The organism is Oceanobacillus sp. FSL K6-0251, assembly GCF_038004725.1.
GTDB lineage: Bacteria > Bacillota > Bacilli > Bacillales > Amphibacillaceae > Oceanobacillus > Oceanobacillus oncorhynchi.
In genome coordinates this window covers 3770430-3828100 of sequence record NZ_JBBORS010000001.1, presented here as the reverse complement: position 1 = coordinate 3828100, position 57671 = coordinate 3770430, and the positions used below count along the sequence as shown (strand labels likewise).

The window sequence follows — 57671 nt, the reverse complement described above, 5'->3', positions numbered from 1 at the left end:
AACTAATGGCATATATGGCCGGATAATGTTTATAGAGCAGGGAATGATTGGGGGAAATGGGCTTAGGAGGCCATACCCTGCTTGTTTCCCTCTTGACATTCATTTTTGAACAACATAAAATGAATGTTGAAAGCGTTTACTTTATTTGGTTGTTTTACATTTTTATTTAATAACTGATAAGGGATATTGATAGGGTTCACCGGAAATCGATTTGCTGTAAATGATAATAGATTCATATCCTTTCCAAATGAAAAAGGAGGAGTATCGATGCGGGATGCGGTGATTGTAGAGGCAGTACGTACACCTATTGGTAAACGAAATGGTTTTTTGAGTGAGATAAGGGCAGAAGAATTAGCTGCAGCGCCTTTAAAGGAATTAGTTAGACGAACCAATCTGGATGCAGCAGCCATTGACGATGTTATTATGGGATGCGTCACGCAGACAGGAGAACAGGCAGTGGATGTGGCCAGGCAGGCAGCGCTTATTGCCGGCTATCCGGTCAGTGTTCCTGGAACAACGATTGACCGTCAATGCGGATCGGGTCAGCAGGCCATACATTTTGCTGCACAGGCCATCTTGAGCGGGGATATGGATATTGTGGTAGCAGCCGGGGTGGAAAGTATGTCACGTGTGCCAATGGGAAACAACCAGCAGGGTGTAAAGTGGAATCGTGCTTTACTAGATAACTATGATATGGTGCATCAAGGAGTCGCAGCCGCTCATATTGCTGAAAAATGGGGGATTTCTCGCCAAAAAATGAATGATTATTCATTCAAGAGTCATCAGCGTGCGATACAAGCGCAGGGAAAAGGCTTTTTTCGACAACAAATGATGCCTATTTCCGTCAAGCGCGCGGATGGAACCACTGCTCAATTTTGTCAAGATGAAGGGCCGAGAAGAGATACCTCGATGGAGAAACTGAATGCATTGCCTGATTTATTTACAGAGGAGAGCGGAATCACAGCGGGAAATGCCAGTCAGATGAGTGACGGTGCAGCAGCACTTTTAATCATGTCTGCTGATAAAGCCAAAGAGCTTGGCTTTACTCCGCGTTTTCGTATTCTTACCCGCAGTGTGATTGGTTCTGATCCGACAGAGATGTTGACAGGTCCAATCGAAGCTACTAAAAAGGTTCTTAAAAAAGCTGGTTTATCGATGGAAGATATCGATGTTTTTGAAGTGAATGAAGCCTTTGCATCCATTCCTTTAATGTGGATGAAGGAATTAGGGGCAGATGAAGAAAAAGTCAATATTGACGGGGGAGCTATTGCCTTAGGGCATCCTTTAGGCGCAAGCGGAGCCAGATTGATGGTAACGATGATGCATACCATGGAGCGGCTCGAAGCGCGTTTTGGTCTGCAGACGATGTGTGAAGGGCTGGGAATGGCTAATGCGACAATTTTGGAACGATGGACAGGGGAATAGGGAGGAATTTTAAAATGATGCAAACCCAATTAAATTTAACGACTATGGTGAAGCATGCGGAGAAATACTTTGCTGATAAAACAGTTATTTCGCGTACGCTGAGCGGAGTTCATACCATTCCGTACAGTAAAATAACCGAACGGATTCACCGGCTGGCAGGTGCTTTAAAAAGCTTAGGCGTGGGAAAAGGGGACAGAGTCGGCACAATAGCCTGGAACCATCACCGTCATCTGGAGGCTTACTTTGCGATTCCGACGATGGGAGCCGTACTGCATACAATCAATATCCGTGTTTCACCAGACGATTTAGCCTATATTATCAATCATGCAGAGGATAAAGTCTTATTGGTGGATGAGGATTTATTTCCATTGATCGAGCGCGTGAAAGACCAAATTACGGATATAGAAAAAATTATTGTGATGACGGATAAGGAGGAGCTGCCTGAAACAAGCCTAACAAATATGGCATCCTATGAATCATTGCTTGAAGAAGCAGACCCGGACACAGAGCTTGATGATGCTATTGATGAAAATACAATTGCCGGTTTATGTTATACCTCTGGAACAACGGGCAGGCCAAAGGGTGTTGCTTATTCTCACCGCGGGATTTATTTACATAGCCTGGCTCTGGGATTAAAGGACACCGTAGGCTTATCAGAGGAAGATATTGCGATGCCTATTGTTCCAATGTTTCATGTAAATGCGTGGGGGATGCCATTTGCTGCATTATGGTTTGGAACAACCCAGGTGCTGCCGGGACCGATGCCGACACCGCAGATTTTAGCAGAACTGGTTGAGGATTATAAAGTGACGATGGCAGCCGGTGTACCGACGATTTGGATGGGCTTTCTGCAGGCACTGGAGCAGGGAGATTACGATACAAGCAGTCTGCGCTGTATTCTTTGCGGCGGCTCAGCTGCTCCAAAAGGGATGATCCGCACATTTGAATCAACCTATCATATTCCTTTTGTTCATGCATATGGAATGACAGAAACCTCTCCGATTGTGACACTGGCCCGTTTAAAAAGCTATCAGCAGGAGCTGGATGAAGAGGAGCGTCTGGAATTACGCTCCCGTCAAGGCATGGTCGTGCCGGGAATTGAAATTAGAGGAATCAATGAACATGGCGATATCCCGCATGATGGAAACACAATAGGCGAATTGCTTGTCAGAGGGCCGTGGATTGCCGATGCATATTATAAAAATGACCGCAGTGAGGAATCCTTCCGGGACGGCTGGCTTCACACAGGCGATGTGGTCAATATCGATGAAGAGGGCTCCGTGAAAATCGTGGACCGTACCAAGGATATGATCAAAAGCGGCGGGGAGTGGATTTCCTCGGTCGATATCGAAAATGCATTAATGGCGCATGAAGCGGTATTTGAAGCCTCGGTGATTGCTGTTCCGGATCCAAAGTGGCAGGAGCGTCCGGTAGCATGCGTGGTATTAAAAGAGAAGAAAACATTAACGGAAGAAGAAGTGAAAGAATTTTTAACACCACAATTTGCAAAGTACTGGATTCCTGACCGCGTTCTATTTATGGAAGAAATCCCAAAAACATCGGTAGGGAAATTCTTGAAACGGGCATTGCGGGATCAAGTGGAAGAAATGCTTTCCTTATCTGATTCATCTTCATAATATCAAATTTTTTCAACAGGAAGCGCGGAGCGGCGCTTCCGTGTTTTCTAATGGAAAAGGAGCTGGTTAAATGCAATTGACTGATATAAAGAAAAAAATGGAGCTGCCGGTTATCATGGCTCCGATGTTTTTAATTTCTAACCCAAACATGGTTGTCGGGGCATGTGAAGCAGGAATCATTGGAACATTTCCGGCTCTGAATGCCCGCACGAAGGATGTTTTAGACAGCTGGATGGCTGAAATCAATGAGAGATTACAGGAAAAAGAAGCAGCAAATCCAGAGGCAGCGATGGCACCCTGGGGCGTCAACTTCATCAGTCACTCCTCTAACAAACGATTTTACGAGGATTTGGAGCTGATCGAGAAGCATCAGCCGCCAATCGTTATTACATCGTTAGGAGATCCATCTCCGGTTGTAAAGATTGTTCATAGCTATGGAGGTCTTGTTTTATCCGATGTGGTGGATGTGAAATTTGCTGAAAAGGCATTGGAAAAGGGCAGTGACGGGCTGATCTTAGTAGCAAGCGGGGCTGGCGGGCATGCTGGAACGCTAAATCCTTTTGCATTTATCGAGGAAGTACGCAGCTTTTTTAATGGCCCCGTTGCTTTAGCGGGCACCATTACAAAAGGAGAGCAAATATTGGCCGCAGAGCTTCTAGGAGCTGATTTTGCCTATATTGGCACCCATTTTATTGCGACAGCGGAAAGCGGAGCAAGTGCGGATTACCAGGAATCGATTATTCAATCTGCGGCTGCGGATATTATCTATACGCCTGCGTTTAGCGGGATACCTGCTAATTACTTGATCCCCAGTATTGTCAAAGCTGGATTGGATCCAAAGAATTTACCGGAAAAGGCCGGGCTTGATTTTAAAAAGCTGTCGGACACCTCAGCTAAAGCGTGGAAGGATATTTGGGGCGCTGGCCAGGGAGTTGGCGGAACAACGAAAATACAGACGCTGCAGGGAGCTGTAGATGAATTAAAAACAGCATATACACAAGCAAAAAAACAACACCAGCTGACTTGATTTAAAAAGGGAGAGAAGGCAATGACAGATGCAGTGAAATACGAAAAGAAAGATGCGATTGCTTTGATAAAGATGAACCGGCCGGAGAAACGCAATGCCCTGTCGATTGTAATGGCGAGAGGCTTGGTGGAAGCGCTGACGGACGCAGAAAAAGATTCGGATATCAAAGCTGTCATCATCAGCGGAGAGGGAAAAATATTTTCAGCCGGCGGCGATTTGGAAGTGCTTCATACATTGGATAACAGCGCGAAAATAATGGAATATATGAAGCAGGCATTAGAGATTATTCAGACGATACGGGATCTTGATAAATACGTTATCAGCGCAGTCCATGGCTTTGCCGCAGGAGCAGGCTTCAGTATTGCCGTTGCAGCAGATTTTGTCGTAGCTAAAAAGGATGCAGCCTTTCTATGCAGTTTTACCGATGTAGGCATTATACCGGATTTAGGCTTAGTAAAAAAACTGACAGATAACCTGCCAAGTGCCGTAGCGAAGGAATGGATTTCTTCAGGAAGACCTGTTTCAGCAGAAGAAGCATATCGGCGCGGCATTGTTAATCGCGTAACAGAGGACGAGGTTGTGGAAGCAGCCATTGATTATGCCGGCTTTATTGTTAACGGGCCGCCGCTTGCTAATAAATTTGTAAAGCATATGGTCAACTATGCAGATGAATGGAGCAGCGGTACAAATGATCTGCAGGAAACGGCTATCCAGACCTTATTGCTGCAGACAGAGGATAATAAAGAAGGGATTCAATCATTTTTTGACAAAAGAAAACCGAGTTTTAAAGGAAAATAAAAGCGGATTGTTTAGAAAGAAGTGACGCCGATGTTAGATAAATTAGGGATAAAGCGGATTACTTTAGCATTGCCGTTCCGCTTAAATCATGTCCATTGTTTTATTGCTGAGGAAGCGGACGGCTATAAGATTTTAGATACAGGTCTGCATAATACAACTACGGAGAAAATATGGGAAAAGGAAATAGAAGGGAAACAAATTACGGACATTATTGTTTCTCATTACCATCCAGACCATTTTGGTTATGCAGGGAAACTGCAGGAACGAACCAATGCGCGCGTTTGGATGTCTGAAATTGATTTACAGGCGGCGCTGCAGGCCTGGGAGCAGCCCTTTTTAGAAAAGTTATGGGAGAATTATTATCGGGCGGGCATTCCCGAGGAGAAAAGCAGGGCTTTGACGCAGAATACTGCTGCATTTGCACCATTAGTAACCCCTTATCCAAAGGTGGAAAACATTTTAAAGGAAGGGGAAACGATTCAATTTGGGAAATATGTCTATGAGATTATACATACACCAGGTCATTCAGACGGTTTAGTCACCTTTTATAATCAGGAAAAGAATGTGCTGCTGTCAACGGATCATGTTCTTCCGAGGATTACTCCGAATATTTCCTATTGGTTTCACGGGGACCCAAACCCATTAGAAAATTATTTGAATTCCTTGGAGAAAATTAAGAAACTGGACGTCGAATGGGTTATTCCATCCCATGGCGACCCGTTCCAAAATGCATCCAAGCGAATTCAGGAAATAGAGACCCATCATAAAGAAAGATTGAACAGCCTAAAGGAAATGCTGAAAACCGGCTTAACGGTTTATGAAACAATGGAAAAGCTGTTTCCGAAAAAGCTGGCTGTTCACGATACGCGGTTTGCAGTAGGTGAAACGGTCGCCCATTTAGAATATTTGCGTCTGGCTGGGGAGTGTACGCGCGAGTTGACAGATGGTGTGTATATGTATCATGTAACGAACTAGCAGACAATGCCGCCCATTTTAGAGTGGCGGCATTATCTGCTAGTTCCTTTTTCTTTCTTTTACGTGATTGATTGTTATAAGATGATAGAAAAGATAAGAAAGGATGGATGTCTGATATGAGTAATCACCTTCAGGGTACAGTCACATTAAATAATGGCGTAGATATGCCTGCGTTTGGACTGGGAGTCTATAAAGTAGAAGAAGGACAGACAGCAGTGGCCGCAGTGAAAACTGCGCTGGAGCATGGTTATCGCAGTATTGATACCGCTTCTTTTTACCAGAATGAAGCCAGTGTCGGGCAGGGTATCAAGGAGTCTGGTATACTGAGAAACGATATTTTTCTGACATCAAAAGTCTGGAATGATGAGCAGGGCTATGCGTCTACATTAGAAGCATTTGAAAGAAGTCTTGAAAAATTAGATACCGATTATTTGGATTTATATCTGATTCATTGGCCTGTAAAAGAAACGTTTATAGATACGTGGAAGGCAATGGAAAAGCTTTATCATGATGGACGCGTTCGTGCCATTGGTGTGAGTAATTTTCATATCCAGCATTTAGAGCGGCTTTTAGCAGAAGCAGAAGTTGTTCCGGCAGTTGATCAAGTGGAATTTCATCCGCATCTAACGCAGGAAGGCTTGCGCGCTTTTTGTGAAAGACATGGCATCCAGCTGGAAGCCTGGTCTCCGCTGAAACGGGGAGAACTGCTAAATCATCCAGCGCTTGTTACGATTGGAGAGAAATACGGGAAGAATGCGGCGCAAATCATCTTAAGATGGGATGTCCAGCATCAAGTTGTTACCATTCCAAAATCAATTACCCCGGAACGCATCATTTCCAATGCGGATATTTTTGATTTTGAATTAACGGATGAGGAAATGAAACAGATCGATGCGTTGAATGAAAATAGCCGTTCTGGTTCCAATCCAGACGAATATGATAAATAACTCTCGGGCTTCCGTCAGAGAGAACTGTAAAAAATGCGCTGCGCTGAAAAACATTCTGCGCGGCGCATTTTTTCTTATCGATCCCAAAAACGCTGTTTCGCCATTGCATTGACAAAGGCTTTATAGAAGCCGTCGGTCGGGGCTCTGCTTGTCAAGACGCCGGGGCGATTTTGAAGATGAATTTCTTCTATCCACTTTGCTCCTTCGTCAATACCGCCAATAGGCTTATAATGGTTAAACTGATCCACAATAAATTGATTTGTCATAAAATGAAAATCCCTGGTAGCATATGGGCCGCCAATAACAAATAAACCATCATACAGAAGCGGCGATCCGGTTAAAAATGTTTCATCAACGGAAAGGCTATCCCCGTTTGTTCCTTCCAATGTTCCGAGCCTTCTGCTTACAAAAACAGGCTCTAATCCTGCTTTTTCCCACGACGCCATCGCGTTTTTTAAAGCATTACTGTCATATTGTTCATCAATAATCACCCCGACCTTTAAGGTATCCGTACGAAACACTGTATTTTGCATACTTAAAGCCGGCGAGGAAGCGGTCACATCGGATTCTGGAATAGCTTCCGGCGGAGCTGGCACGCCAACCTCCTCGGCAACCGAAACAGCCAGCGGTCTGCTGATATGGGCAATCAGACGAACCGCGCGCTCCCGTACTTCCGGATTCTTCACTTTTCCAAGCTCGAAACTGAATGCCTGCAGGATATGGCTTTTTTCCACATCACTCATGCTGTTCCAAAAAAGTCGTCCTTGAGAAAAATGATCCTCAAAACTGGGTGCTGTCTGACGTACCTTTTTTCCTTCGACCAGAGAAGGGTAGGTGACAAATCCGCCTTTATCGCCCGGCACAGGATAAGGTGTATTATTCGCCAGATAATTTTGATGGTAGGCAACCTGTCCTTTATCAATCACATAACGTGCTGCACCATCACGATGGTTATTATGTGCTGTGTGAATAGGGCGATTGATTGGAATTTGTTTGAAATTAGTGCCCACACGGTAAAATTGTGTATCTGCATAGGAGAACAGTCTGCCTTGCAGCAGCGGATCATTTGTAAAGTCAATTCCGCGAACAATATTTCCCGGATGAAGCGCAACCTGTTCTGTCTCTGCAAATACATTCTCGACATTTTTGTTTAAAGTCATTTTCCCGATTTTCTTCAGGGGAATAAGCTCCTCCGGCCACAGCTTGGTAGAATCTAGAATATCGAAGTCAAAATCAAACTCCTGATCCTCTCGAATCACTTGAATGCCAAGCTCGTATTCGGGGAAATTACCTTTCTCGATATTCTCCCATAAGTCCCGCCGGTGAAAATCCGGATCAGCACCGCCGATTTTCTGTGCTTCATCCCAAATCAGAGAATGAACGCCTAGAACTGGCTGCCAATGAAATTTACAAAAATGCGATACACCTTCTTTATTTACGAGTCGGAATGTATGCACACCAAAGCCCTGCATGGTTCGAAAACTGCGGGGGATGGTGCGGTCAGACATAATCCACATCATCATGGCGGCAGATTCTTCATTACTTCCGATAAAATCCCAAAATGTATCATGTGCTGTCTGGCCTTGAGGGATTTCATTATTTGGTTCTGGTTTTAGCGCATGAATCAAATCGGGAAATTTAATGCCATCCTGAATAAAAAAGATTGGGATATTATTGCCGACTAAATCAAAGTTTCCTTCCTCCGTATAAAATTTGGTGGCAAAGCCGCGCACATCCCGGAGTGTTTCATTAGCACCTCTGGAACCGGCAACCTGTGAAAAACGGACAAACACAGGTGTTTTTCTGCCCGCATCTTGTAAGAAATGTGCCTCTGTTAAATCAGATTGTGATGCATAGCATTCAAACACGCCATGCGCTCCATATCCGCGTGCGTGAACATTTCGTTCTGGGATTCGTTCTCTATCAAAGTGGGAGAGTTTTTCCCGATATATAAAATCCTCTAATAGCTGCGGTCCGCGGTCTCCGGCGCTTAGCGTATTTTCATCATCCGAAATTTTAACCGCTTCATCCGTCGTCATTGGTTTCCCTTCATTATCTCTATAAAATTTCTCCAGCTGTCTGATTTTTTTATTTTCTTCCGGCTCCCGATTCTTGTGGTCTGTCATGTCTTATCCTCCTTTTAAATGAATTTTTTTCACAGTAATAAAAGGATATTCGCTGGAAGTGGTAAATATGACCAGAGGAGAAGAATGGAGGTTTTCTGAGTTCATATTATCTTTTAAAAAATTTGTTTGATTGTTTAGCGTTATATAATATTATTAGAATAAGACAGACATGAGAGAGGGGAAGGCATATGGGCTGGATGAATCTCGTTATGTTTATTATATTGGCAGTGTTGGGGTTGTGGGGACTGATTTCCCGAGCTAAATGGCTGGAGGGCGAATCAAAAAAAATAAAAAATCTTAATATTTAAAGATTTATCTGTGTTAACATTGTCTTGCCTGATAACAGATAAAAAAGAGCCGTCCCGGGGGGATAGGCTCTTTACTCCGTTGTAAAGGGAATGATGATGTTTGGCTGAATCTTAGTCCTTCGGAAGCAGTCCATGGTGCTGTAATGCGTATGAAATGCCATCATCACTTACATCCTTCGTAACAAATGCAGCTGCTTCCTTTACTTCCGGCAGGGCATTTCCCATGGCGACACTGTTAGGAACGAGCTGCAGCATTTCTATATCATTTAAACCGTCTCCGAAGGCGTATTGTCTTTCTGACGGAAAATCGAGATACTCAAGCAGTTTTTTAATACCTAATGCTTTTGATCCGCCTTTTGGAAGGACATCTAGCGATTTTGGATGCCACCGGACAAAATCTAAGTTTGTGAATGTATCCTGATAAATCTTTTCTTCGCCTTCTGTGTTGAAAAGGAGGCTCTGATAAATGTCACTTTGCCGGGCCGTATTATGCTCTTCCTGTTCTGGATAAGCATCTACCTTTAATGTTGCAATGCTTTCTTCTATATATGGATGGTCATTCGGCACATTAGTTGTCATTTTTTTATCATTCATATAGACAACAGGATGGTTATTTTTTAAAGCAAATGCGGTTAATTCCTCTAACGTCTCTGGATTGATTGTGTTCGCATAGACAACTTCCCCGCGGCACACCACATATTGCCCGTTATAGCTTATGTAAGTGTCAATACCTAATTCGTCTCGTAAATCATCAAATAAGAATTTGGCCCGGCCTGTTGCGATGGCAAGCTCATGACCAAGTTCCTTCAGCTTGAAAATGGCTTTCTTCGTTGATTCAGGCAGGGTTCTTTCCTCTTCTGTCAATAATGTCCCATCAATATCAAAAAACAGAATACTTTTATCTGGTACCATTTTATCCCTCATTTCACCTTCATTATACGCTTTCTATTATGATGGAACTGCTGTATAGATTCAACTGTTGACTATTATAATAATTAAAATTATCGCTTAAGATTATTCTTCACAAATATATGTGAATCGCTTACAATCAAGGTGAGTGAGTTGAAATCAATATTTTACTTTCTAGCAGTCGCTGCGGAAAAACACTCCGCTTTCCGTGGGCTTGAGCTCAGCCTCCTCGGTAAAAAGAAGAGCCCTTTTTCCCTGCGGGGTCTTCCCACTGCGCTTTCCCACGACGGACAGGGCGTCCTAGTGTCGGTCGTTGGTCACAGGACGTGACCGTTCTTAGCCGACCAGGAGTCTCCGTGTTTTTCCTTCGCTAGATAGTGCTATCACCACCCATACTAATTTTTAATTCATTATATTAACCTGATAACATGGAGACCTGCGATTACTCGGTCTATTAAAACCGTTGCTGCGATTAGAAGTCCCATCAAAAAAAGTAACTTGTTATAATGTTTTAATTATAAAAAATTTTGTTAGAGACAAAAATAAGGAGTTAATTCATATGAAACGCCTGGTATTACTAATGATGATATGTATTCCTTTGTTCCTGGCAGGCTGTTTAAGTCCGAATAGTGCCCGGGTAGTCAATGATATGTATCAAGCTGCGATTATGGAGGAAGAAGAAAATGTAGCTTCCTACTTTTCAGAGGAGTATTTAGAAGAGCATCCAATTGATGAATTAACGAATGAATTAGCAGAAGATGCCCGGACCATGTACGGGGTCAATATGATGAATATTACGCTTATCCGCGAGAAAGAGCTGCAGGACGATTACATCGAATCGACCGGATTAGCTGATAATCCGGATTTATCAGTGGTTACCGCACAGACAGATGAACGGGAGGTAGTAGTCTGGACAGTGGAGCGGGGGAGTACCCGGTATACGATAATTCAAGGGGAAAGGTATGACTTTGATACATATAATGAAAATGTTCTTGAGTAAAAACACGGCACCCCGCCGTGTTTTGTTATTGGACTTTTAAACATCCGTTTAAAAATGAACTCTGAATGTTTTTCTAAAATATTTCCATAGAGCATGTTTTACACTTCCACTGCATAGGATATAGAAATCGTTGTAAGATGGAGGGAGCCTGCGATGGATATTTTAAATAAAGTAAAAAACGATAGAGAAGCAGAAAAACAGCTGGTATGGGAAGGCACGTTTGCGGAATACTTAGAGCTGGTGAAAGAAAACCCGACAATCGCACAGACTGCACATTCCCGGGTGTATAATATGATCAAGAGTGCAGGGGTCACGGAGAGAGATAACCATAAAATGTATGAGTTTTTTGGATCAGCTATTTTTGGTCTGGAATCAGCAATTGAAAGCTTAGTAGAAGAGTATTTTCATCCGGCAGCAAGAAGGCTGGACGTCAGAAAACGAATTTTGCTGTTAATGGGACCGGTCAGCGGTGGAAAATCGACTATTGTCAGTTTGCTGAAGCGTGGCTTGGAGCAGTATTCACGTACCGATGAAGGGGCTGTATATGCCATTAAAAACTGTCCAATGCATGAAGATCCTCTTCACTTAATCCCACAGCATTTGCGGGAAGATTTCCATGAAGAATATGGTATACGAGTGGAAGGCAGCCTATCTCCATTGAATACCATGCGTTTAGAAAAGGAATACGGCGGCAGGATTGAAGATGTTAAGGTACAGCGAATCTTTTTCTCAGAGGATAAAAGGGTAGGAATCGGGACATTCAGCCCGTCTGATCCGAAATCACAGGATATTGCCGATTTAACCGGCAGCATTGATTTTTCCACGATTGCTGAGTTTGGATCTGAATCTGATCCGCGTGCTTACCGGTTCGATGGAGAGTTAAATAAAGCCAACCGCGGAATGATGGAGTTTCAGGAGATTTTAAAAAGTGATGAAAAATTCTTGTGGCACTTGCTTTCACTGACGCAGGAAGGAAATTTTAAAGCCGGGAGATTTGCTTTGATATCCGCAGATGAGCTGATTATAGCGCATACGAACGAATCAGAATATAAATCATTTATTTCCAATAAAAAGAATGAGGCACTTCATTCCAGAATGATTGTGATGCCGATTCCATATAATTTAAAGGTCAGTGAAGAAGAACGAATCTATAAGAAAATGATTCAGGAAAGTGATATTGCGGATGTTCATGTAGCTCCCCATGCTTTACGAGCTGCGGCGATATTCTCCATTTTGACCCGATTGAAAGAATCGAAAAAACAGGGAATCGATGTCGTGAAGAAGATGCGGCTCTATGACGGGGAAAGTGTGGAAGGATATAATCAGATTGATATAGAGGAACTTTCAAATGAGTATACGGATGAGGGAATGGCTGGGATCGATCCGCGCTATGTCATCAACCGTATTTCCTCCACGATTATCCGTAAAGAAATCCCTTCTATCAACGCACTGGATGTATTACGTTCGCTGAAGGAGGGATTAAACCAGCATCCGTCTATTTCCAAGGATGATCTGGATAAATATTTAAACTATATTTCGATTGCCCGGAAAGAATATGATGAGATTGCGAAAAAAGAAGTACAGAAAGCATTCGTTTATTCGTATGAAGAATCAGCGAAGACCTTAATGGATAACTATCTGGATAATGTTGAGGCATATTGTAACCAGAATAAATTACGTGATCCGCTCACTGGAGAAGAAATGAATCCAGATGAAAAGCTGATGCGTTCGATTGAGGAGCAGATTGGCATCTCGGAAAATGCAAAAAAAGGCTTCCGGGAAGAAATCTTAATCCGTTTATCTGCTTATGCGCGTAAAGGAAAGCGATTTGATTATCAATCGCATGAGCGTTTGCGTGAAGCGATTCAAAAGAAATTATTTGCTGATTTGAAAGACGTTGTGAAAATTACAACCTCATCGAAAACACCGAATGAATCGCAGCTGAAAAAGATTAATGAAGTGATTGCCCGTCTGATTGATGAGCATGGGTATAATTCGGTGTCTGCGAATGAACTGCTGCGTTATGTAGGAAGTTTACTGAATCGATAAAGCAGTGTTTATATTTATTTCATCTTAGAAAAATGAAAAGTGGTATCCAGATGAACATGGATACCACTTTTTAACTTACCTGATAAAAGGAAATAAGCTTTTCTAAAAACCTCAAATTCTTTTAATCCGTCTGCAATAACTTATCCCCTCTTGCATACAATAGATAAAGCATGTTTCTAAAACTGTTTGTACCATAAACTGATGATTGGAAACAATTCAAATATAAGGAGAGGATTCGAGTGTCCAATGAGCAAGAGCATAATTTCGTCGTCTCCCAAGAAAACTGGTCTCTCCATCGAAAGGGTTATCAGGATCAGCAGCGCCATAATGAGAAAATAAAAGATGCCATCAAGAAAAACCTGCCTGACCTGGTCAGTGAAGAAAATATCATTATGTCCAATGGCAAGGATGTAGTGAAAATCCCGATTCGTTCGCTGGATGAATATAAAATCAGATATAACTATGAAAAATCAAAGCATGTAGGGCAAGGAAATGGAGATTCAGAGGTTGGAGATGTCGTCGCACGCGCGCCTGGAGACGGGCAGCAGGCGGGAGCCGGCAATGGCAAGAAAGCCGGGGATAAGCCGGGACAGGATTATTATGAATCGGAAGTATCCATTGCAGAGATAGAAGACGCATTATTCCGAGAATTAGAGCTTCCTAATCTGCAGGAAAAAGAAAAATCAGAGATTATTACGGAAAAAGTCGAATTTAATGATGTGCGTAAAAAAGGGTTAATGGGAAATGTAGATAAGAAACGAACGATATTAACCGCATTAAAGCGGAATGCGCGGGATGGAAAGGCACAAATCACGCCAATTTATAACGATGATCTGCGTTTTAAGACCTGGAATGAAGTCATCCGGCACGATTCCAAAGCGGTTGTCCTGGCGATGATGGATACAAGTGCTTCGATGGGCGCATTTGAGAAGTATATAGCCCGCAGCTTCTTTTTCTGGATGAACCGTTTTTTGAAAACAAAATATGAAAGTGTTGAATTTGAATTTATTGCTCACCATACAGAGGCGAAAGTGGTGACAGAAGAGGCTTTTTTCTCTAAAGGAGAGAGCGGCGGAACGATTTGTTCATCTGCGTATTATAAAGCGCTGGAGGTCATTGAAGAAAAATATCCCCCGTCCCGCTATAATATTTATCCTTTTCATTTTTCAGACGGAGAGAATATTAGCTCGGATAACAAGACATGCATTGAGTTAGTCCATCAGCTGATGGAGAAATCGAATATGTTTGGTTACGGAGAAGTCAATGGCTATAACCGCTATTCTACGTTGATGAATGCTTATAAAACGATTGACCATCCGAAGTTTAAGCACTATGTATTAAAAGAAAAAGCGGATGTCTATCATGCGATGAAAAGCTTTTTTCAAAAGACAGCAGCACGCATATAGAAAAAAAAACGAACAGCTCAAAGAAATATACTAATCTTTGAGCTGTTTTATAGGAATGGCAAGATTTTATTCAGAGGACATAGACTAATAGTAGCTGAATAAAGGGAGGAATCTACTTGAGCGAAACAAAGGAGTTAACAAAAGCTATCGAAGAAATTACGGAGGTAGCCAAAGGGTTTGGTCTGGATTTTTATCCGATGCGCTATGAGGTTTGCCCGGCGGATATTATTTATACATTTGGCGCTTATGGGATGCCGACACGTTTTACCCATTGGAGCTTTGGTAAGCAATTTCATAAGATGAAGCTGCAATATGATTTAGGCCTGAGCCAAATTTATGAGCTGGTAATCAATTCGGATCCTTGTTATGCCTTTTTGTTAAATACGAACAGCCTGATTCAAAATAAGCTGATTATTGCCCATGTTCTGGCGCATTGTGATTTCTTTAAGAATAATATCCGCTTTGCAAATACGCGCAAGGATATGGTGGAAAGTATGACAGCAACAGCAGAGCGTATCGCCCATTATGAAATGGTGCATGGAAAAGAAGAGGTGGAGAGCTTTTTAGATGCAATTTTATCGATTCAGGAGCATATTGATCCTTCAATTGTCCGGTTTAAACTGCCACCCAAAGCAGCGGATGATATGATAGAGGAGGACACTCACAAAAAACGCGGTGAGTACGATGATCTGTGGAGTTTAGATCAGCGTGGCAAAAGCTCGCAGACGAAAAAGGTAAAAAGACAAAAGAAAATTCCCCCCTTTCCAGAAAAGGACTTATTATTATTTATTGAAGAATACAGCAGAGAACTGGAAGACTGGCAGCGTGACGTATTAACGATGATGCGCGAGGAAATGCTTTATTTCTGGCCGCAGTTAGAAACGAAGGTAATGAATGAAGGCTGGGCATCCTATTGGCATCAGCGCATAATGCGGGAATTAGATTTAACCTCCTCGGAAACGTTAGAATATGCAAAATTGAATGCCGGCGTGGTGCAGCCGTCCCGGACATCCATTAATCCATATTATTTAGGAATAAAAATCTTTGAGGATATTGAGGAGCGTTATAATAATCCAACGGAAGAAATGATAAGAAATGGATGTGAACCGAATAAAGGAAGAGATAAAATTTTTGAAGTAAGGGAAATGGAGTCTGATATTTCCTTTATCCGCAACTATTTAACGAAGGAATTGGTCGCAAAAGAGGATATGTATCTTTTTGAGAAAAAAGGAAGAGATTATCGGATTACAGAAAAGGATTATGTAGAAGTACGCGATCAGCTTGTTTCTCAGCGTGTAAACGGCGGTTTTCCATATATTACTGTAGAAAATGGCGACTATCTTCGTAATGGAGAGCTCTATCTGCGGCATGGTTTTGAAGGTATTGAGCTGGATATTAAATATTTGGAGCATGTTTTACCATATGTCTATCAATTATGGGGAAGAGCCGTGCATTTAGAAACAATTATTGAAGGAAAAGAAACACTGTATACGTATGATGGGAAGGATATGCATAAGCAGCGGATTTGAATAGGGTGAAGGCTGGTTAGATAGTTGGCCAGCCTTTTATTTTCGCACCTACACAGGAAAGAGTCTCTTTCGTTATCCATTTTAGTTTTGTCTCCTATTTCGTAATATAGAAAGTACTTGGAAACACGATTGTTTTTGGATATAATTGTAATAATTTTTTACGTGAAGAGGGAGGAGAGGAAGTGAATAATAATCCGTTTAGTCCATTTCCAGTATTGAAAACGGACCGGCTCATTTTAAGGAATGTAGAAAAAACAGATTTGCAGGATATTTTTGATTATGCTTCTGACCTAAATCTAACAACATATCTGACCTGGAGAGCGCATCAGACGCTTGCGGATACGGAAGGCTTTATAGAGTTCATATTAGCTAGTAACAAACGTCATATGGGAGCAACGTGGGTCATTGTCTGGAAGGAAAACAATCGTGTTATCGGCACCATTGACTTAGCTTGGAATCAAAAGCATTATTCTGCCGAGCTCGCCTATGCGCTTTCTAGAAAATATTGGCGAAAGGGAATTGGAACAGAAGCTGTTCAGGAAATCGTTCGTTTTGGTTTTGAAGAAGTGAAGCTGGAACGGATTCATGCAAGATGCCATCCGAAAAATAAAGCTTCCTATAAATTAACGGATAAAACAGGGATGATCTATGAAGGAACATTGAGAAAGTCGATGCGGAGAAAAGGGAAACAAGAGGATATTAAGATATATTCTATTTTAAAGAGCGAGTTTGAGGGGTAAGTATATCGCCATAATAGAGGAAAAGAACGATTGCTTCGCAGATTAGAAGCAATCGTTCTTTTCCTTTTCTTTATTCTATTTTTTTAGTCCTTTTCTTCCTTCTCCTCTTGTTTCCCTCTTTTATAAAAATAACTGTAAAGAGACTTCAACGTCTCTGCATTCAATTCAATATTATTTTCATAAGCATATTTCACCGAATACCCCATCGCAAGTGTCATCCCGCCTGCAACACTTCCGCCGATGACAGAGCCTGCACCAGGAACAAATTTGGAGACCTGACGAAAGATAGTTTTGCCGATATTACCAGTAATCGTGGCAATTGTCAGCTCCTTTGCTTTCTTTTTGGATAATGGTTTTTCATATAAGGTTGCCAGTCTAATCATTAACCCGACTTGGATTCCTGTCAATGGAATAAAATCTGATCCAGGAAGCGGTGTTGCTCCGACAGCAGTTGCTGAGGCCGAAGCGCCTAAAATCCATTTGTTGGCCGTCTGCGACTTTTCTTTAATAAGTCTTGCGAATTGAATTTCCTTCTCTTTTTTTTTCAGAATTTCTAGTATCTCATTTCGTAATTTATCAATATTCTCTCCGGTCCGGGAGGAAATCGGGATAACCGGATAACGTTTTGACGTATGCTCCTTCACATATTGAACGAGAGCCGGGATATCATCTGCTGCATCAATTTTATTTAAAATAAAAACAATCTGCTTATTTTCTTTTCTGATGGTTTCAAATGACTTTCTTTCCCCTTCTGAAAAAACTGTTCCAGCTGCGTTTAGGAAAAATAAAATGACATCTGCTTCGCGGTAAAAGCGAAAGGTTTCTTCCGAATTAGTGTGGTTGATATCATCAAGCCCGGGCGTATCTGCGAAAATAATTTTGTCCCGGTATACATATTTATCAATACCAATCGTTTCTCCAGGACGTGCACCGACTTTGGCGACATCATCACCAATAAGCTGGTTAATGGTAGATGATTTTCCGGTATTGATGTCCCCAATCATGGCGAAAATAATATCTTTATCGAGCTGTTTATTTATTTTTTTCGTTTCCTCATTATAAGCTTTATCGAAATCTTTCTCATTAAATGCTGACATCAGCAACACTCCCTCCTGTTACTATTCCCTTTTAATTATTATCATACACCATTATTTACAGAAGGATATAATTTTAGCTGTCTAAAAGAGAGAAGGAAGAATTTTATATCTTTAATCCTATCAGAAAATTTAAATCCTTTTGAACTTGTTCTTATTTCTTGATATAATGACTAACGTATAGTACGAGGTACTAATTTGAGGAGGAATAAGATGAAAAAATCAGATTTGATTGCACCTGCATTATATAATATTACTTCTGAATTTGAAAAATATGCTGCAGATGAAGGAAGAAAAGCGGTTATTTTAGAAGAAGAAAATGGAGATATAAAAGAAATCACGTATACGAATCTGATAAAGAATGCAAATAAGGCAGGGAATATCCTGTTAAATCACGGTTTAAAACGCGGAGATAAAATAATGATTATGCTGCCGCGCTGTATTGAAGCGTATGAACTATATATTGCAGCCTTAAAAACAGGAATGATTATTATACCAAGCTCTGAGATGCTGCGGACCAAGGATTTGCAATTTCGTATCTCACATGGCGAAATTAATGCAGTTGTTGCGACAGAAGCATGTGTGGAAGAGTTTAAAAGAGTTGTAGAGTATGAGCAGCTTGCTAAATTCAGTGTGGGAAAAGAGATAGAAGACTGGGTATCAATTGATAAAGAAAAAGCAGCAGCTTCTGATCAGTTAGAAACGGTAGAAACATCAAGAGACGATATTGCCATTTTATCTTATACATCCGGAACAACAGGAAATCCAAAGGCAGTTATTCATTCTCATGGCTGGGGATTTGCACATATGTCCTCTGCTCCTCGTTATTGGCTCAGTATTCAAGATGGCGATACGGTTTGGGCAACTGCTGCACCCGGATGGCAGAAATGGGTATGGAGTCCATTTTTATCCATTGTGGGGATGGGAGCAACAGCGTTTGTCTATTCAGGAAGATTCGATGCAGCAAAATATTTGGAGCTGCTGGAAAAGCATCAGGTTAATGTGCTTTGCTGTACGCCGACAGAGTACCGTTTAATGGCGAAGCTTTCTAATTTAGATGATTACAATTTGAATGCACTGCATAGCACAGTTTCTGCCGGAGAACCTTTAAACCGTGAAGTGATTGATAAGTTCAGACATCATTTTGATGTGACAGTCAGAGATGGTTACGGGCAGACAGAAAGTACCTTGCTGCTCGGATTCTTAAAAGGGATGGAAGTACGCCCGGGTTCAATGGGGAAACCAACTCCGGGAAATGATGTCGTTATTATTGATGAAGACGGGAAGCTGGTGAAAACTGGTGAGGTTGGAGATATTGCCATTCCGCTTGATACAGCTGCTTTGTTTAAAGGGTATTATAAAGACGAGGAAAAAACGAAAAGAACACAGCGCGGAGATTATTATGTTACCGGAGACCAGGCAAGCATGGATGAGGACGGTTATTTCTGGTTTGAAGGAAGAAGCGATGATATTATTATCAGCTCCGGCTATACGATTGGACCTTTTGAAGTGGAGGATACGCTCGTAAAACATCCGGATGTGAAAGAATGTGCTGTCGTTGCCAGCCCAGACCCGGTAAGAGGCAATGTTGTAAAGGCATTTGTTATTTTACAAGATAATATTATTGGAAATAGCGAAGTAGTTGCAGCCCTGCAGAGCTATGTAAAGCATGAAATCGCACCATATAAGTATCCGCGAAAAATTGAATTTGTTTCTGAATTGCCGAAAACATCCTCTGGTAAAATTCGGCGTGTGGAGTTAAGACAGAAAGAATATAATAATTCTTTTAAGTGAGGGAGACAGCATGAAGGTAATCGATACGCATTGTGACGCACTGCTTAAATTACAGACAGCACGCTTGGAGCAAAGAAAGCTTGATTTTCGAGATGCGCCGGAGATAGAAACGAATCTGAAGCTGTTAGAAGCGGGAAATGTTGCGGTCCAGTTCTTTGCGATTTTTGTTGATCCGGAAAATGTGGCGACAACAGATCAATGGAAGTATGCGCAAGAGCAGGCAGCCATTTTTCATGAAGAAATTGTGGGAAAGAATGAGAAGGTACGGTTTATTCAAAACTGGAAGGATATTCATTCGCTTGCTTCCGATGAGATTGGTGCCGTATTGACGTTAGAAGGAGCCGAAGCAATTGGCAATGATCTTGAAAAACTAAAGACGCTTTACCAAATGGGAGTTAAATCTGTTGGATTGACATGGAATCCGGCAAATCTATGTGCTGATGGCGCTGAAGAACCCCGGGGAGCCGGACTTACCAGATTAGGCAAGAAAGTAGTCCAGTTAAATAATGCGAATAATGTTTTGACAGATGTATCTCATCTTTCTGTTCGAGCATTTTGGGATGTGATGGAGCTGGCTGATTATCCAATTGCTTCGCATTCAAACGCCCGGGCAATTTGTGAGCATCCAAGAAACCTATACGATGACCAGTTGAAAGCATTGATTGAAAAAAAAGCGCCTATTCATTTTGCGCTCTATCCGGTCTTCTTGAAAAAAGGGGCAGAAACAGCAACGGTTGCTGACCTTTTGGAGCATATTGATCATGTCTGTGCTCTTGGCGGAGAGAAGAATATTGGTTTTGGATCAGACTTTGACGGCATCAGCTGTTATATTGATCATATTCCGGACGCCTCGGGCTATACGTATTTGCTGAATGAACTGCAAAAACATTATTCAGAGGAGCAGGTCAGAGGTTTTGCTTATCAAAATATAATGAATATGCTGCCGGCATAGAAAAAACCATATAGATAGCAAAAGAGCCAGAATATCCGGATATTCTGGCTCTTTCCATTCCTGTTTTAAAATTTTTGTCCATCGTATTTATCGAGTGAGAAGCCTCTCCCGAGAATTTCGGATGCACTGATAAAAATAGTGAAAGCGTCAGGTGTTTCTTCCTGTAATAATTTCTTCAGCTTAACTGCTTCCGCCTGCTGTACCACCACCAGTATCATGGTTTTATCCAATTTCGTATAACCGCCGACAGAACGGATTTTCGTAAGACCCCGGTCAATACCGTTCTGAATAAGCTGCTGTACTTTTTCTTCCTCATCCGTGATAATCATTACCAGCTTCGTTGCGGATGTTCGTAATTGGACAATATCTATTGCTTTACCGCTGATATAAATTGCCATTAATGCAAACAGTGTTAGTTCGAAGCTGAATACAAAAATCGAAGTAATCACAACGAGTCCATCTACGATAAATTGCGAGTAGCCGCTGGAAATACCAGTGAATTTCTTCACAATTTGGGCAATAGCTGCTGTACCCCCGGTAGAACCATTTCCTTTATATACAATCCCTAATCCCGCACCAAGAATAAGTCCGCCGTAAAGTGCGCTCAGAAATGGATTGGTCACTGTAATCGGAATATCTCCTGATAAAAAAATGACAAATGGAACCCAAAACGTTCCAATCAATGTTTTTAGGCTGAAATCCTTCCCTAAAGTAATCCATCCAATAATAAAAATAGGGATATTAATGATAAATTGGCTGAGTGCTGGATTAATCGTATATAATTCAAATAATATCGTGCTGATTCCGGACAGACCTCCAGCAGCTAATCGTGCTGGCAGGAAGAAAATATTATAGGATAGTCCGACAATGGTTGCTCCAATAATAATATAGGCATATTGCTTCCATGCATGCGATTGTTTTGCGTTAACCATGTGCTATGTTCCTTTCCCGACAATGATAATTAGACCTATATAAATGTATCACTGTTGAGAATAAGAGTAAACAGCATAGCTTTAAAGTGGTAAAGCAACAGAATCCGCTTCTGTCAGAGGCTTTGCAATTCGCTGGACAAACTTTTCCAATAAGCCGGGAAGGAGGGAGCCAATCAATGGTGCGCTTATTTTTCCTGTTAAACCTTTTAATTCAAGCTCTAATAGACAGGTCAGTGTGGAGGAACGGGAAGAAAGCTGGGAAAGCTCAAAACAGCCGCTTCCTAAACAACGGTCTTCTGAATCACGAACCCGAAATTGAACGGTAGACGGAGATGTTATTTCTATGATTTTGACATAGAGCTTTACATCCTTAGTAATGGAGCCTGCTTTTCCGTGAAGCTCCCAAATCGAGTCTGTCGGGGATATGTTCTTATGTGTTTGATAACCGGGCACCTGCTTCGCCCAATTAGACCAATCTTCTAAATAACGCCATACGTCTGATTGAGGCAGGTTAATATCCATACTGTAATCTGCTTTTAACATCAAGTAGTTCCTCCTTAAAAATGCTTTCAGCTTTTTTTAATCACCTTGATATACATATGTACAATTTCCAGCACTTATGCTAAAACTTCTTGTATAGTTTATAACGTTCTGCACAAGATAGGAGCAAGCAAGTATGATACTTGCTTTTGAATAAAAGAGGAGGGTCTCTGGTGGCTGACAAACGAAGAAATGCGTTGTTAGTACCGCAAGCAGAACGTGCAGTGAATCAGATGAAAGAGGAAATCGCTGATGAAATGCATGTGAATTTAGGAGCTGACACGACTGCTCGTGAAAACGGTGCGGTCGGCGGTGAGATGGTTAAACGAATGATTCAAATGGCTGAGGGCAGCATTGCGAATCGGAAAAAATAACCTGACTTTCAGCTTGAAAAATTACCCGCTCTAATGTTCTGAATAGAAAAACCTGTGGTGAGAAACTCCTTCTCACTACAGGTTTTTCTTGTAGAATAGGAAAGTATATAAAAAAATGCTGAATATATTCGCTCCAATGGGTTTCATTGAGGGAGTAATCTTCAACGTTGTCAGGTTAATGCGACCGTTGTGGAAAAACACTACGCTTTCCATAGGCCCCGAGCTCATCTCCTTTAAAGAAGACTTGCTGATTGGCAAGCCGTCAGGCGCAGACAGAAGCAAAGTCGCACTTATGCCCAGCGGGTGAAAAGAAGACTTGCTGATTGGCAAGCCGTCAGGCGCAGACAGAAGCAAAGTCGCACTTATGCCCTGCGGGTAGAAAAAAGAAGTTCGCTTTTTTTCTGCGGGGTCTTCACACTGGGACTGGGACTGCGATTACTCGTCCCATCGAAACCCGTCGTAGCGGACATCTCTTTGGCAAGAACACCGATGTTTTAAAGGTTCATTGACGTTCTTGATTTCCCATAAAGAAAAAAGTAAAACAAGCTCGGATTATTATCGGGAATGTCGAAGCTTGTGATAAAATAGAAAGCAGGGAGGGAATTATTATGAAGCGTATACAATTGGGAAACAGCGAATTATCTGTTCCAGTCATTTCTTTGGGATGTATGGTGATGCAGCAAAGTACGAAAGAGCAAGCGAATAAAGTGATTCATAATACATTGGATCATGGAATCGATTTTTTTGACCATGCAGATATCTACGGAAAAGGAAAGTCTGAGTCGGTATTTGCGGATGCGATTAATATGAGCCCCGCTATTCGCGAAAAAATGATAATTCAGTCGAAAGCAGGCATCCGTAACGGATTTTATGATTCTTCCAAGGAATATTTGATTTCATCTGTTGAAGAAAGCTTAAAGCGTTTGAAGACAGATTACTTAGATGTATTTCTGATTCACCGTCCGGACGCGCTGATGGAGCCGGAAGAAGTGGCAGAAGCATTTTCAGAGTTAGAAAAAAGCGGGAAAGTCCGGCATTTTGGGGTAAGTAACTTCCGGCCGCGTCAAATCGAGTTATTAAAAAAATATGTGGAGCAGGATCTCGTGGCTAATCAGTTACAGTTAAGTGTTACAAATTCCGGTATGATTGATCAGGGATTATATGCAAATACGGCCTTTGATCAGGCAAAGGATTTAGATGGCGGAGTGATTGATTATAGCCAGATAAATAATATGACAATTCAGGCCTGGTCCCCGCTCCGTTACGGTTTCTTCGGCGGGTTTATTATGGATCGGGATGCTTATCCGGAATTAAATAAAGAACTGGACAGGCTTGGAGAAAAATATGGTGTGGCCCGTGAGACGATAGCAATAGCATGGATATTGCGTCACCCTGCGAATATACAAACAATTATTGGAACAATGACTCCAAAACGTTTGTCGGAAATGGTAAAAGCAGCGGATATTACGCTTACGAGAGAAGAATGGTATCAATTATGGCAATCTGCAGGTAATAAATTACTGTAAAGAAAGCTCTAAAAATGTATACAGCATCAGATAATTATTGATTATCACGGAGAATCGTCCGTAAAACTCCCGCCTCAAAATAAAGAACGAAAATAAATTTATTTAGACGGGAGATAACGGACGCTAACTCCCTGAATCACTTAGGCTAATTCAGCGGGAGAAAAGCAAAAACGCCCACTGAATGAAGTTTCGTTTTATATTATGAAACTAAAAAAACCAGGCTGGATTTTTCCAGTCTGGTTTTTCAATATTAATGCTTTACAGGACTTTCGGTTTCAATATTTTGCATCCAGTTAAATGGATCTTCCATATGGCCATATTGAATACCTGTAATCGTATCGTAGACTTTTTTCGAGATATCTCCTGTTTTTCCATCGTTGATAATCAGTTGTTTATCTCCCCATTTTAATTCGCCGATCGGAGAGATAACTGCAGCTGTACCAGAACCGAATGCTTCTTCTAATTCTCCTCTTTGGTAAGCTTCATACAATTCTTCGATAGAAATGCGTTTTTCAACCACCGGGATATCCCAGTGCTGTAACAGCTCGATGACGCTGGAACGTGTAATTCCGGAAAGGATGCTGCCGTTCAGTTTAGGTGTGATTACTTCACCGTTGATTTTGAAGAAAACATTCATGCTTCCAACTTCTTCAATATATTTCTTTTCTACACCGTCCAGCCAGAGAACCTGCGTATAACCAGTTTGAGCAACCAGCTCCTGTGCTTTTAAGCTTGCAGCATAGTTTCCTCCTGTTTTCGCTTCGCCGGTACCGCCTTTTACGGTACGTACATATTCATCTTCTACTGCAATTTTTACCGGGTTGATGCCTTCTTTATAATAAGCGCCTACCGGTGATAAAATGACAATAAATTTATAGCGTGTAGATGCAGACACGCCGATGTAAGTTTCTGTTGAAATAATAAACGGGCGAATATATAGCGATGTACCTTCTGTATGAGGGACCCAATCACGATCAATTGAAACCAGTTGTTTAATGGCTTTTAAAGCAAATTCTTCGTCAATCGGAGGGATACATAAACGATCATTTGATCTGTTTAAACGTTCCATGTTTTTCTCTGGACGAAATAATTCAATGCTTCCGTTATCCGTACGATAGGCTTTTAAACCTTCAAAAACAGACTGTGCATAGTGGAATACCATTGCAGAAGGTTCAATTTGTAGTGGTTGATATGGTACAATGCTCGCATTATGCCACCCTAACGGTTCTGAATAATCCATCACAAACATATGGTCCGTGAAAATCTTCCCAAAACTTAATTGATCATCCTGTGGCTTTTCTTTTTTTGTCTCACAACGCTGCACGCGAATAGTTTGTTCTTCCATATCAAAAGTCTCCTTGCCATTGATTAAATTTCTATATATCATAAGACATATCAAAGATTTTAGCAAGACTAAATTTTAAATTAATTTATTAAATTATGATTACGGGTACGATTAAAATGGAAAAGTGAGGAAATGAATAATGAAAAAAATGGTATTATTTGATTTGGACGATACAATCTTATGGGACAAAAAAAGTGTACAAGATGCTTTTGATTTAACATGTCGGCTGGCGGAAAAGGAAGCAGGTACTAATCCGGTTGAATTGGAAAAAAATGTTCGTACGAGGGCAAGAGAATTATATGCTTCTTACCCGACCTATGCTTATACACAAAAAATTGGCATCAATCCATTTGAAGGTCTGTGGGCAACGTTTGAAGACCCGGGGGAGGAGTTCCGCAAGCTGCGGGAAATCGCTCCTGTATACCAGGAGAAAGCCTGGCTGGAGGGGTTAAAAGATACTGGGGCGGATCTGCCGGAACTTGCTAAAAAATTGGCAGAGGCTTTTAGATCATATCGGATAGAGAGCCCGCATTTATTTGAGGATGCTTTGTCTGTTCTTACAGAGCTGGGAAAGGATTATCGCCTTGCTTTGGTTACAAATGGTTCGCCAAGTCTCCAAAACCTTAAATTAGAGATTTCACCTGAATTACCTCCTTATTTCGAGAAAATTTTTATCTCTGGAGATATCGGAACAGGAAAACCAGATCCGGAGATATTTCATCATGTTTTACAGCATCTCGCTATTGATCCGGAAGAGGCAGTCATGGTCGGTGATAATTTGAATACAGATATTATTGGAGCTAATCGGACAGGTATTGATTCTGTCTGGTTGAATCGATTTGATGCAGAAAATAGGACGGACATCGAACCAGCCTATGAAATCAAATCACTTACGGAGTTAAAAAATATCCTGCAACCTTAATTGGGGGGATGTCTGGAGCCTTAATTTATAAAGGAATTTTATCCATAAAAAACCGTTAGAACACAGCTGCACGCCGTGGTTCAAACGGTTTTTTTAATATATTTTACAAATCAATCGCAGTAACAGATTTAATTTCGTCTAATAATGCAATTTCGGAAAGAGCTTTATCTTCTAAATGACGATCAATGGTCAGCAGCATAATGGCATTTCCACCTACATCTGAACGATCCACCTGCATGGTAGCAATGTTGATATTATGCTCTGCAAATGCACTTCCCATGCGTCCGATAACACCAGGCTGGTCAATATGCTGGATAACAACCATATGTCCTTCTGGAGTCGCATCCACCTGATAGCCATCAACACGGACAAGGCGTGCTCCGAGACCGTTTAATAGTGTTCCGGCAACTTTTCTGCTTCCGGAAGGTCCAGTTACTTCTATCGTAATCAGATTTGTAAATCCTTTTTGTGCCGATGTTTTGCTTTCGCTGACAGTAATTCCTTTACGATCCGCCAAGTATAATGCGTTGACATCATTTACACGGCTGCCGAGGAATCGTTTCAGGATACCTTTCACTGCATTGCGAGTGACCGGACCTGTTTCGATGTCACTTAATTCGCCGGAGTACGTAATACGAATGTCATTTATGACTTCATTTGCTAAATCGATAATAAATGTACCCAGTTTTTCCGCTAAATAGAAATAAGGCTCGATTTGATGCATTGCTTCACTAGGGATAGAAGGCATGTTCACTGGGTGGCGGACTGCTTTACCTTCTAAGAAGCGGATAACATCATGGCTGACATCGATGGCTACAATCTCTTGCGCTTCGATTGTGCTGGCGCCTAAATGCGGTGTTGCCACAACCTCTGGCAGGGTGAGTAATTTATGTTCTGTAAAAGGCTCCTGCTCAAATACATCCAATGCCGCACCCGCTACTTTTCCAGAAACAATCGCGTCATACAAAGCATCCTCATCAATAATTCCGCCGCGGGCGCAGTTAACAATTTGTACGCCATCCTTCATCAATTCAAAGGCTTCTGCGTTAATTAGATGTTTTGTTTCTTTTAACAGCGGTGTATGCACTGTAATGAAATCACCCGCTCGAAGCACTTCCTCTAACGTAGCATTTGTTATTCCCATCCGCTCTGCTTTTTCATCGGTTAAGAATGGGTCATAAGCAACTACATTCATGCGCTGTCCTTTGGCGCGTTTCGCTACTTCGGCACCAATTCTTCCCAGCCCTACAACGCCCAGTGTTTTTTGTTTTAATTCCACACCGACAAAACGTTTGCGGTCCCATTGCTTTTGTTTTAAAGCATAGAAAGCCTGCGGGATATTTCTGGACAGGGACATAATCATGGCCACAGTATGCTCAGCAGCAGAATTGGTATTTCCGTTCGGTGCATTTACGACAATAATTCCATTTTCTGTTGCTGCTTCCAAATCAATATTATCTACGCCGACTCCGGCACGTCCGACAATTTTCAAGCGGGATGCTTTTTCCAGTAAAGGACGTGTAACCTGTGTCTGGCTGCGAACGAGTAAAGCATCGAATTGGTCGATATTTTCTAAGAGCGCTGCTTCATCCCAGCCTGGATTTTTAACAATCTCTATATTTTCGATTTCTCTTAATGGTTTAATTCCTTCGTCACTTAATGGATCACTGACTAATACACGATATGTCATGAGTTACTTTTCCTCCTGTTGCAAATAAATTTCTTGGGCAGCCTGAACCCCTTTGCCAAGCTGGATATCTTTTCCGATTTTCACAAGACCGATTTCGATTAAGCTGATTGTTTGCAGCACGTCAGCAGGAGAGCAATAGCCCATGTGCCCGACACGGAAAATCGATCCTTTCAGGTGCTGCTGTCCGCCGGCCATGGTTAAATTGAACTGTTCCTTGACTGCAGAACGGAGCGCCTCTGAATCAAAGTCAGCCGGCCGGACCGCTGTTACGGTTGGAGAAGCATCTTCATCTGCTGCCAGTAAAGGAATATCCAGTGCTTTAAAAGCAGCTCTTGTCATATCACGCATAACGATATGCCGGCGGTACACATTTTCCAGGCCTTCCTCTTCCAGCAGATTCAGAACTTGATCGAGTCCAAATAAAAGGGAAAGCGCAGGTGTATACGGTGTAGATACTTTTTCTAAGTTTTTCCGGTAAACGCGCATATCTAAATAGAAGCGCGGCTGCGGATTGTCTTCAATAACCTTCCAGGCACGCTCGCTTGCTGCAATGAACATTAAACCGGCCGGCAGCATAAATGCCTTTTGCGAACCTGTTACATAAATGTCCACACCCCATTCGTCCATGTTAGCTTCCACGCCGCCCAGGCAGGACACACCATCCACAACGAAAAGAGCATCAGAAGATTCATGTACGGTTTTGGCAAGCTGCTCAATTGGATTTAAAATACCGGTAGAGGTTTCACAATATGTAGCAAAGACTACCTTGATTTCCGGATGTGCTTGTAAATATTCTTGAACGGCTTGAGGGTCAATTGTATCTCCCCATTCCACATCAATTCGGTGCAGCTTTAATTGAAAAGCATCGCATATTTTTGCAAAACGATCACCAAATGCTCCGCTGACGATAACAAGAACATCATCTCCCGGGTGTGCAGCGTTGCTGACAGCCATTTCTAAACCTGCTGTCCCGCTCCCGGCAACAGGAATCACATCCTGCTTCGTTCCAAATACAGATTTTAGCTTTGGAAGAATCCGTTCTAATAATTCTTTCGTTTCTTTCCCGCGGTGACCGATCATAGTCTGGTTCATTGCGCGCCCTACACTTGGAGGGATAGGACTCGGCCCAGGTATTCTTAGAATGTGCTGATCTTTTAGCATGAATGGTAAGCTCCTTTAAAATGAATTTAATAAATGGAATATCAATAAGTACCAAACTGGTATTATTGGATATGATAGCAACTTTTCAAGAATCCAGTTTTATAAAAAAATACAATGTCTTTAAAATGTTTTATTGGCAAACAATGTAACATTTTTTATAAGGTTAAGATACTTTTGTGAGGTTAAAAACGGATGTTTATCGATATCCAATTAATAACATACGGATATTTTAACATAAAAGTATTTAAAAATGCAGATTCATATGAAAAAGTATTTCTTACCAATATAGCAACCTCAACCGTATTGTCAATATAAAGTTACATATTATATGGGCGCAGCAGAGAAGAGAATTGTCGTTAAGGAGAGACATTAAAAAATTTAAAACCCGTTCATTCCGGCATGGAAATCGCTTTCCAGGATGTTTATAAAAAAGAAAAAACACTAAATAAATTGAACTATGCGAATATTATACCTATAATAGTCGAAAAAGGAAGGTGTAAAAATGGAGAAAGATTTAAGGATAAAAAGTAAAGCTTTTGACGGCACCATGCGAGCTCCTAATAGGGCGATGCTACGTGCAGTCGGGGTGACCGATGAGGATTTTAAAAAACCGATGGTCGGAGTTGCCAGTACATGGGCAGAGGTAACGCCGTGTAATATCCATTTGAATGATTTAGCTTTAGTTGCTAAAAAAGGAGTTAGAAAAGTTGACGGTGTGCCGTTAATTTTTAACACAATCACCGTATCTGACGGTATTTCTATGGGAACACAGGGAATGCGCTATTCTCTTCCTAGCAGAGATTTGATTGCTGACTCCATCGAAACAGTTGTCGGGGCAGAAAATTTAGACGGTCTTGTTGCGATAGGCGCTTGTGATAAGAATATCCCTGGATGTATGATGGCAATTGCCAATGCAGAGGTTCCGGCAATTTTTGTATATGGCGGAACCATTGCACCTGGAAATCTTGATGGAAAAGACATTGATATTGTTTCTGTATTTGAAGGTGTCGGGCAGCATAATGCAGGGAAAATCGATGATAAACAGATGAATCGGATTGAATGTCATGCCTGTCCGGGCGCAGGGGCATGCGGCGGGATGTATACCGCAAATACAATGGCTTCCGCAGCAGAAGCCATGGGATTAAGCTTACCGGGAAGCTCTTCCAATCCGGCAGAATCACAGGAAAAACTTGCCGATGTGGAAGCAGCAGGGGAAGCCATCAGAACATTGTTGGAAAAAGGAATCTATCCAAAAGATATAATGACTAAAGAGGCTTTTGAAAATGCGATTACTGTTGTGATGGCACTAGGCGGCTCTACGAATGCTATTCTTCACTTGCTGGCAGTTGCTCATGCAGCAGAAGTGGACTTAACCATAGACGACTTTAACCGACTTCAGGAAAAAGTGCCGCATCTTGCTGATTTAAAGCCAAGCGGGCAATTTGTATTCCAGGATCTTCACAATGTTGGCGGTGTCCAGGCAGTAATGAAAATGCTTTATGAAAATGGCTATCTGCATGGAGACTGTATGACGGTTACTGGGAAAACTATTAAAGAGAATTTAGAGGATGCACCATCATTAAAAGAAGGTCAAAAAGTAATTATGCCATTAAATGAACCAAAAAGAGAAGATGGACCTTTGATTGTTCTAAAAGGGAACCTTTCTCCAACAGGCGCGGTAGCAAAAGTATCCGGAGTGAAAGTAACCAGACATACCGGTCCTGCACGCGTATTTAATACCGAAGCAGAAGCAACAAAAGCCGTGATGAATAATGAAATTAAAGACGGCGATGTACTTATTATCCGTTATGTAGGTCCAAAAGGCGCACCAGGGATGCCGGAAATGCTTTCTATTTCCAGTATTCTAGTCGGGAAAGGAATGGGAGAAACCGTAGCATTGCTGACAGATGGACGTTTTTCTGGGGGCACACATGGTTTAGTAGTAGGACATATCTCTCCGGAAGCACAATCTGGCGGACCAATCGCACTCCTTGAAGAAGGCGACAGTATCACTATCGATTCATCCACGAAGGAAATCTTTGTGGATCTGTCTGATGAAGAATTGGACAAGCGTCGTAAAGCATGGGAAGCGCCGGAATTATATAAAAAAGGTATCTTAGGCAAATACGCACATAATGTAAAATGTTCTTCTAAAGGTGCTGTCACTGACTATTTGAATCGTGATTAACATAATTAAATTTATAGAACCTTCATCAGGTGATTCGATTATCATCTGATGAAGGTTCTTCATGTTTAAATGGAGCGGGATTTAAATTAATTTGTTAGGATGGCCGGCTTGAAGCAGCAGTATAAGCACTTTGCCAAAGTATCTAACCTAAGAAAAATAAGCTGTAATCTAATTTTAACAAAAAGTACGATGACAATATATATCAGCAATGTAAACGCATACATAAAATCAGACTAAATAGAATTATTAAAAAAATTACAAAATACTATTGACTATCATACAGAAACAAGATATGATTGTTCGCAATATAAGATATTTCTTAACGAAACATTTTTAAAATATCAAGAAGTTATTACTTCACCAATATATTAAATACGTTGACGGGAAAAAAGGAAAAGACCATAGCTTTCACAGAGATCTGGGGGTGCTGGAAGCCCAGAATAGCTACTTATTCCGACATCGTCCCTGAGTGTCACATGGAAAGGAATATTCCAATTATATGTGACCAGGTGCATGGTAATCTATGTACCTGTTATCAAACATAGCTCTAGCAGCTATTGAGGCAAAGTTTGAAAGAACTTTGTAAAACTGGGTGGTACCGTGAAAAGCAGATCCTTTTCGCCCCATACATGATAAGAAAGCATGTACATGGGGGGAAAAGGGTCTTTTTTAATTATTTTCGTAAAAACCCGAAACCAATCGCATGACAAATAGTTAGTTTAATTGAAAATTTCAGTTTTTTTAGCAAATAGGAAAATATCAGCGTATTCCGTTTGTGTAACACAATCATTCATCCGAAAGCGTGGTGAATGGCACGTTTTCAAAAGAAAAAGGAGGGGCATTGTTGTGAAAGTTAATGCAAATCAAGGGGTGGAAGTGAAGAGTAATTTGGTCACAGGGTCTGATTTGTTAGTTCAGGCATTGGAAAAAGCAGGTGTTGAAGTAGTGTTTGGTTACCCGGGGGGTGCTGTTTTACCAATTTATGATGCGCTGCACCGTAACGATACAACCTTCAAGCATGTACTTTCGCGACATGAGCAAGGCTCCATACATGCGGCGGAAGGTTATGCAAGAGTGTCAGGGAAACCAGGTGTTGTTATTGCAACATCAGGCCCGGGGGCAACGAATTTAATTACAGGAATTACAGATGCTATGATGGATTCGATTCCATTAGTTGTATTCACGGGACAGGTTGCGAAACAGGTTATTGGAACAGATGCTTTTCAGGAAGCAGATGTCATGGGAATCACGACACCAGTTACAAAGTATAATTACCAGGTAAATGATATCGCGGACTTGCCGAGAATCGTGAACGAGGCATTTCATGTTGCAACAACAGGGAGACCAGGTCCGGTAGTTATTGACATTCCTAAAAGTATTTCCGAAACTGTAACAATCAATGATTACGAGGATGATTTTTATTTGCCGGGCTATCAGCCGACAGTTTATCCGAACCCGATGCAAATCTCAAAAGTAACGGATGAACTAAGCAAAGCAGAAAAGCCGGTCATACTCGCTGGAGCAGGAATTTTAATTGCAGGAGCAACAGAAGAGTTAAAGCAATTTGTCAACAATTGGGAGATTCCGGTTGTCACGACACTGCTGGGACTGGGAAGCTATCCCGGCGGAGATAACCTGTCGCTTGGCATGGGTGGAATGCATGGAACGTATGCAGCAAATAGAGCCATTTATGAAAGTGACTTGCTTATCAATATCGGAGCACGGTTTGATGATCGATTGACTGGAAATCTGCAGCATTTTGCTCCTAATGCAAAAGTAGCTCATATCGATATTGACCCAGCTGAAATAGGGAAAAACGTTGAAACAGCAATCCCAATCGTAGCAGATGCGAAACAGGCGTTGAACGTACTTCTGCAGCAGGAAGTAAACCGCGGAGATTATACAGCCTGGTTAGATAAAATCAAGAAGAATCAAAAAGAATATCCGTTATGGTACAACCGCGAGGATAACCCAATCAGCCCGCAATGGCTAATCGAGCAGGTATATGAAAAGTCGAATGGAGAAGCGGTTGTGACAACCGATGTAGGACAGCATCAAATGTGGGCAGCTCAGTTCTACACCTTCAAGAACCCGGATAATTGGGTGACTTCTGGAGGGCTTGGCACGATGGGCTTTGGTTTTCCTGCAGCAATCGGCGCACAAATTGCCAAGCCGGATAAGATGGTTATCTCTATCGTAGGAGATGGCGGTTTTCAAATGACATTGCAGGAGCTGTCTATCTTGAAAACACAGAATTTGCCAGTAAAAGTGGTTATTCTGAATAATGAAGCACTTGGAATGGTAAGACAGTGGCAGGAAACATTTTATGAAGAACGTTACTCTCATTCCTTATTTTCAGAAAACCCTGATTTTGTGAAACTGGCAGAGAGTTATGGAATCAAAGGAATGCGTGTAGAGGATGAAAAGAATGTTCCAGATGCGCTGGAGGAAGCTTTCTCGCATGATGGCCCGGTTGTTATTGACTGCCGGATTGAAAGACAGACATGTGTATACCCGATGATTGCACCAGGCAAAGGAATGCACGAAATGATTGGGGTGACAAAATAAAATGAAACGGATAATCATTGCCACCGTTCAAGATCGCGGCGGGGTATTAAATCGAATCACTGGCATGCTCCACAGACGCCAGTTCAATATTGAAAGTATTTCTGTCGGCGCTTCGGATGTAAAAGGTATTTCCAAAATGACATTTGTTGTCGAAATTTCGGATAAGCAGAAGCTGGAGCAATTAACGAAGCAGCTGAATAAACAAATCGATGTCATTAAGGTTTTAGATGTCACAGATAAAGCCATTGTGACTAGAGAACTCGCTTTAGTAAAAGTGGTCGCGAACAATCAGACGAGACCTGAAATTATGACACTGATTACGGCATTCCGTGCAGATGTGATTGATATCAGCAAAGACAGCCTGATGATACAGGTTACCGGCAAGCCGGAAAAAGTCGATGCATTGATTGGACTGTTGCGGCCATATGGCATCAAAGATTTAACAAAAACAGGATTAACAGCATTTCCAAGAGGTTATCAACCTGAACAAGGTTTTAGTGAGCTGAACAATATGTCAGCCCATGGATAATAAATAATTATAATAATAGACAAAGATGAGAGGGAGATTACATTATGGCAAAAGTATTATACAACAAGGATATCAATCAAGAGGTACTAAGAGATAAAAAAATCGCAATTATTGGATATGGTTCACAAGGTCATGCACATGCAATGAACTTAAGAGATTCGGGATTTGATGTTATCGTCGGCTTGCGTCCAGGAAAGTCACAGCAAAAAGCAGAAGCAGACGGTTTTGAAGTATTTTCAGTAGCAGAAGCAACAGCTCAGGCTGATTTAGTAATGGTATTACTTCCAGATGAAATGCAGCCAAAAGTATATGAAGAAAGCATCAAGGATAACTTGCAGGAAGGAAATGCATTAGCATTTGCTCATGGATTTAATATCCACTTTACACAAATCGTGCCTCCTTCAAATGTAGATGTGTTCTTAGCAGCACCAAAAGGACCTGGACATTTAGTACGACGCACGTATGAAGAAGGAGCTGGCGTACCAGGATTATACGGTGTGGAACAAGATTACACTGGAAATGCAAAAGAAGTAGCACTTGCTTACTCTTATGGTATCGGCGCAGCAAGAGCAGGCGTATTGGAAACCAGCTTCCAGGAAGAAACAGAAACAGATCTATTCGGAGAACAGGCTGTACTGTGCGGTGGAGCTACTGCACTTGTAAAAGCAGGATTTGAAACATTGACAGAAGCAGGCTATCAGCCGGAAGTAGCATACTTTGAGTGTCTGCATGAATTAAAACTAATCGTTGACCTGCTTTATGAAGGTGGATTAGAAAACATGCGTTATTCTATCTCCGATACAGCACAATGGGGCGACTTCGTATCTGGACCTCGAGTTGTTGATGAAGGAACAAAAGAGCGTATGAAGGATATTCTTTCTGATATCCAAAATGGTACCTTTGCGAAAGGCTGGATTTCCGAAAACCAAACAGGCCGTCCGCAGTTTAACGCAATCAACCGTCGTGAAAATCAACATCAAATTGAAGTTGTTGGGAGAGAACTGCGTGCTTTAATGCCATTTGTTAAAAAACCAATTAACGATGTAACGGAAAAAAATGAAAAAGCACACGCTCAAAATTAAGTTTTTTGATACGGCTCTTTAAAGATGGTGAGCAGTCACCCAGAGTTGATTTAAACTAATAATCTAAGCAGCTTGAAAAAATAGAAGATGGATTGGAAGGAGGCTGGATTTCCAGCCTCCTTCAATGGACGTATGAAACCAGCTATCCAGATCTTCCTTGCAGCCCTGTTTGTATATAGCGCGTATCAATCAAAAGAAGACACCAGGCACCTGAGGAAATTGTCGAAACAGGTGTAAACAGGCTTTCTTAGGTAAAAGGGGAGTTTGGAGATGCCGAATGATTTGCAGGAGATGCGACGTGTTTCGACAAACTTCCATAAATGCATTTGTTCAAGCGGTGAAATGTTACTTTGTTCAAAAGAATACTACTATTAAACAGCTCGTTCACGAGTAAGAAGAAGGAGAAATAATAATGGAAAAGAAAATTGTCCTGTTACCTGGAGATGGAATTGGTAAAGAAATTATGGAGTCAGCAAAAAAGGTACTCGCAGCGATTGAAAGTGAATATCATCATCGGTTTATTCTCCAGGAGTGTGCAATTGGCGGAGATGCTCTTGACCGTTATGGTGTGCCATTGCCAGATGATACACTTCATGCATGTAACGAAGCAGATGCTGTCTTGCTCGGGTCAGTGGGAGGTCCTAAATGGGATAATCAGCCGCCGGAATTCAGACCGGAAAAAGGGTTGCTGGGAATTCGCAAAGGCTTAGGCTTATTTGCAAATCTGCGCCCTGTGAAGACATTCCCGCCCCTGTTACATGCCTCTCCTTTAAAAGAAGAAATTGTCAAAGATTCTGATATGATGATTGTTCGTGAATTGACTGGCGGTTTGTATTTCGGCGAACCTAGTGAACGCAGAAACAATGGAGAAGACGTGGTAGATACACTCGCTTATTCGAGACACGAGATTGAAAGAATCGTAGAAAAGGGCTTTGAGTCTGCACAAATCCGTAATAAGCATTTAACTTCGGTGGATAAAGCAAATGTATTAGAATCCAGCCGGGTTTGGAGAGAAATCGTGAATGAAAAAGCAGCTGGTTATCCAGATGTAGAAGTAGAGCATTTGCTGGTAGATGCCGCTGCAATGAAGCTGATTACCAATCCAAGCGGATTTGATGTAGTTGTCACAGAGAATTTATTTGGCGACATTTTAAGCGATGAAGCTTCGGTTCTGACAGGATCGCTTGGCATGCTTCCATCAGCAAGTGTCCGCACAGACGGTTTAGGAATGTATGAGCCGGTCCATGGTTCAGCTCCTGATATCGCTGGAAAAGGGATTGCGAATCCAATCGGCATGATTTTATCCACGGCATTAATGCTGGAATACTCCCTGGGGATGCAGGAAGAAGCGAAAGCAATCGAATCCGCGGTGATGGATTGCCTGGAGCAGGGCTATCATACAGCAGATTTAAAAATTAAAGATGGCAAACAAATGAGTACAGATGAAATAACAGAAGCGATTATCGAAAATTTAACGACAAAGTGTATTTCTGATTCAATTTGTAGCTCTTATGTATAAGGAAGTTGAACTATTTTAAGGACGATATGTATCGTTTCGGAGGTGTAGAAATTGGGAAAGGCTTTGACAGCATTTGAAAAAATTTGGAATAAGCATGTTGTAAAAGAAGAGGAAGGAAAGCCGGCTCTTTTATATATCGACCAGCATCTTGTTCATGAGGTAACGTCTCCGCAGGCGTTTGAAGGTTTAAGGCTGAATGGACGAAAGGTAAGGCGTCCGGATTTAACCTTTGCTACAATGGATCACAACGTTCCAACTATTAACAGAGAAAACATGAAGGACGAAATTTCCAAAAAACAAATGGAAGCTCTAAAAAAGAATTGTGCCGATTTTGGCGTGAAGCTGGCGGATATGTATCATCCGGATCAAGGGATTGTCCATATCATTGGGCCGCAGTTAGGTTTAACCCAACCGGGAAAAACCATTGTTTGCGGGGATAGCCATACATCCACACATGGAGCATTTGGAGCATTTGCATTTGGGATTGGAACCAGTGAAGTAGAGCATGTTTTGGCAACACAGACAATCTGGCAAGACAAACCTAAAACATTGAATGTTCAAGTCGTTGGAGATTTAGGTGTTGGAGTGACAGCGAAAGATTTGATTCTGGCGATTATTGCAAAATTCGGCGTTCGTTTTGGAACAGGATATGTAATGGAATACACTGGTGACGCCATTCGTAAATTAACGATGGAAGAGAGAATGACGGTTTGTAATATGTCCATTGAAGCTGGCGCACGTGCCGGTTTAATCAGTCCGGATGAAACAACCGTAGAATTCCTTCGCGGCCGTGAAATGGTTCCAGAAGGAGAAGCTTTTGAAGCTTTAGCAGAAGAATGGTTAGCACTGGCAACAGATGAAGGTGCAGAATTTGATCATACCGTTACCATCTATGCAGACGAAATTGAACCACAGGTAACTTGGGGAACAAACCCTGGAATGGGCGTGCCAGTCAATGCTTCTACACCGACAATTGCCAACTCAGAGTATCCGGACGAAGTAGAACGTGCTCTGACCTATATGGATTTAGAAGAAAATCAGCCGATCACATCGATTCATGTCGATCATGTCTTTATTGGGTCTTGTACGAATTCCCGATTGAGTGACCTGAAAAAAGCCTCGAAAATTGTAGAAGGCAAGAAGGTAAAAGACGGTATTAAAGCAATCGTGGTACCTGGATCATTTTTGGTAAAACAGCAGGCGGAGGAAATCGGCCTTGATAAAATCTTTATAGATGCCGGATTTGAGTGGAGAAATTCAGGCTGCAGTATGTGTCTGGGAATGAATGATGATATTGTCCCTGCTGGCGGCAGATGTGCATCGACGTCAAACCGGAACTTTGAAGGAAGACAAGGAAATGGAGCGCGCACACACTTGGTAAGTCCAGAAATGGCGGCTGCAGCAGCCATTGAAGGACATTTTGTAGACGTGAGAAAATATGTTGGAGTACCGAGTTAGGAGGAGTAGATGATGGAAGCTTTTAAAGAGCATAAAGGAATTGCTGCTCCGTTAAATCGCAGTAACGTAGATACAGATCAGATTATACCGAAGCAATTTTTAAAACGAATTGAACGCACCGGCTTTGGTAAATTTTTATTTTTCCATTGGCGTTTTGACGATGACGGGAACTTACGTGATGATTTTGTTTTAAATCAGCCCAAATATGAAAATGCTACAGTGCTTTTAGCAGGCGATAATTTTGGCTGCGGCTCCTCCCGTGAGCATGCACCATGGGCATTGGAGGATTACGGATTTAAAGTAATTATTGCTCCGGACTTTGCCGATATTTTTTATAATAATTCGTTGAAAAACGGCATATTAGTAATAAAGATGAATGAAGAACAGGTGCAGCAATGGATGAAAAAAGCGGAAGATGGTTTAACCCTGGATGTTGATCTAGAAAATCAGAAAATTACAGATGCAGATGGCACGGTTGTTTCCTTTGATATTCCAGCTTACCATAAGGAAAAGCTTCTTAACGGCTGGGACGATATCGCACTGACGCTTTTAGAAGAAGATGCCATTAAGGCATTTGAAGAAAAACGTGCTTAGAGATGATAAGCAGCTTTAATTATGAGAAAATAGAGAGATAGATAGAAAACTATAATGAATAAGAGGACTGAAGGAGTGTGGATTCACTTGGGGATCGCTTAACTGGTGAAAAAGTATATCAAGCATGGAAGAAATTAAAGCCAATTGTTCATCAAACACCGCTGTTAACATCACATACAACAGATGAATTAGTAGGGAAGCATGTCTATTGTAAGATGGAAAATCAGCAAAAAACGGGTGCATTTAAGTTTCGGGGCGCAAGCTACAAACTGATGCAGATGACAGATGAAGAGCTTGAGAATGGTGTTATTACTGCATCTGCCGGAAATCATGCGCAGGGAGTTGCACATGCCGCATCCAAATTAGGTGTGAAGGCAACAATATTTATGTCAGAGGGCACACCGCTTGCGAAAGTGAATGCAACCAGAAATTATGGTGCAGATGTTATCCTGACAGGAGAGAGCTTTCAAGAAGCTTATCAGGCCTCACTGGAGCATCAGCTGAAAACTGGCGCAACCTATATTCATCCTTTCGACGATCATGATATTATGGCTGGACAAGGTACTATTGCTATGGAGCTGCTGCGTCAGGAAGACCGTATCGATACGATTTTAGTACCAATTGGCGGCGGCGGTTTAATCAGTGGAATTGCAGTTGCTGCTAAGCATATCAACCGAAATATCAAAGTGATTGGTGTACAGGCTGAAGGAGCTGCAGCTATTTATGACAGCTATCGCACTAAACAGGTGAAAAAATGGACGCAGGTGAACACCATTGCAGAAGGTATTGCAGTAAAGGAACCCGGAAAGCATACTTTACCGATCATCCGGGAATATGTCGATGATATTGTCACTGTAACTGATGAACAAATTGCTGCAGCGATTATATATATGCTTGAACGGAATAAAACATTGATGGAAGGAGCTGGAGCAGCCGCTCTGGCAGCCCTATTCGCACATCATCATCAGCTTCGTTCTAGACATTGCGGAGTCATCGTGAGTGGTGGGAACCTCGATATCGGGAACATGCAGCGAATTCAAGAGTTATCCGAAAAGTATAAGCCAAAAAAAGTTAAATCATATGTCGCTTTGTAAAATGAAACTTCATTCCGTAAGGGAAACCTTATGGAATGAAGTTTTTTAGTGTTGTGAAAAATGAATAGAAACAAAAAGGTCTGCAGATAAAATCAAATTTTGTTGCATTTTCTAAAATCATTTCAAGATAATAGATAAATGTTTAACGTTAAAATATCCAATTTAATCCTGTTTTAAAGGTATATCCACCTTTATTAGATTGTTAATATATGTTAAAAATGACGGTATGTAGATGACTCTGACCGATAAAACGACACGAAAGAAAAGAGAAAGAATGAAAAAAATTATTCCGGTTTTTGTAGTAAATTATTGGAATAAGCCCTTGGTTTTAAAGGATTTTAATGTCGTAAAGGAAAAAATGTATATCGTTTCCAATTTTATTTTTTGCCAAAACCTATTGATTTTAGGGAGGTTATAAACTATAATTTCAAAGTATATTAAGGTTTGTTTACGATAAGTTTTCGAACTTTAGCTTTTTGAAATAAAAATGCAATATTTTATAAGAGCCAGAGATGAGAGAAAATAGAATAGATTTTACTGTATTAAAGCGATAAAATTCTCGTTTATTTACGGACAATTTTCAGAAAAATTTCAACAGTTATACTTTTATCATACTACATAATGTTATACGAGATAAAACAGTCGCTTAATCGGTGCACTAGATTTATATCATAGATGATTGCTGCAGCAATTATAAAACGAAACTTCAGCCAGTGGAAGTTGAGTGATTCAGGGAGATAACGGACGGTTCTCCGTGATAAAACAGATATGATTTAGTAGAAGAGCAGAGCTTAGACCAGGAATGTTTGTACAAATCTTTTTAGTTAGGAATTAATTAAAATGAATGAGTGTACATGCATTTTTTTATTCAGAAATTACTCAAATTTTTGTCATCTGAGTATTCAATAAATAGAAAAGGAGGGGGCTGAAATTTTTAGGGAGAGATTCATACAGCGTAGAGAAAACAATTTGAGTAAGGGGGGACACGGGTTTGAGTAATGAATTGTTAAAAATAAAAAACCTTAAAACATCTTTTCGGATTGACGATGAATATTACGCAGCGGTGGATGATGTAACGCTTACGTTGAATAAAAATGAAATATTGGGGATTGTTGGAGAATCCGGTTCAGGAAAAAGCGCTTTGGCATTTTCAATCATGCGTTTACACACGAGAGCGAAAATAGAGGGAGAAATTTCGTTAAATAATCAAAATATTGTTAAGATGCCAAAATCGAAGCTGAACAAAATACGCGGAGACGAGATGGCGATGATTTTCCAGGATCCGCTGACTGCATTAAATCCATTGATGCCCATTAGCAGACAAATTGAAGAGAACTTATTTTTGCATAATAAAAAATTGGGGCAGCAGGGCAGAAAGAAACGCACGATTGAATTGCTTAATTTAGTAGGCATTCCAAGACCAGAGCGAGTTTATGAGCAATTTCCACATGAATTATCCGGTGGGATGAGGCAGCGTGTCATTATAGCAATTGCAATTGCCAATGATCCAGAGCTGTTGATTGCTGATGAGCCGACTACTGCTTTGGATGTGACGATTCAGGCGCAAATTCTTGATTTAATCCAAGAATTAAAACAAAAAATACATGCAGGGATTATTTTGATTACTCATGATTTAGGCGTTGTTGCGGAAATGGCTGACCGGGTGGCGGTTATGTATGCTGGGCAAATTGTAGAAATAGCACCTGTGGATAAGTTGTTTGCTAATCCGCTTCATCCTTATACAAGATCCTTATTAAATTCGGTGCCGACAGAAGGACAGGACAGGCTTCATGTGATTCAAGGTGTTGTGCCGACGTTAAAAAACCTGCCGAGAACAGGCTGTCGTTTTGCAGAGCGTATCCCTTGGGTCGATGCATCTCATCACGAGGAGAACCCAGACTTACATGAAGTGGAACCTGGGCATTTTGTCAGATGTACTTGTTATAAGCATTTTTACTTCCCGGATAATAAGGAGGAACAGGAAAATGGCGTTTCTTGAGGTGAAAGATTTACAAGTATACTTCCCGATTAAGGGTGGAATTTTAAATCGAACGGTTGATCATATACGTGCGGTTGACGGGGTGTCTTTTGAACTGGAGCAAGGGAAGACATATGGATTGGTAGGAGAATCTGGTTCTGGAAAATCAACCACAGGGCGTGCGATTATTGGTTTGGAAGATGTGACCTCTGGACAAGTATTGTTTAATGGAAAAGACGTTACTGATAAAAAAGCAAAAACCAAAGATTTCCGAAAAGATGTCCAAATGATTTTTCAAGATCCTTATTCTTCGTTAAATCCGAGAAAAAGGGTATTGGACATTGTGGCAGAGCCCCTTCGGAACTATGAAAAATTATCAAAATTAGAAGAGAGGAAACGTGTACAGGAGCTTTTAGATATCGTTAATGTGAGTTCTGACAGTATTTTTAAATATCCGCATGAATTTTCTGGCGGGCAGAGACAGCGTATCGGAATTGCCAGAGCGATTGCTTTAAAACCGAAACTGATTATTGCAGATGAACCTGTGTCTGCTTTGGATGTTTCTGTACAGGCGCAGGTGCTTAATTTTCTTCAGGAAATCCAGAAAGAATTGAATCTAACCTATCTCTTTATCAGCCATGATTTGGGAGTGGTAAAGCATATGTGTGACAATATCTCAATCATGTATAAAGGAAGGTATGTGGAACAGGGCAGCACAAAAGACATCTTTGAAAACCCACAGCACATTTATACAAAACGGTTAATTGCAGCTATTCCCGATATTGATCCTAAAAATCGTGAGAGGCAATTTAAATTCCGGCAAGAAATAGCAAAAGAATATCGTGAGTCTTATGATAGGTATTTTGACGGTAACGGGCTGGCTTTCGGTCTTCAGTCTATTTCTAGCACTCATAAAGTTGCTTTGCCAGAGAAAGGTTGATTCGTCTATGTGGAAATTTATTGTTAGAAGGCTATTAATTACATTTCCCCAAATTGTATTTTTAAGTGTGCTTGTATTTATTATGGCACAGCTTATGCCTGGGGATGCACTCACCGGTTTGATTGATCCGACAATTACACAGGAAGCTTTGGAAATTCAGCGTGAGCGGTTAGGGCTTAATAATCCATGGTATATCCAATATGCAGATTGGGTTACTGGCCTGGTACAGGGAGATTTAGGACAGTCCTATCGATTTAAAACGGATGTAACAGCGGTCATTTCTGAGCGATTAAATAATACAGTCCTGTTATCTGTTGTTGCACTTGTATTTACATATTTAATTGCCATCCCGCTTGGACTTATCAGCGGGCGTTATAATGATTCGCCTTTGGACTCAGCAATTACAGGCTACACCTACCTTGGTTTTGCTACACCTATTTTTATATTCGCTTTAGTTATTCTTTGGATTTTTGGGTACCAGCTGGGATGGTTTCCGACAAGCGGCAGTGTGGCTCCTGGAATGCAACCCGGGACAATGGAATATTACCTGAGTAAATTAAATCATTCACTTTTACCAGGAATATCCATCGCATTGATTTCTGTTGTCGGCACGGTGCAATATTTAAGAAGTGAAATTGTTGATACAAAGCAAAAGGATTTTATTATTACAGCAAGAGCAAAGGGAGCTTCTGAAAACCGTGTTTATAACAGACATATTTTCCGGAACTCAGTCCTGCCGATTGCAGCTTTCTTTGGCTGGGAAATCACATCTTTAATTACAGGTACTGTGTTTGTCGAGAGGATTTTCGGTTATCCAGGGATGGGGCTTTTATTCTTAGAATCAATCGGGCAGCGTGATTTTAGTGTTGTGACAGCACTTACCTTATTATTCGGTATTGCCAGCATCTTAGGTGCTTTATTATCGGATATTATCTTAGGTATGGTAGATCCGAGGATCCGTATTAAATAGAATTTTGACAGACACTGAGGTGAATAATATATGGAAGCTAATACGGCTAAAATTGCTGAACAAAAGAGTCCTTCTTCCCTTAATATCTTATTAAGGGAGTTGGTTCGGGATAAACTGGCTTTGGTTTCATTGATTTTCTTAATTTTAATTACCGCTTTCGTATTTGGAATTTCTTTATTTCTAGATCAGGCTGAAATTGTGACGGTGGATCTATTCGCTATTAATGAACCGCCTTCTGACCAATTTATATTAGGAACAGATTATGGCGGACGTGATGTATTTGGCCAATTAATTATTGGCACACGTAATTCTTTAGCAATTGGGTTTTTAGTAACAGTTATAAGCGGGGTATTCGGAATCGCTTTTGGTGTTGTATCTGGTTATTTTGGAGGGCACATCGATAATTTCATGATGCGTATTATCGACTTCTTTATGGTATTGCCATTTCTAATGATTATTATTGTTTTTGTAACGATGACACCAAGTTATGATATCTTCACTTTCGCTGTCATTATGGCAGCCTTTAACTGGATGGGAATAGCAAGGTTAATCCGCTCCAAAGCATTGCAGGAGAAAGAGCTTGATTATGCACAAGCATCGAAAACATTAGGCTCTTCTAACTTTAGCATTATTTTTAAACAGGTTTTACCCAACATTACATCCTTAATTATCGTAACGATGACGTTAAATTTAGCGCAAAATATTGGAATAGAGTCTGGATTATCCTTTCTAGGATTTGGTTTTCCTGAGGATACGCCGAGTTTAGGAACATTATTAGCTTATGCAACAAATCCGCAAACATTGGAATTTCGCTGGTGGATATGGGTGCCGGCTGCAGTATTGATTCTATTATTAATGCTAAGTGTCCGTAATGTCGGAGAAGCATTGCGGCGTGCGGCAGATGCAAGACAACGGAGAGGTTAGAAATTTATTCTGTTACTTACATCAATTGCTTACAGCAGCTTGATGTTTAGTATATATTGCCGGTAGTCCTTGCCGGCGTAAAAGAAATATAATTAAAAGGGAGGTTTACAAGGATGAGTAAAGCAAAATTTAGCAAGCTTTTATTTGCAATGATGTTGGTTCTACTTCTTGTACTTGCAGCCTGCAGCGGCGGTTCTGATGATGCTGAGGGTGACGGAGGAGGAGATAGCGGAGATAGCGGTTCAGAAGAAAATAATGATTCAGAAGAAGCTGATGGGGAGATATATGATATAGCTGATTTTAGTCCTAGTAAAGAAGGGGAAGCAATGGATGGCGGAGAGTTGAATTTTGGACTTGTATCAGATACCGTTTTTGCTGGAACCTTGAATTTTAATTTTTATTCAGACGTATATGATTCGGAAGTAATTGATTGGTTCGATGAGGCGCTTTTAGAAGTTGACGATACGTTCACTTATACTCAAGAGGGTGCAGCTCAATTTGAGGTCAATGAGGAAGGAAATGAATTTACTTTTACAATTCGTGATGAAGTTAATTGGCATGATGGCGAACCAGTAACTGCAGAGGATTGGGCATTTGCCATTGAAGTTATAGCTGACCCGGATTATGACGGTCCGCGTTATGGGGATGTTGTAAACCTCGTCGGTGCAGAAGAATATCATGATGGGGAAGCAGATAGTATAGAAGGATTAGAGATTATTGACGACAAAACCTTGAAAATGACCTTTAAACAAGCAACACCTTCCTTACTTTCAGGCGGAATATGGTCTTATGCGTTGCCAAAACATATCTTTGAAGATATTCCAGTAGCAGATATGTCTTCTTCTGATGCGGTACGTGAAAACCCGATTGGGATTGGCCCGTTTAAAGTGGAATCTATCACTCCAGGTGAGTCTGTAACATATACGAAGAATGAGGATTATTGGAGAGGCGAGCCTTCTTTAGATAAAGTAACACTAAAAGTAATTGCTCCTCAAACTGTCGTACAGGCCTTGGAAACTGGAGAAGTAGATATGGTGGATTCTTTCCCTACGGATCAATATCCAGATGTAGTAGATTCTTTAACAAATGTAGATTTCTTAGGAAGACTCGACAGATCTTATTCATATGTCGGATTTAAACTAGGAACATGGGATGATGAGAATGGAAAAGTAGATATGGATTTAGAAAATTCAAAAGTCGGCGATGTCGAATTGCGCCGGGCAATGTGGTATGCAGTAGATAATGATGCTGTAGGAGAACGCTTTTATAATGGATTACGTTGGAATGCAACCACATTAATGCCGTCTTTCTATGAAATTTATCATGATGACTCTATTGAAACGCCAACTTATGACCCGGATATGGCAAATCAAATTTTAGATGAAGCCGGCTATGAAGACGTAGACGGAGATGGCATCCGTGAAAATCCAGACGGAGAAGAGCTAGTGCTTAATTATGCAACGATGGAAGGCGGAGACACCGCAGAACCTTTAGCAAATTATTATATCCAATCATGGGAACAAGTTGGAATTAAAGTCGAAAAAATTGATGGACGTTTATTAGAATTTAATGATTTCTATGATCGAATTGGACAGCAGGGTAATGATGATCCAGACATTGATGTTTATTCAGCTGCTTGGTCAGTAGGAACGGATGTTGACCCGACAGGCTTATGGGGACCAAATGTAATATATAATTTCACTCGCTGGGAGGATGAAGAAAATACACGTCTTCTAGAAGAAGGAGTTTCTCCAGAAGCGATGGATCTAGAATATCGACAAGAAGTGTATAGTGAGTGGCAAGAATATATGGTAGAACAAGTGCCTGTGTTCCCAACGGTTTACCGTGCAGAATTAGCTCCGGTTAACGAACGCGTAGTAAATTGGGATATTCGACAAGAAGGACAGGAAATACTTCGTTATGAAGTTGGTGTGACTCAGGACGAACCAGTATTGCCTTAATAGAATGATTGGGAAAGACTCGCAGCTTGCGGGTCTTTTCTTTTGGAGGTATTCTTTGTCAAGAGTAATTATCTATAACAGTTTTGATTCTTTCTTCTTTCTTCACAAAAAATTTCGGACAGAGACTGCTTGTTTCATTAAAAGAAGTGTAAAGTTTAACCTTCTAAATATACAAAAAACACGGGAAACCCCGTGCTTTGTCTATTTCAAGTATCGTTTTACGTCTTCTATTGTTTCAAATTCATCGATAGGACTCATCATGGTTTCTAAAGTACTTATTTCTTGTTTGTATACCTTTTGCTTTATATCCTCTGAAGGTGGAGCTACGAATTTTGTGATTAATCGAATAGCAGTATTAGCCAGTGCTGTTTTTCCTTCCACTTTTCCCTTTTTTAAGCCTTCTTCTTTGCCTTCATTCCGAGAAATCTCTGCTAAACTCATTGCCAGTTCACTCCCTTCTCGATAAGTGTTCCCTATATGGTGGATTATATCATAATAATACTTCTTTGTAAGTTGGCGGTTGACGCGGAATCCATCATCATTTTTACTATTAATTTCATTCCCCTCACATATTTGATTATTTCTAAAACCTCTCATTTGCGCTATAATGGATACGGATACATAATGAGTAATTTATAAGCGTCAGATCATCTCGGATATTAAGAATCTTCATTCAGGAGGCAAATATGATGAATACACAGGAGCAATTAAAGAAAGCAGTCGGCGAAAAAGCGGCGACCTTCGTGAAGGATGGAATGAAAGTCGGTTTAGGTTCAGGTTCCACGGTATATTGGCTTGTTCGCGCTTTAGGTGAAAGAATTGAGCAGGAAGGCATTCAAATAGAAGGAATTCCATCTTCTATTCAGACCGGTGCATGGGCAAAGGAATTCGGCGTTCCTCTGACTAATTTTGCGGAAACAAAGGAATTGGATGTAACAATTGACGGCTCAGATGAAGTGGATCCGGATTTTCAATTAATCAAGGGCGGCGGTGCAGCGTTATTTAGAGAGAAAATCATTGCGCAGGCTGCCGAGAAGTTAATTATTATCGTGGACGAGTCAAAAATGGTTGACCATTTAGGAGCGTATGCTTTGCCGGTAGAAATCCTGCCGTTTGCCTGGGAACGTACAGCTCATGAAATAGAGAAGCTTGACTGTGTGCCGGTGCTTCGTTTGAAGGATGGAGAGCCGCTTGTCACCGATAATGGAAATTATATTGTAGACTGTCCGTTTGAAAGGATAGAGGATCCAGCTGACTTAGACCGGAAAATACAGGCGATTGCAGGTGTGGTGGAAACTGGTCTGTTCATTGATATGGCGGATACTGTCATCATCGGAAGCTCAGAGGGTGTAACGATAAAAGATAAATAAATTTGCAAATAAAGGATCATCATGAAGATGGTCTTTTTATGCAGGTAAGAAAGTGTATAAAAAATGCTGAATATAGCCGCTCCAACGGGTTTCATGGGGTGAGTAATCGCAACCCCAGAAATACACTCCGCTTTCCGTGGGCTTGAGCTCAGCCTCCTTTAAAGAAGACTTGCTGATTGGCAAGCCGTCAGGCGCAGACAGAAGCATAGTCGCACTTATGCCCCGCGGGTAGAAAAAAAGAAGGTCACTTTTTTTCTGCGGGGTCTTCACTCTGCGCATTCCCATAGGAGTCTCCGTGTATTTCTTCTGGGACTGCGATTACTCGTCCCATCAAAAAGCGTCGCTAGAATTAGCTTCATCTCTTTGGCAAGAACGCCGAGGTTTTAAAGGCCAAGTAATGTTCTTGGTCGTTCTTTTGGCGAAAAGTATGAAACGAAACTTTAAGATCATCCCCTAACACCATCATAACAATCCATTTTTCTAACCAAACATTCCTCTGGTTATGCACGAACTTGGCCGGCATAGCATAGGCTAATGTGGAACTGGAGACATTGCCAGAGAGGATGAGGCCATTTGTGTGGAATTACCGGATTCATTAGCTGGGATAAACGTGCGAGGGACGAGAGAGACACATTAGAAAAGATGGCAGCTACATTGTCTTTGCGCGGTCCAGATGCAACGGATTATTGGCTGGATGGTCACGTAGGATTTGGCCATACCCGTCTTTCTGTTATTGATTTAGAGGGCGGCAGACAGCCGATGACCAAAGAGGCGGAACATAAGCAATACGTTATTTGTTATAACGGAGAGCTTTATAATACAGAGGAATTACGGAAAAGCCTGATGCAGCGGGGGTATACATTTACGACATCCTCGGATACAGAGGTCCTGTTAACAAGTTATATGGAATGGAAGGAAGACTGTGTGGACCACTTAAACGGTATTTTTGCGTTTGCTATTTGGGATAATGCGGCGGAGAAGCTGTTTATTGCACGTGACCGTTTAGGGGTAAAGCCGTTTTTTTACAGTGAAAAAGGAAAAACGTTTGTGTTCGGTTCCGAAATAAAAGCGCTTCTTGCGCATCCGCAGGTAACAACAAAAATTGATCGGACCGGGCTCTCGGAGGTCTTTGGTTTGGGGCCTTCCAGAACACCGGGGCATGGGTTGTTTAAAGATGTCAATGAATTAAGAGCCGGGCATGCGATGGCTGTTTCGAGAGAAGGAATAAAGGTCTGGCGTTATTGGAATTTAGAAAGTAAAGAGCATAAGGATTCCTTAGAAGAGACAGCAGAAAAAGTACGGACGCTGTTTATCGATTCCGTTCAAAGGCAGCTTGTAGCAGATGTACCTGTGGCTACCTTCCTGTCAGGCGGTTTAGATTCCAGTGCAATTACAGCCATAGCGGCAAATCACTACAAAGAAAAAGGACTGGGCGCTTTATCGACCTTCTCCCTCGATTACCAAGGTAATAAAAAGCATTTTCAGGAGAGTAAATTTCAGCCTTCCAGTGATCAGCAATGGATTGAAAAAATGGTGGAAGCTTTCTCAACAGATCATCATGAAGAAGTGATTACAGGGATGGAGCTTGCTTCCCTGCTGAAAGAAGCGGTCGAAGTGAGAGACCAGCCGGGGCAGGCAGATATTGATTCCTCCTTATTATGGTGCTGCCAGCAAATGAAGAAGCATACAACCGTGGCTTTGTCTGGAGAGTGTGCAGATGAAATATTCGGCGGGTACCCTTGGTTCCATGATCCGACGGCCGTGGGAGACAGCTTTCCATGGATTCGGTCTTTAGATGGAAGAGTTGAATTATTGCATGATGATTGGCAGAGCAAATTACAAATTGCAGATTATGTGCAGGACAGATATCAAACGACAATAGATGAAACGCCTCGCCTCGATGGAGAAAGCAAGGTAGATGCAAGGCGCAGGGAATTGTTTTATTTAAATATGCAGTGGTTTATGTCCCAGCTTCTGGACAGAAAAGATCGAATGAGCATGGGTGCAGGGCTGGAAGTGCGTGTTCCATATGCAGATCATCATCTTGTGGAATATGTCTGGAATATTCCCTGGGAAATGAAAATGGCGAATGGCAGGGAGAAAGGGATCTTACGAAAGGCGATGGAAGGCGTTCTGCCGCAAGAGGTGCTTTACCGGAAGAAGAGCCCTTATCCAAGGACATTTCAGCCGGAATATACGGAGCAGGTGTCGCAGTGGATGCGGAAGATTTTAACCGACTCCGAAGCAAGGATCTTTGAGTTTTTGAAGAAGGATAAGGTAGAGAAAATTGTAGAAAGGACGGGGAAAGAGTTCAAGGATCCGTGGTATGGTCAGCTGATGAGAGGGCCGCAGTTAATTGCTCATCTCTGCCAGATTGATTATTGGTTACGGAAATATGATATTGAAGTCAGTGAATAGGCTATGCGGTTGATATAGCAAAAAAAGTGTAGGAAGCAGATTTTTTATGATACCTCTGTTTCCTATGCTTTTTCTTTTTTGGAAGCCTGTACCATGATGTTCAAAATAATATCAAAAAAGTGTGAAAAAGCTGTATTGACGTGAAATTTGTCGAGTGATAAGATATTATCATGCTTTAACACTTTAACATGTTGAAAAGGAGCGTTCAGAATCCATTATGTTTTTTAAAGAGCAATATCAGCTGATAAAAGACGTGGCAGAGGATATTTATTACCACCCGGAATTAGGCTATAAAGAACAGCGGACAAAAGAGAATATCATCCGCTTTTTAAAGGAAGTTGATCCAGATGTGGACATCGAGCATTTCAGTACGACAGGATTCAAGACGACATTAGGGCCCGAAGAAGGGGATACACATATTGCGTTTATTGCTGAGCTGGATGCAGTGTATGCACCATCACATATGTACGCTGATAAAGAGACAGGAGCGGCTCATAACTGTGGACACTATACGCAAGTGGGCATCGCACTGGCAATCTATCGTTATTACGTGAAGACGAATGCCAGCAAGAATTGGAAAAATAAAATAAGTTTTATCTTTGTCCCAGCAGAAGAGTATTTAGATTTGGCTTATCGTGATGCATTGATTGAACAGGGAACGATCACGCATTATGGCGGCAAGCCGGAATTGATGAAGCTGGGTGTTTTTGATGATATCGATTTAGCTATTTGCGTACATGCCATTGGCGGCGAGTTTGATAACCGGACAGTGAATGTGAATTGCGATTTAGCTGGTTTTCTTTATAAAAAGTATACCTTTAAAGGAAAAGCAACGCATGCCGGTTTTGATCCGTTTTCCAGCAAGAATGCCTACAGCATGTCCACGGTTTTCAATACTGCAGTCGGTTTAATGAGACAGCAGCTGGATGAGAAGGAGCATGTTCGTATTAATCCTATTGTAATGGGCTCCGATATGTCGACCAATGTGGTTCCGAATGAAATCACAGTTGGCACCGATCTCCGGACAAAAACCGTGGATTATTTAAAAGAAGCGGCAGCCAAACTGGATGATGCAGCTAAGGGAAGCGCGATTGCCCTGCAGGGGGACGTGGGAACACATACACAAATGGGGTACCTTCCGTTTATTCAGAACAGATACCTTTCCACCTTTGTACAAGCTGTTTTTGATAATTTTTCGGAAATTGATGAAATCGATAACGAGAGCTTTATTAGTGCGGCTGGGGATATTGGTGATTTATCGTATATGATTCCATGTATCCAAATCGGCTACAGCGGCTTTACAGGAACGATTCATGGTGATGATTTCATTGATGTGGATCCGGAATTTATTTATAGCATTTTCCCGGAATTTGTTGCGGAAGTATTAGAAAATATAGATGAAAATGTGGACAAGGAAAAATTGTACAAACGTTCTTATTCGGAATATCTTTCGGTGATTAATCAGATTGTGGATGGTTCCAACTAGTTGCGTTTAAAAGGATGTTCAAAAGGCCTAATAAAAGGGGCTTTTTAAACACGTACTTTAAGAATTGGGGAATAGATATGGTGAAAAATTTTGTTTATTTTGTATTGTTTGTCCTGGCAGTTATTGCGGCAGCTGAGCTGATTGGTATTCAATCGTTTACAATCGGTTCAATGACCATTTCGATGCTTCCATTAGTTTTTGCGATTGCCATTGCGATGATCCTTGCTCTGCCGTTTTTGCGGAAAGGTATTCTGAAAAAGATATACAGTAAGAAGAATGTTGATTTTGCAAGCAAATATTTAATTTTTATTATGCTTCCATTAATGGCTCGGTACGGGTCCGATGTTGCTCCGCAGATCAGAGAGATTCTGCAGGTCGGCTGGGTGTTTATTATTCAGGAGATTGGTAATCTGGGAACAGTTCTTTTCGGACTGCCAATTGCTATATTGATAGGCTTGCGCCGCGAAGCAATTGGAGCCACCTTAGGATTAGGAAGGGAAGGAGAGCTTGCGTATATTTCCGAAAAGTATACATTGGAATCTCCGGAAGGGCGGGGAGTTATCTCGCTTTATGTCATCGGTACGTTATTCGGGACGATGTTCTTTAGTATATTTGCACCGATTTTGCTTGATTTCGGTATTCGTGTTGAGGCACTTGCGATGGCTTCTGGAGTAGGTTCAGGAAGCATGATGAGTGCGGCATCTGCCACGCTGGTAGCAAGAGTTCCTGAAATGGAAAACACCATTTTAGCCTATGCTTCCGCCAGTCAGCTGTTAACCAGCTTTATCGGTACATTTACGATGGTATTCCTTGCCGCTCCGTTACAGCAGGTTGTATATAAGTTCTTAGTTAGAGGTGACAAAAAATGAACCCGACCATGCGCCGTTATATCCGATATGCGTTCGTACTTTTATTAAGTGTAGCATTGATTTTATTTGCACAAGAAATCAAGCTGATTAAAAACCCGGATTCGACACCAATTACATCCATGACCTTTGTCGGGTTAGGAATCCTTTGGTTATTTTCATTTATGGGTGTGATTATTGCTGATCTTATGAAATTAGTTCCAATCAAAGTCATCCGTGATTTTCCTATTTTAGGCTGGGTATCAATTACATCTTTAACGATGTGCCTGATTTCAGATTTTTTCGTTGAAGCAATCCAGTCTGTAGACTTTCTTGCGATTACAACACCAATTTTGACGGTTGCCGGTATTTCCGTAGCCAACCGGCTTGTTGATTTGCGGAGAACCTCCTGGAAAATTGCGATTGTTGCTGTCTTTGTATTTGCAGGAACGTATCTGTGCAGTGCCTTATTAGCACAGCTTGGACTTTTTTTCGCAGGTAATTAAATTTGATTTGAAAAGACTTTTCCTATGAATGGCAGGAAGAGTCTTTTTTTAGATGGATAGATTAGCAAGAACGCTTACAGATTCCAGAACAAGTATGATAGACTTAAAGAAAGGGGATAGAGTCTTTCATATTCCGTGTTTTTTTGATGGGATATCCGGTTTTTCTTGCCGGTCAGACGATAACAAAATAGTCCTTGAAAGGATGAGCAGATGGAGCAGATACATCAAAAATTTAATCCTTATGCAATTGCAAGAGAATCTATATACGCAAAAAAAGGGATGGTTGCGACGAGCCAGCCTTTGGCAGCGGAGGCGGGGTTAGAAATTTTGAAAAAAGGCGGCAATGCCATTGATGCTGCGATTGCGACAGCGGCCTGTTTAACAGTGGTAGAGCCGACATCCAATGGAATTGGCGGAGATGCGTTTGCCCTTGTATGGACAAAAGGGGAGCTGCATGGTTTGAATGGCAGCGGAAGGTCTCCTGAACATATTTCCATAGAGGCAGTCAAAGAAAAAGGATATGATACGATTCCTCCATTCGGGTGGATACCTGTAACGGTGCCTGGTGTACCTAAAGCATGGGCAGAGTTGTCCAGACGATTTGGCAAATTGTCTTTAAAAGAAACGCTGCAGCCGGCTATTGAATATGCCCGGGAAGGCTTTCCGATATCGCCAATATTAGCACGCTTCTGGAAGAAAGCCTATCAAATGTATCAAAAGGAAGAGGGCTATGATTTTGCTGCCTGGTTTGAAACCTTTGCACCTGACGGCAGAGCTCCTAAAGTGGGGGAAATCTGGAAATCAGCTGATCATGCAGCGACGTTAGAAGCGATTGCAGAAACGGATGCCGCTTCTTTTTATGAAGGAGAGCTGGCTGACAAAATTGCCCGGGCCTCTGAGGAAGCCGGCGGTTTTTTAACAAAGACGGATTTAGAAAAGCATGAAACAGAATGGGTAGCTCCGATAAAGGTCAATTACCGGGGGTATGATGTTTGGGAGATTCCTCCGAACGGGCAGGGAATCATTGCGCTGAAAGCGTTGAATATTTTAAAAGGCTATTCGATGACAGCCAAGGAATCAGTAGATACATATCATAAGCAAATGGAAGCGATGAAGCTGGCTTTTGAAGACGGGAAGCGGCATATTACCGAGGAAATCCAAATGCGCTATACAACGAAGCAGCTCTTGAGTGAGGAATATGCGGCTTCGAGAAGGGCATTGATTGGCGAGGAAGCGATTCTTCCTAATGCAGGAGACCCTGCTGGCAGCGGAACAGTTTATTTAGCAACAGCAGATGAAGAAGGGAATATGGTTTCCTTTATCCAGAGTAATTATAAGGGCTTTGGTTCAGGAGTAGTGATCCCCGGAACAGGGATTGCGATGCAAAATCGAGGATGGGATTTCTCTATGGATGAGACGCACGTCAATGTGCTGGCAGGCGGGAAAAGAACCTATCATACGATTATTCCCGGTTTTATTACAAAGAACAATGTAGCAATTGGCCCATTCGGCGTGATGGGAGGGTTTATGCAGCCGCAGGGACATGTTCAGGTTGTGATGAATACGATTGATTTTGGACTTCATCCGCAGGCTGCTTTGGATGCACCAAGATGGCAATGGTTGAAAGAGAAAAGGATAGAGGTAGAGCATCGATTTCCGTATACAATTGCTCAAGAATTGCGTCAAAAAGGACATGATATACACATACAGCTGGAGCCGAACAGCTTCGGACGCGGGCAAATCATCTGGCGCAACCCGGAAACCGGCGTGCTCTCTGGAGGAACCGAGTCCAGAGCAGACGGGCATATCGCTGTATGGTAGAACAGGCTTGAAAATGAGATAAAGAAGGATTGTTATATTCATGAAAAAGCAATGGGATATTTTTATCGCTTTCTTCCGGATAGGAATGCTGGGCTTCGGCGGCGGGCCGGCCTCGATCCCGCTTATGCGGAAGGAAGCTGTCGAGAAGTATAAATGGATGGATGAGGACGAATTTACTGATATGTTATCCATCAGCAATACCCTGCCTGGACCGATAGCCACCAAGCTGGCAGGCTATATCGGCTATCGTGTCTCCGGCTGGATTGGTATGCTGAATGCGTTGGTTGCTTCTGTGATTCCAACGGTTTTATTAGTTATTATTTTATTAAGAACGCTATCAGAGGTCCGCGAATTTGATTGGGTGAAGGGCATGACTGCAGCGGTGGTAGCTGTTGTCGGGATGATGATGGCTGTTCTGACGTGGCAGTTCCTTCATAAAGCGGGAAAAGGTCTCGGCTGGATACGTGCGATTATCATGATTGCGGTGATATTTGTAGTGCTAAATTACCTGCATATTCATCCGGGCATTGTGATTGGCTTTCTCTTAATTATCGCTTTTGCTCTTCCGGTGAAAAAGAAGGAGAAAGAAGGTGAACGCTCATGATTTTATGGGATATTTTTGTTGCTTTCTTTATTCCGGGAATCATCGGCTATGGAGGCGGTCCTGCTTCGATAACCCTGGTCGAAAATGAGGTCGTGCGTAATTATGGGTGGATGTCTGTGCAGGAATTTGGAGAGGTGCTGGCCTTTGCCAATTCACTGCCCGGACCGATAGCCACCAAAATGGCAGGATACGTCGGCTATGAACTAGGCGGTGTGGCAGGCTCCATTGTCGGAATCTTTGCCACGGTTGCCCCTTCGTTGATTTTAATGATTTTACTGGGCGGCATTTTACTCAAATATAAAAAATCCGAACGCGTCCATCGGCTGACGGTATTTGTCCAGCCAGTTATTGCAGTGCTGCTGGGTGTGATTGCCTGGAATTTCTGGACAGAAGCATATATCAGTATTGGACTGCTGCAAACAGCCATTATTGTTGTTATCAGTTTTTATCTGATAGAAATAAAACAGGTGCATCCGGCATTTATTATTGCTGGAGCCATGTTATATGGCGGCTTTTTCTTGTGAAATTGCTTGGTCAAAAAAAATGAAGAACATGATAATTTGTTGAGGCTTACCAGAGACATTTTGTTAGAGAGGATATATTTTACCTGTCTGGCAGATGTCTCTTTTTTCCCATTTAACGCTATATCGCATCTCTTCTTCTATCCAAGCATGACAATTCTCTAATATTGTTTTGGCAACAAACACGTGACAAAGTTGCATTTTGATTAAGTTGTTTTCCCTAGAGGACACGGCATAAAATAAAGATAAGAAATGAATTCAAAAGGGAAAGGAGTTTAACAATATGTCAACACAAAACGGTGGATTACGTGCAAAAGTACAAAAATTTGGAAGTAACCTCAGTGGAATGATTATGCCGAACATCGGTGCTTTTATTGCTTGGGGGTTAATTACAGCTTTATTTATTCCGGATGGCTGGATTCCAAATGAAACGATGGCTAGCTTAGTTGATCCAATGATTAAATATTTATTGCCATTATTGATTGGTTTCACAGGCGGACGTATGGTCTATGATTTCCGTGGAGGAGTTGTAGGTGCCATTGCGACAATGGGGGTTATTGTCGGAGCAGAACAGCCAATGTTCCTTGGAGCGATGGTAATGGGCCCGTTAGCCGGTTATCTGATGAAGAAAGTGGATGATCTATTTCAGGCAAAAATTCGCCAGGGCTTTGAAATGTTATATAATAATTTCTCATCTGGGATTTTAGCCGCTATCCTTGCGATGATTGCTGTAGCTGGAATTGGACCAATCGTTTCTGGCTTAACAAATGCTTTAGGAAGAGGTGTTGAAGCTATTGTCAGTGCGGGTTTATTACCGTTAACCAGTATTATTCTCGAACCTGCCAAGACACTATTTTTAAATAACGCGATTAACCACGGTATTCTGACACCGCTTGGATCAGAACAGTCATTAGAAACAGGAAAATCTATTCTGTTCCTTCTTGAAGCGAATCCTGGACCTGGTCTAGGAATATTACTTGCTTTTGCTTTCTTTGGAAAAGGCGTATCCAAAGCATCTGCGCCAGGGGCAGCAATTATTCAGTTCTTAGGTGGTATTCATGAAATTTATTTCCCTTATATCTTAATGAA

At 41.5% G+C, this 57671-nt stretch carries 48 protein-coding genes (2 of these 48 cut by a window edge); 39 read left to right on the top strand and 9 right to left on the bottom strand.

Annotation, left to right across the window (positions count from 1 at the left end; translation table 11 throughout):
- The 7 genes from MKY45_RS19000 to MKY45_RS18970 form a co-directional block, all read left to right on the top strand.
- Window positions 1–26, top strand: the 3' end of a protein-coding gene (locus MKY45_RS19000) for a hypothetical protein (RefSeq protein ID WP_256705033.1). The gene continues 1393 nt to the left of window position 1, outside the view; 26 of the gene's 1419 nt are visible here — the last part of the coding sequence; its start codon lies beyond the left edge, outside the window; its stop codon occupies window positions 24–26.
- Between the two features lie 241 nt (window positions 27–267).
- On the top strand, window positions 268–1425 hold the full coding sequence (locus MKY45_RS18995) for a thiolase family protein (RefSeq protein WP_341173237.1): 1158 nt from the start codon (window positions 268–270) through the stop codon (window positions 1423–1425).
- Between the two features lie 14 nt (window positions 1426–1439).
- Window positions 1440–3062 (top strand): long-chain fatty acid--CoA ligase, encoded by a 1623-nt coding sequence (locus MKY45_RS18990; protein WP_341173236.1) that lies wholly within the window; start codon window positions 1440–1442, stop codon window positions 3060–3062.
- A 70-nt stretch (window positions 3063–3132) separates the two neighbouring features.
- The gene (locus tag MKY45_RS18985; protein WP_341173235.1) at window positions 3133–4089 is read left to right on the top strand and encodes an NAD(P)H-dependent flavin oxidoreductase; all 957 of its coding nucleotides are present in this window, start codon (window positions 3133–3135) and stop codon (window positions 4087–4089) included.
- A 21-nt stretch (window positions 4090–4110) separates the two neighbouring features.
- Window positions 4111–4887 carry an enoyl-CoA hydratase/isomerase family protein gene (locus MKY45_RS18980; RefSeq protein ID WP_042529975.1) on the top strand — a complete coding sequence of 259 codons (777 nt, stop codon included), beginning with the start codon at window positions 4111–4113 and terminating at the stop codon, window positions 4885–4887.
- A 30-nt stretch (window positions 4888–4917) separates the two neighbouring features.
- Window positions 4918–5862 (top strand): MBL fold metallo-hydrolase, encoded by a 945-nt coding sequence (locus MKY45_RS18975; RefSeq protein WP_193065284.1) that lies wholly within the window; start codon window positions 4918–4920, stop codon window positions 5860–5862.
- Between the two features lie 116 nt (window positions 5863–5978).
- Complete coding sequence (locus MKY45_RS18970) at window positions 5979–6809, top strand: aldo/keto reductase (protein WP_341173234.1); 831 nt, start codon at window positions 5979–5981, stop codon at window positions 6807–6809.
- 74 nt (window positions 6810–6883) lie between these two features.
- Here MKY45_RS18970 and MKY45_RS18965 read toward each other — a convergent pair whose 3' ends face one another.
- Together MKY45_RS18965 and MKY45_RS18960 are read right to left on the bottom strand one after the other, a co-directional pair.
- Window positions 6884–8935, bottom strand: coding sequence for a catalase (locus MKY45_RS18965; RefSeq protein WP_042529981.1), 2052 nt, complete (start codon window positions 8933–8935; stop codon window positions 6884–6886).
- Window positions 8936–9354: 419 nt separating this feature from the next.
- The gene (locus MKY45_RS18960; protein WP_341173233.1) at window positions 9355–10155 is read right to left on the bottom strand and encodes a Cof-type HAD-IIB family hydrolase; all 801 of its coding nucleotides are present in this window, start codon (window positions 10153–10155) and stop codon (window positions 9355–9357) included.
- A gap of 556 nt (window positions 10156–10711) precedes the next feature.
- On the opposite strand from MKY45_RS18960, the gene MKY45_RS18955 reads away from it, so the two are divergent.
- The 5 genes from MKY45_RS18955 to MKY45_RS18935 all read left to right on the top strand — a co-directional run bounded on the left by MKY45_RS18955 (window position 10712) and on the right by MKY45_RS18935 (window position 16876).
- Window positions 10712–11152 (top strand): hypothetical protein, encoded by a 441-nt coding sequence (locus MKY45_RS18955; RefSeq protein ID WP_042529985.1) that lies wholly within the window; start codon window positions 10712–10714, stop codon window positions 11150–11152.
- A gap of 153 nt (window positions 11153–11305) precedes the next feature.
- Window positions 11306–13201: a PrkA family serine protein kinase gene (locus MKY45_RS18950; protein ID WP_256705028.1), complete on the top strand. Its 1896-nt coding sequence runs from the start codon at window positions 11306–11308 to the stop codon at window positions 13199–13201.
- A 239-nt stretch (window positions 13202–13440) separates the two neighbouring features.
- Window positions 13441–14607: a sporulation protein YhbH gene (gene yhbH, locus MKY45_RS18945; protein ID WP_139089015.1), complete on the top strand. Its 1167-nt coding sequence runs from the start codon at window positions 13441–13443 to the stop codon at window positions 14605–14607.
- Between the two features lie 116 nt (window positions 14608–14723).
- A complete protein-coding gene (locus MKY45_RS18940) occupies window positions 14724–16136 on the top strand; it encodes a SpoVR family protein (RefSeq protein ID WP_226895206.1) in 1413 nt (470 codons plus the stop codon).
- 182 nt (window positions 16137–16318) lie between these two features.
- Window positions 16319–16876: a GNAT family N-acetyltransferase gene (locus MKY45_RS18935; protein ID WP_341173232.1), complete on the top strand. Its 558-nt coding sequence runs from the start codon at window positions 16319–16321 to the stop codon at window positions 16874–16876.
- 83 nt (window positions 16877–16959) lie between these two features.
- Here the strand turns inward: MKY45_RS18935 and MKY45_RS18930 are convergent, their stop codons facing one another.
- On the bottom strand, window positions 16960–17973 hold the full coding sequence (locus MKY45_RS18930; protein WP_042529995.1) for a YcjF family protein: 1014 nt from the start codon (window positions 17971–17973) through the stop codon (window positions 16960–16962).
- A 210-nt stretch (window positions 17974–18183) separates the two neighbouring features.
- On the opposite strand from MKY45_RS18930, the gene mbcS reads away from it, so the two are divergent.
- Complete coding sequence (gene mbcS, locus MKY45_RS18925) at window positions 18184–19764, top strand: acyl-CoA synthetase MbcS (protein ID WP_341173231.1); 1581 nt, start codon at window positions 18184–18186, stop codon at window positions 19762–19764.
- A 10-nt stretch (window positions 19765–19774) separates the two neighbouring features.
- Window positions 19775–20716 carry a dipeptidase gene (locus tag MKY45_RS18920; RefSeq protein ID WP_256705024.1) on the top strand — a complete coding sequence of 314 codons (942 nt, stop codon included), beginning with the start codon at window positions 19775–19777 and terminating at the stop codon, window positions 20714–20716.
- Window positions 20717–20781: 65 nt separating this feature from the next.
- On the opposite strand, the gene MKY45_RS18915 is transcribed toward MKY45_RS18920, so the two are convergent.
- Both MKY45_RS18915 and MKY45_RS18910 read right to left on the bottom strand, forming a co-directional pair.
- Window positions 20782–21648: a YitT family protein gene (locus MKY45_RS18915; protein WP_256705023.1), complete on the bottom strand. Its 867-nt coding sequence runs from the start codon at window positions 21646–21648 to the stop codon at window positions 20782–20784.
- Between the two features lie 81 nt (window positions 21649–21729).
- Entirely contained in the window at window positions 21730–22191 is a 462-nt protein-coding gene (locus MKY45_RS18910; protein ID WP_212928352.1) for an SRPBCC family protein, read from the bottom strand.
- 170 nt (window positions 22192–22361) lie between these two features.
- Here MKY45_RS18910 and MKY45_RS18905 point away from each other — a divergent pair, with 170 nt between their 5' ends.
- A complete protein-coding gene (locus MKY45_RS18905) occupies window positions 22362–22562 on the top strand; it encodes an alpha/beta-type small acid-soluble spore protein (protein ID WP_042530005.1) in 201 nt (66 codons plus the stop codon).
- A gap of 608 nt (window positions 22563–23170) precedes the next feature.
- A complete protein-coding gene (locus MKY45_RS18900; protein WP_341173230.1) occupies window positions 23171–24088 on the top strand; it encodes an aldo/keto reductase in 918 nt (305 codons plus the stop codon).
- A gap of 250 nt (window positions 24089–24338) precedes the next feature.
- Here the strand turns inward: MKY45_RS18900 and MKY45_RS18895 are convergent, their stop codons facing one another.
- Window positions 24339–25433, bottom strand: a complete 1095-nt coding sequence (locus MKY45_RS18895; RefSeq protein ID WP_042530013.1) for a branched-chain amino acid aminotransferase — start codon at window positions 25431–25433, stop codon at window positions 24339–24341.
- 139 nt (window positions 25434–25572) lie between these two features.
- On the opposite strand from MKY45_RS18895, the gene MKY45_RS18890 reads away from it, so the two are divergent.
- On the top strand, window positions 25573–26355 hold the full coding sequence (locus MKY45_RS18890) for an HAD family hydrolase (protein WP_256705022.1): 783 nt from the start codon (window positions 25573–25575) through the stop codon (window positions 26353–26355).
- A 103-nt stretch (window positions 26356–26458) separates the two neighbouring features.
- On the opposite strand, the gene serA is transcribed toward MKY45_RS18890, so the two are convergent.
- Window positions 26459–28045, bottom strand: coding sequence for a phosphoglycerate dehydrogenase (gene serA, locus MKY45_RS18885; protein WP_042530017.1), 1587 nt, complete (start codon window positions 28043–28045; stop codon window positions 26459–26461).
- A gap of 3 nt (window positions 28046–28048) precedes the next feature.
- A complete protein-coding gene (locus tag MKY45_RS18880) occupies window positions 28049–29206 on the bottom strand; it encodes a pyridoxal-phosphate-dependent aminotransferase family protein (protein ID WP_212928349.1) in 1158 nt (385 codons plus the stop codon).
- Window positions 29207–29708: 502 nt separating this feature from the next.
- On the opposite strand from MKY45_RS18880, the gene ilvD reads away from it, so the two are divergent.
- From ilvD to opp4A, 13 genes are all read left to right on the top strand, one after another.
- Window positions 29709–31394, top strand: a complete 1686-nt coding sequence (ilvD, locus tag MKY45_RS18875) for a dihydroxy-acid dehydratase (protein WP_256705021.1) — start codon at window positions 29709–29711, stop codon at window positions 31392–31394.
- A gap of 846 nt (window positions 31395–32240) precedes the next feature.
- Window positions 32241–33962 (top strand): biosynthetic-type acetolactate synthase large subunit, encoded by a 1722-nt coding sequence (gene ilvB / locus MKY45_RS18870; RefSeq protein ID WP_193065369.1) that lies wholly within the window; start codon window positions 32241–32243, stop codon window positions 33960–33962.
- A gap of 1 nt (window position 33963) precedes the next feature.
- A complete protein-coding gene (gene ilvN, locus MKY45_RS18865; RefSeq protein ID WP_042530026.1) occupies window positions 33964–34491 on the top strand; it encodes an acetolactate synthase small subunit in 528 nt (175 codons plus the stop codon).
- Between the two features lie 44 nt (window positions 34492–34535).
- Window positions 34536–35573, top strand: a complete 1038-nt coding sequence (gene ilvC, locus MKY45_RS18860; RefSeq protein WP_042530028.1) for a ketol-acid reductoisomerase — start codon at window positions 34536–34538, stop codon at window positions 35571–35573.
- Window positions 35574–35985: 412 nt separating this feature from the next.
- The gene (gene leuB / locus MKY45_RS18855) at window positions 35986–37092 is read left to right on the top strand and encodes a 3-isopropylmalate dehydrogenase (RefSeq protein WP_212928347.1); all 1107 of its coding nucleotides are present in this window, start codon (window positions 35986–35988) and stop codon (window positions 37090–37092) included.
- A 51-nt stretch (window positions 37093–37143) separates the two neighbouring features.
- Window positions 37144–38550, top strand: coding sequence for a 3-isopropylmalate dehydratase large subunit (gene leuC, locus MKY45_RS18850; protein WP_341173229.1), 1407 nt, complete (start codon window positions 37144–37146; stop codon window positions 38548–38550).
- Between the two features lie 12 nt (window positions 38551–38562).
- Window positions 38563–39144, top strand: a complete 582-nt coding sequence (gene leuD / locus MKY45_RS18845) for a 3-isopropylmalate dehydratase small subunit (RefSeq protein ID WP_212928346.1) — start codon at window positions 38563–38565, stop codon at window positions 39142–39144.
- Window positions 39145–39221: 77 nt separating this feature from the next.
- Window positions 39222–40238 (top strand): threonine ammonia-lyase, encoded by a 1017-nt coding sequence (ilvA, locus tag MKY45_RS18840; RefSeq protein WP_042530036.1) that lies wholly within the window; start codon window positions 39222–39224, stop codon window positions 40236–40238.
- 991 nt (window positions 40239–41229) lie between these two features.
- Window positions 41230–42237: an ABC transporter ATP-binding protein gene (locus MKY45_RS18835; protein ID WP_212928345.1), complete on the top strand. Its 1008-nt coding sequence runs from the start codon at window positions 41230–41232 to the stop codon at window positions 42235–42237.
- A complete protein-coding gene (locus MKY45_RS18830; RefSeq protein WP_193065373.1) occupies window positions 42224–43156 on the top strand; it encodes an ABC transporter ATP-binding protein in 933 nt (310 codons plus the stop codon). The genes MKY45_RS18835 and MKY45_RS18830 overlap by 14 nt, the downstream gene beginning before the upstream one ends.
- 7 nt (window positions 43157–43163) lie before the next feature.
- A complete protein-coding gene (gene opp4B, locus MKY45_RS18825) occupies window positions 43164–44126 on the top strand; it encodes an oligopeptide ABC transporter permease (protein WP_042530042.1) in 963 nt (320 codons plus the stop codon).
- A 30-nt stretch (window positions 44127–44156) separates the two neighbouring features.
- Window positions 44157–45050 (top strand): ABC transporter permease, encoded by an 894-nt coding sequence (locus MKY45_RS18820; RefSeq protein ID WP_256705019.1) that lies wholly within the window; start codon window positions 44157–44159, stop codon window positions 45048–45050.
- A 113-nt stretch (window positions 45051–45163) separates the two neighbouring features.
- The gene (gene opp4A, locus MKY45_RS18815) at window positions 45164–47011 is read left to right on the top strand and encodes an oligopeptide ABC transporter substrate-binding protein (RefSeq protein ID WP_042530047.1); all 1848 of its coding nucleotides are present in this window, start codon (window positions 45164–45166) and stop codon (window positions 47009–47011) included.
- Window positions 47012–47212: 201 nt separating this feature from the next.
- Here the strand turns inward: opp4A and MKY45_RS18810 are convergent, their stop codons facing one another.
- Window positions 47213–47452 carry a hypothetical protein gene (locus MKY45_RS18810; RefSeq protein ID WP_256705018.1) on the bottom strand — a complete coding sequence of 80 codons (240 nt, stop codon included), beginning with the start codon at window positions 47450–47452 and terminating at the stop codon, window positions 47213–47215.
- Window positions 47453–47700: 248 nt separating this feature from the next.
- On the opposite strand from MKY45_RS18810, the gene rpiA reads away from it, so the two are divergent.
- From rpiA to MKY45_RS18765, 9 genes are all read left to right on the top strand, one after another.
- On the top strand, window positions 47701–48381 hold the full coding sequence (rpiA, locus tag MKY45_RS18805; RefSeq protein ID WP_042530051.1) for a ribose-5-phosphate isomerase RpiA: 681 nt from the start codon (window positions 47701–47703) through the stop codon (window positions 48379–48381).
- A 573-nt stretch (window positions 48382–48954) separates the two neighbouring features.
- On the top strand, window positions 48955–50799 hold the full coding sequence (asnB, locus tag MKY45_RS18800) for an asparagine synthase (glutamine-hydrolyzing) (RefSeq protein ID WP_341173228.1): 1845 nt from the start codon (window positions 48955–48957) through the stop codon (window positions 50797–50799).
- 217 nt (window positions 50800–51016) lie between these two features.
- On the top strand, window positions 51017–52285 hold the full coding sequence (locus tag MKY45_RS18795; protein ID WP_212928342.1) for a M20/M25/M40 family metallo-hydrolase: 1269 nt from the start codon (window positions 51017–51019) through the stop codon (window positions 52283–52285).
- A gap of 77 nt (window positions 52286–52362) precedes the next feature.
- Complete coding sequence (locus MKY45_RS18790) at window positions 52363–53154, top strand: DUF3100 domain-containing protein (RefSeq protein WP_042530057.1); 792 nt, start codon at window positions 52363–52365, stop codon at window positions 53152–53154.
- Complete coding sequence (locus tag MKY45_RS18785; protein WP_042530059.1) at window positions 53151–53636, top strand: DUF751 domain-containing protein; 486 nt, start codon at window positions 53151–53153, stop codon at window positions 53634–53636. The genes MKY45_RS18790 and MKY45_RS18785 overlap by 4 nt, the downstream gene beginning before the upstream one ends.
- Window positions 53637–53846: 210 nt before the next feature.
- Window positions 53847–55457: a gamma-glutamyltransferase family protein gene (locus MKY45_RS18780; protein ID WP_289584428.1), complete on the top strand. Its 1611-nt coding sequence runs from the start codon at window positions 53847–53849 to the stop codon at window positions 55455–55457.
- A gap of 40 nt (window positions 55458–55497) precedes the next feature.
- Window positions 55498–56061, top strand: coding sequence for a chromate transporter (locus MKY45_RS18775; RefSeq protein ID WP_193065509.1), 564 nt, complete (start codon window positions 55498–55500; stop codon window positions 56059–56061).
- Window positions 56058–56585, top strand: coding sequence for a chromate transporter (locus MKY45_RS18770; RefSeq protein ID WP_193065510.1), 528 nt, complete (start codon window positions 56058–56060; stop codon window positions 56583–56585). Before MKY45_RS18775 ends, MKY45_RS18770 begins: the two co-directional genes overlap by 4 nt.
- Before the next feature lie 280 nt (window positions 56586–56865).
- Window positions 56866–57671, top strand: partial view of a PTS mannitol transporter subunit IICB gene (locus tag MKY45_RS18765; protein ID WP_289584427.1) — the 5' portion only. It continues 625 nt past the right edge of the window; 806 of the gene's 1431 nt are visible here — the first part of the coding sequence; it begins with the start codon at window positions 56866–56868; its stop codon lies off the right edge, out of view.

Excerpts from the sequence above, each read along its gene's own strand:
- MKY45_RS18995 (WP_341173237.1), top strand. The coding sequence starts at position 268 with ATGCGGGATGCGGTGATTGTAGAGGCAGTACGTACACCTATTGGTAAA.
- MKY45_RS18990 (WP_341173236.1), top strand. The coding sequence starts at position 1,440 with ATGATGCAAACCCAATTAAATTTAACGACTATGGTGAAGCATGCGGAG.
- MKY45_RS18985 (WP_341173235.1), top strand. The coding sequence starts at position 3,133 with ATGCAATTGACTGATATAAAGAAAAAAATGGAGCTGCCGGTTATCATG.
- MKY45_RS18980 (WP_042529975.1), top strand. The coding sequence starts at position 4,111 with ATGACAGATGCAGTGAAATACGAAAAGAAAGATGCGATTGCTTTGATA.
- MKY45_RS18975 (WP_193065284.1), top strand. The coding sequence starts at position 4,918 with ATGTTAGATAAATTAGGGATAAAGCGGATTACTTTAGCATTGCCGTTC.
- MKY45_RS18970 (WP_341173234.1), top strand. The coding sequence starts at position 5,979 with ATGAGTAATCACCTTCAGGGTACAGTCACATTAAATAATGGCGTAGAT.
- MKY45_RS18965 (WP_042529981.1), bottom strand. The coding sequence starts at position 8,935 with ATGACAGACCACAAGAATCGGGAGCCGGAAGAAAATAAAAAAATCAGA.
- MKY45_RS18960 (WP_341173233.1), bottom strand. The coding sequence starts at position 10,155 with ATGGTACCAGATAAAAGTATTCTGTTTTTTGATATTGATGGGACATTA.
- MKY45_RS18955 (WP_042529985.1), top strand. The coding sequence starts at position 10,712 with ATGAAACGCCTGGTATTACTAATGATGATATGTATTCCTTTGTTCCTG.
- MKY45_RS18950 (WP_256705028.1), top strand. The coding sequence starts at position 11,306 with ATGGATATTTTAAATAAAGTAAAAAACGATAGAGAAGCAGAAAAACAG.
- MKY45_RS18930 (WP_042529995.1), bottom strand. The coding sequence starts at position 17,973 with ATGTCAGCATTTAATGAGAAAGATTTCGATAAAGCTTATAATGAGGAA.
- mbcS (WP_341173231.1), top strand. The coding sequence starts at position 18,184 with ATGAAAAAATCAGATTTGATTGCACCTGCATTATATAATATTACTTCT.
- MKY45_RS18920 (WP_256705024.1), top strand. The coding sequence starts at position 19,775 with ATGAAGGTAATCGATACGCATTGTGACGCACTGCTTAAATTACAGACA.
- MKY45_RS18915 (WP_256705023.1), bottom strand. The coding sequence starts at position 21,648 with ATGGTTAACGCAAAACAATCGCATGCATGGAAGCAATATGCCTATATT.
- MKY45_RS18910 (WP_212928352.1), bottom strand. The coding sequence starts at position 22,191 with ATGTTAAAAGCAGATTACAGTATGGATATTAACCTGCCTCAATCAGAC.
- MKY45_RS18900 (WP_341173230.1), top strand. The coding sequence starts at position 23,171 with ATGAAGCGTATACAATTGGGAAACAGCGAATTATCTGTTCCAGTCATT.
- MKY45_RS18895 (WP_042530013.1), bottom strand. The coding sequence starts at position 25,433 with ATGGAAGAACAAACTATTCGCGTGCAGCGTTGTGAGACAAAAAAAGAA.
- MKY45_RS18890 (WP_256705022.1), top strand. The coding sequence starts at position 25,573 with ATGAAAAAAATGGTATTATTTGATTTGGACGATACAATCTTATGGGAC.
- serA (WP_042530017.1), bottom strand. The coding sequence starts at position 28,045 with ATGACATATCGTGTATTAGTCAGTGATCCATTAAGTGACGAAGGAATT.
- MKY45_RS18880 (WP_212928349.1), bottom strand. The coding sequence starts at position 29,206 with ATGCTAAAAGATCAGCACATTCTAAGAATACCTGGGCCGAGTCCTATC.
- ilvD (WP_256705021.1), top strand. The coding sequence starts at position 29,709 with ATGGAGAAAGATTTAAGGATAAAAAGTAAAGCTTTTGACGGCACCATG.
- ilvN (WP_042530026.1), top strand. The coding sequence starts at position 33,964 with ATGAAACGGATAATCATTGCCACCGTTCAAGATCGCGGCGGGGTATTA.
- ilvC (WP_042530028.1), top strand. The coding sequence starts at position 34,536 with ATGGCAAAAGTATTATACAACAAGGATATCAATCAAGAGGTACTAAGA.
- leuB (WP_212928347.1), top strand. The coding sequence starts at position 35,986 with ATGGAAAAGAAAATTGTCCTGTTACCTGGAGATGGAATTGGTAAAGAA.
- leuD (WP_212928346.1), top strand. The coding sequence starts at position 38,563 with ATGGAAGCTTTTAAAGAGCATAAAGGAATTGCTGCTCCGTTAAATCGC.
- MKY45_RS18830 (WP_193065373.1), top strand. The coding sequence starts at position 42,224 with ATGGCGTTTCTTGAGGTGAAAGATTTACAAGTATACTTCCCGATTAAG.
- opp4B (WP_042530042.1), top strand. The coding sequence starts at position 43,164 with ATGTGGAAATTTATTGTTAGAAGGCTATTAATTACATTTCCCCAAATT.
- MKY45_RS18820 (WP_256705019.1), top strand. The coding sequence starts at position 44,157 with ATGGAAGCTAATACGGCTAAAATTGCTGAACAAAAGAGTCCTTCTTCC.
- opp4A (WP_042530047.1), top strand. The coding sequence starts at position 45,164 with ATGAGTAAAGCAAAATTTAGCAAGCTTTTATTTGCAATGATGTTGGTT.
- MKY45_RS18810 (WP_256705018.1), bottom strand. The coding sequence starts at position 47,452 with ATGAGTTTAGCAGAGATTTCTCGGAATGAAGGCAAAGAAGAAGGCTTA.
- rpiA (WP_042530051.1), top strand. The coding sequence starts at position 47,701 with ATGAATACACAGGAGCAATTAAAGAAAGCAGTCGGCGAAAAAGCGGCG.
- MKY45_RS18795 (WP_212928342.1), top strand. The coding sequence starts at position 51,017 with ATGTTTTTTAAAGAGCAATATCAGCTGATAAAAGACGTGGCAGAGGAT.
- MKY45_RS18790 (WP_042530057.1), top strand. The coding sequence starts at position 52,363 with ATGGTGAAAAATTTTGTTTATTTTGTATTGTTTGTCCTGGCAGTTATT.
- MKY45_RS18785 (WP_042530059.1), top strand. The coding sequence starts at position 53,151 with ATGAACCCGACCATGCGCCGTTATATCCGATATGCGTTCGTACTTTTA.
- MKY45_RS18780 (WP_289584428.1), top strand. The coding sequence starts at position 53,847 with ATGGAGCAGATACATCAAAAATTTAATCCTTATGCAATTGCAAGAGAA.
- MKY45_RS18775 (WP_193065509.1), top strand. The coding sequence starts at position 55,498 with ATGAAAAAGCAATGGGATATTTTTATCGCTTTCTTCCGGATAGGAATG.
- MKY45_RS18770 (WP_193065510.1), top strand. The coding sequence starts at position 56,058 with ATGATTTTATGGGATATTTTTGTTGCTTTCTTTATTCCGGGAATCATC.